At 38.5% G+C, this 57,671-nt stretch carries 52 protein-coding genes (1 of these 52 running past the window's edge); 31 read left to right on the forward strand and 21 right to left on the reverse strand.

What is annotated here, in order from left to right; genetic code table 11:
- From VLZ86_RS15070 to bshC, 3 genes are all read right to left on the reverse strand, one after another.
- A partial coding sequence (locus VLZ86_RS15070; protein WP_325452818.1) for a galactose oxidase-like domain-containing protein occupies window positions 1–4,430 on the reverse strand: 4,430 nt, incomplete at its 3' end.
- Between the two features lie 361 nt (window positions 4,431–4,791).
- Window positions 4,792–6,162: a pyridoxal phosphate-dependent decarboxylase family protein gene (locus tag VLZ86_RS15075; protein WP_325452937.1), complete on the reverse strand. Its 1,371-nt coding sequence runs from the start codon at window positions 6,160–6,162 to the stop codon at window positions 4,792–4,794.
- Window positions 6,163–6,181: 19 nt separating this feature from the next.
- Complete coding sequence (gene bshC / locus VLZ86_RS15080; protein ID WP_325452820.1) at window positions 6,182–7,792, reverse strand: bacillithiol biosynthesis cysteine-adding enzyme BshC; 1,611 nt, start codon at window positions 7,790–7,792, stop codon at window positions 6,182–6,184.
- Between the two features lie 121 nt (window positions 7,793–7,913).
- Between bshC and VLZ86_RS15085 the strand changes: the two genes are divergently transcribed.
- The 3 genes from VLZ86_RS15085 (at window position 7,914) to mgtE (ending at window position 13,621) form a co-directional block, all read left to right on the forward strand.
- On the forward strand, window positions 7,914–10,400 hold the full coding sequence (locus VLZ86_RS15085; protein WP_325452822.1) for a M14 family metallopeptidase: 2,487 nt from the start codon (window positions 7,914–7,916) through the stop codon (window positions 10,398–10,400).
- Between the two features lie 76 nt (window positions 10,401–10,476).
- Complete coding sequence (locus VLZ86_RS15090; protein ID WP_325452824.1) at window positions 10,477–11,787, forward strand: carboxypeptidase-like regulatory domain-containing protein; 1,311 nt, start codon at window positions 10,477–10,479, stop codon at window positions 11,785–11,787.
- Between the two features lie 493 nt (window positions 11,788–12,280).
- Window positions 12,281–13,621 carry a magnesium transporter gene (mgtE, locus tag VLZ86_RS15095; protein ID WP_325452826.1) on the forward strand — a complete coding sequence of 447 codons (1,341 nt, stop codon included), beginning with the start codon at window positions 12,281–12,283 and terminating at the stop codon, window positions 13,619–13,621.
- Window positions 13,622–13,720: 99 nt separating this feature from the next.
- On the opposite strand, the gene rimO is transcribed toward mgtE, so the two are convergent.
- The 3 genes from rimO to VLZ86_RS15110 all read right to left on the reverse strand — a co-directional run bounded on the left by rimO (window position 13,721) and on the right by VLZ86_RS15110 (window position 17,240).
- Complete coding sequence (gene rimO / locus VLZ86_RS15100) at window positions 13,721–15,028, reverse strand: 30S ribosomal protein S12 methylthiotransferase RimO (RefSeq protein ID WP_325452828.1); 1,308 nt, start codon at window positions 15,026–15,028, stop codon at window positions 13,721–13,723.
- A gap of 374 nt (window positions 15,029–15,402) precedes the next feature.
- Complete coding sequence (locus tag VLZ86_RS15105) at window positions 15,403–15,528, reverse strand: hypothetical protein (RefSeq protein ID WP_325452830.1); 126 nt, start codon at window positions 15,526–15,528, stop codon at window positions 15,403–15,405.
- A 68-nt stretch (window positions 15,529–15,596) separates the two neighbouring features.
- Window positions 15,597–17,240: an amidase family protein gene (locus VLZ86_RS15110; protein ID WP_325452832.1), complete on the reverse strand. Its 1,644-nt coding sequence runs from the start codon at window positions 17,238–17,240 to the stop codon at window positions 15,597–15,599.
- A gap of 209 nt (window positions 17,241–17,449) precedes the next feature.
- Here VLZ86_RS15110 and VLZ86_RS15115 point away from each other — a divergent pair, with 209 nt between their 5' ends.
- The 7 genes from VLZ86_RS15115 to VLZ86_RS15145 all read left to right on the forward strand — a co-directional run bounded on the left by VLZ86_RS15115 (window position 17,450) and on the right by VLZ86_RS15145 (window position 24,733).
- Complete coding sequence (locus VLZ86_RS15115; protein ID WP_325452834.1) at window positions 17,450–17,653, forward strand: membrane or secreted protein; 204 nt, start codon at window positions 17,450–17,452, stop codon at window positions 17,651–17,653.
- A 6-nt stretch (window positions 17,654–17,659) separates the two neighbouring features.
- Window positions 17,660–18,772, forward strand: coding sequence for a glycosyltransferase (locus VLZ86_RS15120; RefSeq protein ID WP_325452836.1), 1,113 nt, complete (start codon window positions 17,660–17,662; stop codon window positions 18,770–18,772).
- A complete protein-coding gene (locus VLZ86_RS15125) occupies window positions 18,763–19,308 on the forward strand; it encodes an RNA polymerase sigma factor (protein ID WP_325452838.1) in 546 nt (181 codons plus the stop codon). The genes VLZ86_RS15120 and VLZ86_RS15125 overlap by 10 nt, the downstream gene beginning before the upstream one ends.
- A 2-nt stretch (window positions 19,309–19,310) precedes the next feature.
- Window positions 19,311–20,525: an Nramp family divalent metal transporter gene (locus VLZ86_RS15130; protein ID WP_325452840.1), complete on the forward strand. Its 1,215-nt coding sequence runs from the start codon at window positions 19,311–19,313 to the stop codon at window positions 20,523–20,525.
- Between the two features lie 52 nt (window positions 20,526–20,577).
- On the forward strand, window positions 20,578–21,456 hold the full coding sequence (gene lipA, locus VLZ86_RS15135) for a lipoyl synthase (RefSeq protein ID WP_325452842.1): 879 nt from the start codon (window positions 20,578–20,580) through the stop codon (window positions 21,454–21,456).
- Window positions 21,456–22,451, forward strand: a complete 996-nt coding sequence (gene gap / locus VLZ86_RS15140) for a type I glyceraldehyde-3-phosphate dehydrogenase (protein WP_325452844.1) — start codon at window positions 21,456–21,458, stop codon at window positions 22,449–22,451. The genes lipA and gap overlap by 1 nt, the downstream gene beginning before the upstream one ends.
- Window positions 22,452–22,549: 98 nt before the next feature.
- Window positions 22,550–24,733, forward strand: a complete 2,184-nt coding sequence (locus VLZ86_RS15145) for an ATP-binding protein (protein WP_325452846.1) — start codon at window positions 22,550–22,552, stop codon at window positions 24,731–24,733.
- Here the strand turns inward: VLZ86_RS15145 and lpxK are convergent.
- The gene (gene lpxK, locus VLZ86_RS15150) at window positions 24,726–25,733 is read right to left on the reverse strand and encodes a tetraacyldisaccharide 4'-kinase (protein ID WP_325452847.1); all 1,008 of its coding nucleotides are present in this window, start codon (window positions 25,731–25,733) and stop codon (window positions 24,726–24,728) included. The genes VLZ86_RS15145 and lpxK overlap by 8 nt on opposite strands.
- 70 nt (window positions 25,734–25,803) lie before the next feature.
- Entirely contained in the window at window positions 25,804–26,325 is a 522-nt protein-coding gene (locus tag VLZ86_RS15155) for a hypothetical protein (RefSeq protein WP_325452849.1), read from the reverse strand.
- A 74-nt stretch (window positions 26,326–26,399) separates the two neighbouring features.
- Between VLZ86_RS15155 and VLZ86_RS15160 the strand changes: the two genes are divergently transcribed.
- The 3 genes from VLZ86_RS15160 (at window position 26,400) to msrA (ending at window position 29,057) form a co-directional block, all read left to right on the forward strand.
- A complete protein-coding gene (locus VLZ86_RS15160; protein WP_325452851.1) occupies window positions 26,400–27,494 on the forward strand; it encodes a Nif3-like dinuclear metal center hexameric protein in 1,095 nt (364 codons plus the stop codon).
- A gap of 3 nt (window positions 27,495–27,497) precedes the next feature.
- Window positions 27,498–28,280 (forward strand): zinc ribbon domain-containing protein, encoded by a 783-nt coding sequence (locus VLZ86_RS15165; RefSeq protein ID WP_325452853.1) that lies wholly within the window; start codon window positions 27,498–27,500, stop codon window positions 28,278–28,280.
- A 126-nt stretch (window positions 28,281–28,406) separates the two neighbouring features.
- Entirely contained in the window at window positions 28,407–29,057 is a 651-nt protein-coding gene (gene msrA, locus VLZ86_RS15170) for a peptide-methionine (S)-S-oxide reductase MsrA (RefSeq protein WP_325452855.1), read from the forward strand.
- Window positions 29,058–29,086: 29 nt separating this feature from the next.
- Here msrA and VLZ86_RS15175 read toward each other — a convergent pair whose 3' ends face one another.
- On the reverse strand, window positions 29,087–29,890 hold the full coding sequence (locus VLZ86_RS15175) for a class I SAM-dependent methyltransferase (protein ID WP_325452857.1): 804 nt from the start codon (window positions 29,888–29,890) through the stop codon (window positions 29,087–29,089).
- Window positions 29,891–29,960: 70 nt separating this feature from the next.
- Here VLZ86_RS15175 and VLZ86_RS15180 point away from each other — a divergent pair, with 70 nt between their 5' ends.
- From VLZ86_RS15180 to VLZ86_RS15225, 10 genes are all read left to right on the forward strand, one after another.
- Window positions 29,961–30,626, forward strand: coding sequence for a hypothetical protein (locus VLZ86_RS15180; protein ID WP_325452859.1), 666 nt, complete (start codon window positions 29,961–29,963; stop codon window positions 30,624–30,626).
- A 398-nt stretch (window positions 30,627–31,024) separates the two neighbouring features.
- Complete coding sequence (gene kynU, locus VLZ86_RS15185) at window positions 31,025–32,293, forward strand: kynureninase (RefSeq protein WP_325452861.1); 1,269 nt, start codon at window positions 31,025–31,027, stop codon at window positions 32,291–32,293.
- Window positions 32,294–32,365: 72 nt separating this feature from the next.
- Window positions 32,366–33,769: an NAD(P)/FAD-dependent oxidoreductase gene (locus VLZ86_RS15190; RefSeq protein WP_325452862.1), complete on the forward strand. Its 1,404-nt coding sequence runs from the start codon at window positions 32,366–32,368 to the stop codon at window positions 33,767–33,769.
- 102 nt (window positions 33,770–33,871) lie between these two features.
- Window positions 33,872–34,306: a RidA family protein gene (locus VLZ86_RS15195; protein WP_325452864.1), complete on the forward strand. Its 435-nt coding sequence runs from the start codon at window positions 33,872–33,874 to the stop codon at window positions 34,304–34,306.
- A 106-nt stretch (window positions 34,307–34,412) separates the two neighbouring features.
- Window positions 34,413–35,888: an aldehyde dehydrogenase gene (locus tag VLZ86_RS15200; RefSeq protein WP_325452866.1), complete on the forward strand. Its 1,476-nt coding sequence runs from the start codon at window positions 34,413–34,415 to the stop codon at window positions 35,886–35,888.
- A gap of 175 nt (window positions 35,889–36,063) precedes the next feature.
- Window positions 36,064–36,846 carry an SDR family oxidoreductase gene (locus VLZ86_RS15205; RefSeq protein ID WP_325452868.1) on the forward strand — a complete coding sequence of 261 codons (783 nt, stop codon included), beginning with the start codon at window positions 36,064–36,066 and terminating at the stop codon, window positions 36,844–36,846.
- A 172-nt stretch (window positions 36,847–37,018) separates the two neighbouring features.
- The gene (locus VLZ86_RS15210) at window positions 37,019–37,549 is read left to right on the forward strand and encodes a 3-hydroxyanthranilate 3,4-dioxygenase (protein WP_325452869.1); all 531 of its coding nucleotides are present in this window, start codon (window positions 37,019–37,021) and stop codon (window positions 37,547–37,549) included.
- 138 nt (window positions 37,550–37,687) lie between these two features.
- A complete protein-coding gene (locus tag VLZ86_RS15215) occupies window positions 37,688–38,773 on the forward strand; it encodes an amidohydrolase family protein (protein ID WP_325452870.1) in 1,086 nt (361 codons plus the stop codon).
- 261 nt (window positions 38,774–39,034) lie between these two features.
- Window positions 39,035–39,676 carry an O-methyltransferase gene (locus VLZ86_RS15220; protein ID WP_325452872.1) on the forward strand — a complete coding sequence of 214 codons (642 nt, stop codon included), beginning with the start codon at window positions 39,035–39,037 and terminating at the stop codon, window positions 39,674–39,676.
- Window positions 39,677–39,779: 103 nt separating this feature from the next.
- Window positions 39,780–40,886: a transporter substrate-binding domain-containing protein gene (locus VLZ86_RS15225; protein WP_325452874.1), complete on the forward strand. Its 1,107-nt coding sequence runs from the start codon at window positions 39,780–39,782 to the stop codon at window positions 40,884–40,886.
- Window positions 40,887–40,926: 40 nt separating this feature from the next.
- Here the strand turns inward: VLZ86_RS15225 and VLZ86_RS15230 are convergent, their stop codons facing one another.
- The 7 genes from VLZ86_RS15230 to VLZ86_RS15260 all read right to left on the reverse strand — a co-directional run bounded on the left by VLZ86_RS15230 (window position 40,927) and on the right by VLZ86_RS15260 (window position 46,597).
- On the reverse strand, window positions 40,927–41,217 hold the full coding sequence (locus tag VLZ86_RS15230) for a twin-arginine translocase TatA/TatE family subunit (RefSeq protein WP_325452876.1): 291 nt from the start codon (window positions 41,215–41,217) through the stop codon (window positions 40,927–40,929).
- A gap of 81 nt (window positions 41,218–41,298) precedes the next feature.
- Entirely contained in the window at window positions 41,299–43,605 is a 2,307-nt protein-coding gene (locus VLZ86_RS15235) for a M1 family metallopeptidase (protein ID WP_325452878.1), read from the reverse strand.
- 60 nt (window positions 43,606–43,665) lie between these two features.
- Window positions 43,666–44,166, reverse strand: coding sequence for a DUF6702 family protein (locus VLZ86_RS15240; protein ID WP_325452880.1), 501 nt, complete (start codon window positions 44,164–44,166; stop codon window positions 43,666–43,668).
- A gap of 62 nt (window positions 44,167–44,228) precedes the next feature.
- Window positions 44,229–44,552 carry a hypothetical protein gene (locus VLZ86_RS15245; protein ID WP_325452882.1) on the reverse strand — a complete coding sequence of 108 codons (324 nt, stop codon included), beginning with the start codon at window positions 44,550–44,552 and terminating at the stop codon, window positions 44,229–44,231.
- Complete coding sequence (locus tag VLZ86_RS15250; protein WP_325452884.1) at window positions 44,528–44,998, reverse strand: hypothetical protein; 471 nt, start codon at window positions 44,996–44,998, stop codon at window positions 44,528–44,530. Before VLZ86_RS15250 ends, VLZ86_RS15245 begins: the two co-directional genes overlap by 25 nt.
- A complete protein-coding gene (locus tag VLZ86_RS15255) occupies window positions 44,995–45,798 on the reverse strand; it encodes a hypothetical protein (protein ID WP_325452886.1) in 804 nt (267 codons plus the stop codon). The genes VLZ86_RS15250 and VLZ86_RS15255 overlap by 4 nt, the downstream gene beginning before the upstream one ends.
- Entirely contained in the window at window positions 45,785–46,597 is an 813-nt protein-coding gene (locus VLZ86_RS15260) for a carboxypeptidase-like regulatory domain-containing protein (RefSeq protein ID WP_325452888.1), read from the reverse strand. The genes VLZ86_RS15255 and VLZ86_RS15260 overlap by 14 nt, the downstream gene beginning before the upstream one ends.
- 200 nt (window positions 46,598–46,797) lie before the next feature.
- Between VLZ86_RS15260 and pepE the strand changes: the two genes are divergently transcribed.
- Window positions 46,798–47,505: a dipeptidase PepE gene (gene pepE / locus VLZ86_RS15265; RefSeq protein WP_325452889.1), complete on the forward strand. Its 708-nt coding sequence runs from the start codon at window positions 46,798–46,800 to the stop codon at window positions 47,503–47,505.
- A gap of 303 nt (window positions 47,506–47,808) precedes the next feature.
- On the opposite strand, the gene VLZ86_RS15270 is transcribed toward pepE, so the two are convergent.
- On the reverse strand, window positions 47,809–48,237 hold the full coding sequence (locus tag VLZ86_RS15270; RefSeq protein ID WP_325452891.1) for a GNAT family N-acetyltransferase: 429 nt from the start codon (window positions 48,235–48,237) through the stop codon (window positions 47,809–47,811).
- Window positions 48,238–48,313: 76 nt separating this feature from the next.
- On the opposite strand from VLZ86_RS15270, the gene VLZ86_RS15275 reads away from it, so the two are divergent.
- Window positions 48,314–49,042, forward strand: a complete 729-nt coding sequence (locus tag VLZ86_RS15275) for a M15 family metallopeptidase (protein WP_325452892.1) — start codon at window positions 48,314–48,316, stop codon at window positions 49,040–49,042.
- Window positions 49,043–49,110: 68 nt separating this feature from the next.
- On the opposite strand, the gene VLZ86_RS15280 is transcribed toward VLZ86_RS15275, so the two are convergent.
- Complete coding sequence (locus tag VLZ86_RS15280; RefSeq protein WP_325452894.1) at window positions 49,111–49,494, reverse strand: ankyrin repeat domain-containing protein; 384 nt, start codon at window positions 49,492–49,494, stop codon at window positions 49,111–49,113.
- Between the two features lie 292 nt (window positions 49,495–49,786).
- On the opposite strand from VLZ86_RS15280, the gene gpmI reads away from it, so the two are divergent.
- A complete protein-coding gene (gene gpmI, locus VLZ86_RS15285; RefSeq protein ID WP_325452896.1) occupies window positions 49,787–51,304 on the forward strand; it encodes a 2,3-bisphosphoglycerate-independent phosphoglycerate mutase in 1,518 nt (505 codons plus the stop codon).
- A 55-nt stretch (window positions 51,305–51,359) separates the two neighbouring features.
- Window positions 51,360–51,764 (forward strand): BT0820 family HAD-type phosphatase, encoded by a 405-nt coding sequence (locus VLZ86_RS15290; RefSeq protein ID WP_325452897.1) that lies wholly within the window; start codon window positions 51,360–51,362, stop codon window positions 51,762–51,764.
- 3 nt (window positions 51,765–51,767) lie between these two features.
- Here the strand turns inward: VLZ86_RS15290 and VLZ86_RS15295 are convergent, their stop codons facing one another.
- Entirely contained in the window at window positions 51,768–53,039 is a 1,272-nt protein-coding gene (locus tag VLZ86_RS15295; RefSeq protein WP_325452898.1) for an acetyl-CoA hydrolase/transferase family protein, read from the reverse strand.
- 121 nt (window positions 53,040–53,160) lie between these two features.
- Here VLZ86_RS15295 and map point away from each other — a divergent pair, with 121 nt between their 5' ends.
- From map to VLZ86_RS15310, 3 genes are all read left to right on the forward strand, one after another.
- Window positions 53,161–53,979, forward strand: coding sequence for a type I methionyl aminopeptidase (gene map, locus VLZ86_RS15300; protein ID WP_325452900.1), 819 nt, complete (start codon window positions 53,161–53,163; stop codon window positions 53,977–53,979).
- 85 nt (window positions 53,980–54,064) lie between these two features.
- Window positions 54,065–54,427, forward strand: a complete 363-nt coding sequence (locus tag VLZ86_RS15305) for a GxxExxY protein (RefSeq protein WP_325452901.1) — start codon at window positions 54,065–54,067, stop codon at window positions 54,425–54,427.
- Between the two features lie 205 nt (window positions 54,428–54,632).
- Window positions 54,633–55,400: a class I SAM-dependent methyltransferase gene (locus tag VLZ86_RS15310; protein ID WP_325452903.1), complete on the forward strand. Its 768-nt coding sequence runs from the start codon at window positions 54,633–54,635 to the stop codon at window positions 55,398–55,400.
- Between the two features lie 229 nt (window positions 55,401–55,629).
- On the opposite strand, the gene VLZ86_RS15315 is transcribed toward VLZ86_RS15310, so the two are convergent.
- Together VLZ86_RS15315 and VLZ86_RS15320 are read right to left on the reverse strand one after the other, a co-directional pair.
- The gene (locus VLZ86_RS15315) at window positions 55,630–56,613 is read right to left on the reverse strand and encodes an FAD:protein FMN transferase (RefSeq protein WP_325452905.1); all 984 of its coding nucleotides are present in this window, start codon (window positions 56,611–56,613) and stop codon (window positions 55,630–55,632) included.
- Window positions 56,614–56,700: 87 nt separating this feature from the next.
- Entirely contained in the window at window positions 56,701–57,078 is a 378-nt protein-coding gene (locus VLZ86_RS15320) for a Na(+)-translocating NADH-quinone reductase subunit F (RefSeq protein ID WP_325452906.1), read from the reverse strand.
- Between the two features lie 213 nt (window positions 57,079–57,291).
- On the opposite strand from VLZ86_RS15320, the gene VLZ86_RS15325 reads away from it, so the two are divergent.
- Window positions 57,292–57,671, forward strand: partial view of a Na(+)-translocating NADH-quinone reductase subunit F gene (locus VLZ86_RS15325; protein ID WP_325452908.1) — the 5' portion only. 82 nt of this gene lie beyond the right edge of the window; the window shows 380 of its 462 coding nt (coding positions 1–380); it begins with the start codon at window positions 57,292–57,294; its stop codon lies beyond the right edge, outside the window.

Consider the following 57,671-nt stretch of genomic DNA (forward strand, 5'->3'; position numbering starts at 1 on the left):
TTGGTATCTTCCAAATAAACATTGATATTAGATGGCAGTGTAGAGAGATCATCAATACTGATGCTCAGTTCTGCTCCAGCTTTAGCTTTGATTCCCAAGGGCACGATCACATCATTAAAATCTTCATAAGGTAGAGACTGAATAGCAATATCAAGACCCGTATTGTCTTCCAGTAAATTAGTAAATATCGCAAAATCAACTGCTGTCGCTCCATAAGCAGCCGCATCATAACCTGAATCCAGGCCTTTGGTTGTGCCTTCAATAAAGTACACACTGGTGGTAACGGCATTGGATGCCCTACTTAATTTAAGTTTACTTAACGCCACATTGGTATTTCCTGGTCTCCCTACAATAAAGTCATCTGAAGTTCCTGTAGTTCTCATTTCTGGCGTAAACTTAACCACTCCACCACCAACTCTAGATTTCACAAAAAAGCCCTGTCCAGGAGTAATCCGTGTTAATATGGCAGGATCTCCTATACTAGTTTGGTTCCAAACTGTCCATTCGCCGGAATTACCAGTATAACCATATATGGCCTGATAGGCTTCTCCAGCTTCAAATTGATCCTTATTAGCCTCAAAGAACATTCCAAAATCAAGATACGATGGATATGGGTTTCCAATAAGGTTCCAAGAGCTTCTAGAACCCTCATAAATGGGAACATTTACAGCGTTCTTGGTAGTTGCCCCACTAAAACTCAGGGTTCCCCCTTCATCTGTGGCTACTCTGTAGCCCTTACCAGGAACCATCGCAATACTCTCCGAAAGACCGGTTCCTATATCAAAATTCTCATATTTACCCGAGTTCAAGTTAAATGGTGCAAAGGCATAGATGCCTTCAATACTTGGATGCTTAGATAATACACCTTCGTTTTCAGTCACAAAAGCAGCATTAAAATTTCGAGCCACAGGAGGAGAAATAAGATCATTCCCACCACCTGATGTACCTCCTATCTTATTCACATATCTATTATAAATAACTGTCCCGGTTAAATACCCAGTTTCAATCAAACTTGCATAAGAAGTGGAGTTTGAATTCAGAGTCAAGGTATTTCTAACCGATAAATTGACCGCATTAATTGGGTCTACCGTAAGGGCGGCGCCAGGTGCAACAGTAATATTACGCGCAGAGGTACTTTTTGAAATAACGGCAACACCACTTTCAATGAAAATATCATCAAACTCACTGGATTCAGTTTCTTTAACACTTGGATCACCAGGGGAAGACGACCATGCGTTGTTGTCAAAGATATAGGTTTTTGGAGTCACGACATTTATCTCTAAGGTCTGGACGCATTCTTTAGATGTCATCACTTTAATATCGGCTGCAGAAGCATATTTGTTATTAATAGTACCGGGATAAGCCCCCTCTCTTGTCTCAAGTGCTTCCAAACGTATATACCTACCTACAGCACCCCCTAGGTCGACGATTTTTAAATCATGGTTATATGCCCACATGCCTGTTTGAGCTGGCGAACCCCACACTACATCCCCAGAGGCATCAGTTGTACTGCTGACATAAATATTGTATTCTGTAATCGTTCCATTCAAAAGATTATTTGGGTTTTCATTTGGCTCATCATATGGACGAGGTAAATAGCGGAATTCAAAAACAGGGATTTCTACTCCTAAATCGAGGTCGATAAAATGGTTATGGGGACCTAAATTTGTTGCTTCCGTTATATCTTGGTCTCCAGCCCATAAAGTATGCCAATAAGACTTGATATTTTCATCAATAGCCAACGAGGCTTGATGCTTCCTTCCAACAATCTCTTCACTACAGAAATCGTGGATATCGACACCTTGGACTGCTTCAAGTTGATTTAGTGTTGCGGTTACTGTATATATTCCAGACTCAGTGATATTATTGATGATGCCATTAGTTATTTCAACCCCATCTGGACCTCTCACAACATAATCGACGTTCTCATCATTAAGCGTCAATCTGATACTATCCTCCTCACGAATGGAAATCTCTTTGGAGCCACTGCCCGAGTTATCGCCTATTTCATACACTAAATAATAGTCGTCACAAGGGTCTGGCTCCACAACAACCTTATATTCTTCATTATAAATAGCTTGGATTTCTGTTTGGGTGAGTGCAATATTGTAGAGTTTAAACTTGTCCATACGGCCATCAAGTTCATCGGTTATGCCACTACTGTTTCCATTTTCTCCTCCAGGATTATTACGTAGCTCATAAAAACCAGATAAGGTGAAGGCACTTTTCAAAGATTCTGTCGTATTGATTATGAGATCGCCTGTTACATCATCAGCGGTCTCCAACAATTCACCATTCACATAAAGCGATGCAATGCCTGTGGTTCCGTCATAAGTCCCAACCAGATGTTCCCATACTCCAGGTGTGTACCTCTTATCTTCCGTTCCGTCATGATAAATTACTGCTGCACCACCGCCCTCTGTGAAAAACTCTAATTTATATACATCCGCATGATATCCGAGAAAAAAAGACGAATATAGATTTCTACTTGAAGTTTCACCAACGTGGGTAAAAACCGCCACATTAGGAATTTTGCCGTCTGGCAACCTACTATCAACATTTCTATTCACCCAGGCCATAACCGTAATTTGGTTTGTTAACGCTGCTCCTATTGCAGGAGATGTCGGAATGTCAACAATGGAATTACTGTTAAACTCCATACCATCCATTTCAAGGGCATTTCCTGATAAACCATCAGCGGTCCAAAAATCACCAAGTGATGCTACTGGGTTTCCGTCGTCATCATGCTCTATAATTTCTCCATGATTATCATTTCCAGAAGTGTCCCTGATTAAAGCTCCAGTACCTTCAAAAAAGTCATATTCTACCAATAAATTATCTCCGTTAAGTCTTGAATCTGGAGCACCCACCATCACTACTTCCGAAACACTTGGTACTCCGTTAGCATCTATAGCGAACAACATATAATAGCCCGGTGGCATTAGGTTAGCTTCAGGAATATCTAAAATATATGCGCCATTGTTTCCTATAGTAAAATCGACTGGCACTCTGCGTTGCTCGTTATTCACACTATGGGTAGCAGAGGACATTCTTATAAAAGAAAACTTATCAATACCCGGTGTGGCCGTCACGGTTAATGTTCTTTCATAAAATGCCTTATCCGGTGCCTTTAAACTTGGACGCTCTGCCAATTCGCCATTATTATCAAACAAATAAGGCGGGCTAAATATTTCCGCATCTTTATGATTTGCGGCACATCCTTCACCACAAAGTCCGCCACCACCCATAAACACACGCCCATCCTTTAATAGAATGGCGGCACTATGGTAAGTTCGTGGTACTTGCATACTGGCCAAGGTTCTAAATAAGTTTGTTTCGGGATTAAACATCTCAGCAGATAAATAAGCCACCTCGTCCACAAAGACTTCGGCATGATCCAAACCTCCCATAATTAGCACTTCGCCATTAGGAAGCACAACGCTGCTGACATAGATCCTTGCGTGTTCAGGATCATTAGCTGTACGGGTTACGGTCACGTGGTCAGGGTCATTAGTCGTCCCTTTAATATCAATGACGTATGCACTTGGATTACCTAAACTTCCTGAGGAGTATGAAGGGCTACCACCTACTTTTAAAATTTTCCCAATATCAAACATGGCGGCACCGCCGTTCATAGACATAGAGTCTTGAGCTCTTTGTCCAATTACTTCATAAGAGCCCATTCCACTATTCCCATTAACATCAATCCAGTGCATGGTCTCTCCTGGGCCGGCGTGAAAAATCTTCCCGTTAGGTGCAGCAAATAACCATGCATGGTTATCTAATCGGTAAACACCCTCCGGTTCGCCATCTATATCGTTTTGATTATAGAGTAGCGAACCTGGCAATCCAGTAAGATGGGTCCATCGTTGTCCCTCTGCTGCATCACCTCGCCAAATTTCGCCATCGCGACCTCCAGCAGGGACGCCATCATTCCAAGACCCCCCAATAGTAAATGCCGAGCCATCGGCCAAGGTCACTGCGCCTTGATACCCTCTTGCTACTTTCATATTTTCATCAGCGGTCCAAATTCCAGTCTTAGGATCATAGATACTGGTTTTCTCATCAGAGCTTCCTCCGGTGACCAACAACCGACCATCTGGAAGGTTGTTAATGCCTGGACAGAACATATCATGAAAAGTTTCGGTTACGGTTCTTGGCAACACGCCTCCCTTGGCATCCAAACCACCATTAGGATCAAATATTTGGGTAAAGGTGTACCCATCATTCATGTCAAAGTGGTCATGGTATTTTGAAGACCAGGTCACCAATCTTCCATCTGGCAAATTTGCTACGGCCACAGGCACGATATCAAATTCAATAATATCACCCCATTGACCATCAATGTGTGGCTGAGGGGTTTGAGCAAAACTTTTAAATCCTATAAATAGTAGGAAAAGAGAAAGAGCAAAAATATTTAAGCGTGTCATAATTGTTAGGAATAAGTAGGATTGTAAAAATTAAGATAGCCTCTTCGACTAAGTCTTAACTCAAGGTTGATTAGGGTCAATATGAATTAATTCAATAGACGAATCGTCTACTTTTCGTTATAAAGAAACACACTTTAATTAAAAACGCAGATTTTATTAGGCGAACTACTAATATTTTCGACGAACTATCTCAAAAACAGATGCTTGAAAGTGGACCTATTGTTAATCATCAGGAATTTGCAATCTCGTTAACCACTCTGTGATTTCCAAATAAAACAGCCCATAATTAAGAGTGATTTTAACAGAAAAGACAACTAGAGTTAAGAATTAAGATTAAAATTCTGTTTATCGGATAGGTCTATCACACCATACTTTCCAAAATCATCTCAATATCCTTTTCCGTAGTATCGGGATTGATAAAACAAAAACGGGAGACGGTTTCAAAGTGGTCGCCGTTTTTCCATTTGGTGGGTGTGACCAAGGCAAACCCTTTGCGATGGTTTTCGTAGGTCCATTCGGTATAATCTTCCGGTTGCCAGCCTTTTCTTCGGTATAATACACAGGATAAACTTGGTTCTCGCACCAATTCCAGATCAGGATGGGCTGTGATCATTCTCCCTGCAATTTGTACCAATTGAATGCCACGTTCTACCGCTTCTCTATAGCGGTCTGTCCCGTGAGTTGCCAATGAAAACCATAAGGGTAATCCGCGTACACGACGGGTCAACTGAATCTGATAATCTGTAGGGTTGAAACCATGGGCACCTTCATCCTTAAAAATATCTAAATATGAGCCTTGTTGTGAATGGGCGTTTTTGGCCAATTCCGGCTCTTTGTAGATAACGGCACCACAATCGTAGGGCGAAAACATCCATTTGTGAGGATCAATGGTCACGCTATCTGCCTTTTCAATACCATTAAATAAATGCCGCACCGAATCTGCAACCAAAGCACCACCGCCGTAGGCGGCATCTACATGGAACCATAAATTTTCCTGTTCGCAAACGGATGCAATATCCTCCAAATCATCGATGATTCCCGCATTGGTTGTTCCTGCCGTGGCGACCACAGCAAACAATCGTTTGCGTTCATGGTCGGTCAAATTTTGAATCTTCAATTTTAAATCCTCGCCCGTCAATCGTTCTTCAGAATCGACCAAAAGAATATCTACATCGCCTACTTTTGCCATCGCCTTAATGGACGAATGCGCACCAATGGAAGTGATGATCAATCCTTTTTCGTTTTGAAATTTTGGATTTTCACGCCAATGTTCTCTCGCCGTTACAATGGCCGATAAATTGGCTGCGGTTCCACCACTTGTAAATACACCGAAGGAACCTTCTGGCATTCCGGTTAATGATACGATCCATTTCATGGCTTCATTCTCGCAAAAAATGCCGCCGGCACCTTCCATCCAATAAGCCCCGTGGATACTGGATGCTGAGGTGACCAAATCAAACATTATAGCTGCCTTGGTAGGTGATGCAGGCACAAAAGCAAGATTCCGAGGATGATCAACAGGCACATTTGCCGTTGCTAAATGATCCTTCCATAAATTAAAAGCATATTCACCACCAATCCCTTTTGCCGTAATGGTTTCTCCTACCAGGCTTTTCAGTTCTTCTTCTTTTTTGGGCTTGCCTATGGGATGCTCGGTTGCTGAGATACGCCCAATGGCGTATTTCATAATATCCAAGGTCATCTCAATTAAGTTCAAATCAATTTTGTGCATACTTTTCATAGCTCCGAAATTATTGATTTGAAACGTCTAAGATTAAGAATTCGGGTCTTAATGGTTCTAAATTTTCAACCAAATGCTGAATGATACCGTCGCCATATTCCAAATAAAACTCTGAAATATTTAGGTGTCGTTCCTGGAGACTTTGGCGTGGAAATAATTCATCTTGAAGGATTTTTACACGTTCCAAAACATCTTCCATTTTTCGCTTTTGAGCCTTTAATAACCGCTGCTCAAGATTCTCAATCCCTTTGATTTGCTTCACTTCTTGGGCGGCAACCGCACCTTTAAAGGATTTATCGGTTTGCTCAGCCAAAGCATATAAATCTTCAAATTGCTTCTTTAAATGTTCTTTTTGAGGTGTGAAATCGATGTTGATATCAGAAATGGATTTGGTCACCTTGGTCATCAAATCATCTTGACTCAAAAAGAGATCCGCAACGGATACCTTCAATTTACTAAGTCTTTCTTTCTGTTTTTCCGTGATGAGTAATACTGAATTTCTTAATAGCAAAATTGGAAAGGTCACATCCTGTGCTTCAAAATTAGATTTCAATTGCAACCAATAGGCCAATTCTCCGCCACCGCCGATATAACATAGATTAGGCAGGATAATTTCTTGGTACATGGGACGCAAAATCACATTAGGGCTGAACCGTTCAGGATGCTCATTGACCTCAGCCAGCAATTCGTCTTTCGTCCAACGGATATCAGTGTCCAAAACACCAAATACACCTTCGGTTTCTAAAATCCGTCCTCTTAAATTTGTATTGAGATAGAATAAATTAATTTCTCTGGGATTGACCTGTATTTTATAATTGGAAGGTAATTTATTTATAGCTTCATTAGTTGCGGAAACTTTCTCAAATGCCGTTTGCTGAATCAATTCTTCAGCAATATAGGGCAGGTACATGTTTTTTAATACAGGATCGTTCCCATCCAAAATCACCAAACCATAAATGGCGAACAATTTATTTACCAAAAACCGAGTGGCCTGGGTTAAATTATCATGTTCCAAATACGCTTGTTGAAATAGCTTTTTTAAAGATTTAGAATTTTCACTTTTGTCCAATTGTGCGGCAAACACTTCATAAACATGGTCCAAACCTTTCAAATCCAGTTCTCCTACGGCGCCAGATGCTTCCCGATTCCACTGCACTTTTTTCCCCTTAAAATTAAAGAAGTTGATTTCTTCAAAATCGTGATCTTCTGTAGCCATCCAAAAAACAGGCACAAAATTAAAGTGGGGATAGGCGGTTTTTAGTTCCTTACAAAGATTGATTGTGGAAACAATCTTATAGAAAAAATACAAAGGGCCAGTAAACAAATTCAGCTGATGCCCTGTGGTCACCGTAAACGTTGTGCCGTGTTTTAGGAGATCAATATTGGTTAGGGTCATGGAAGAAATACTCAACCCTTCATATTGCAGCATGAGTGCCTTGACCAAATCTGATCTATTTTTCTTATTATAATTTAATTGCTTTTCTTCAATCTGCTTTTCAAAATTCCCAAGTTTTGGAAAACGATTATAAAATGGCTCGAGATTTTCCTTTTCATCTAGATAATCGCAAATCAAGGAAGAAAAATAGTTGGTGTCTTTGAATGGGATATAATGGGTTGGCATATTCGAATTTAAATTTGAATTGTAAAGATAATGCTCTTAACTTTTTTTGAGTACTAAATTAAAGTTAATTCACTTTGGCTTCCTATCTTTACTCAACTAATTTATTCCACACCCCTTCATTATGCATAAACTATCGGTTTTTCTTTTTGTCTTATTGAGTCCTATTTTTACATTGCAAGCCCAAAAACTTCAGTCACCATCTGATTTTCTTGGTTATGAATTGGGCACTGAGTTTTCAAGGCACCATCAAGTGGTGGACTATTTTAAAATGGTAGCCGCCCAAATGCCCAATCAGGTAAAACTTGAAACCTACGGAGAAACTTATGAAAGACGTCCACTTTACACCGCCATTATTTCATCCGAAGAGAACATAAAAAACCTTGAAACCATCCGACAAAATCACCTAAAGAATGCGGGTGTTATTGATGGAAACCCAACTTCCAATGACATTGCCGTGGTTTGGCTGAGCTATAATGTTCACGGGAATGAGGCGTCAAGTACGGAAGCGTCCATGAAAACCATTTACGCCTTATTGATAGAAAAACAAGAATGGTTGAAAAACACTGTGGTGATCATTGATCCATGCCTGAATCCTGATGGTCGTGACCGATACGTCAATTGGTACAATCAAACAAAAAGTACCCCTTATGATATTGACCAACAAGCCAGCGAACAGAACGAACCTTGGCCAAGAGGCAGAGCCAACCACTACCTATTTGACCTCAACCGAGACTGGGTTTGGGCGAGCCAAAAAGAAACTCAGGCACGACTAAAAGTTTATAACAAATGGTTACCGCAAATTCATGTCGATTTCCACGAACAGGGCATCAATGATCCGTATTATTTTGCACCAGCCGCAGAACCTTTTCACGATATTATCACCGATTGGCAACGTGATTTTCAGACGCAGATTGGAGAAAATCACGCCAAATATTTTGACGCCCACGGTTGGCTGTACTTTACACAAGAGCGTTTTGATTTGCTCTATCCAAGTTATGGCGATACGTACCCAACCTATATGGGCGCTATTGGAATGACCTATGAGCAAAGTGGCCAAAAAGGTTTAGGGGTCTTGAATGACGAAGGTGACATCCTAACCCTAGTCGATCGTTTGGAGCACCATCATACAACAGGATTGTCTACGGTAGAGATGGCTTCAAAAAATGCTGAAAAACTGAATATGGAATTCAAGAAGTTCTTCGCAAACAAGAATCTCAAGTACAAAAGTTTTGTTTTGAGTGGTTCTTCTGATAAAATAGACGGACTAAAAGCATTATTGGACAAACACGAAATCACTTATGGTGCCGCAGCGTCAGGAAAGATTTCAGGGTACAGTTATAAGGACCGCAAAAACGGGAATCGCAATGTAAACTCTGAAGACTTAGTGATCAGTGCCCAGCAACCAAAAGGTCAGATGGTTCAAGTGCTATTTGAACCCCACACACATTTGGCTGATTCCATTACTTACGATATCACCGCGTGGAGTTTACCTTATGCCTATGGATTGGATGCCCTGGCCAGCGCTAATTTAGTCGGAACCACAACTATTGGAAAGACTCAAGAATTAAATACGAAAAACACCAATGCCGTAGCGTATGTGGCTAAATGGGACCATATGAAGGACGCTGAGTTTTTAGCAGAATTATTAAAGCAAAATATCAAAATCCGTTTCACGGAAAAACCTTTAACTACTAGGAATTCGGAATCTTTTGATCGGGGCGCCCTGATTATTATCAGAGGTGACAATAAAAAAGTTGAAAATTTTGATGATATCGTGATTGCCGCCGCCAACAAGTTTAAGAGAAAAACGGTTGCCGTTACCAGCGGATTTTCAAAAACAGGTCCTGATTTTGGATCGCCTGATGTCAAGTTGGTCAATAAACATAATATTGCAGTACTCTCCGGCAATTACACCTCGTCTTTGGGGTATGGCGAAGTCTGGCATTTCTTTGAACAGCAATTGCATTATCCTGTCACCTCAATCAATACCGATAATTTTGCAAGAACCAACCTCGATAAATACACGGTTTTGGTCATTCCAAACGGATATTACAGCAAATTCTTCACCGATTCCAATTTGGAAAAACTAAAAAGTTGGGTCAAAAAAGGAGGTAAAGTCATTGCGATTGATGGCGCTTTAAACATTTTCGCAGATCAAAAAGATTTCGGTTTGAAGACCAACGCATCAAAGGACACTACCACCGTAAAAACTAACCTTATTGCATATGCAGAACGTGAGCGTGAGGACACTAACGATTTGATTACAGGCACTATTTTTAAAACGGAAGTGGATAATACGCACCCCTTGGCATTTGGCTATGAGAAAAACTATTATACTTTAAAATCAGGATCCAAAGCTTACAGTTTACTCGAAAAAGGCTACAACGTGGCCTATTTAGGTGATAACCCAAAGAAAGCATCGGGATTTGCCGGAAAGAACACTTTAAAAAATCTCGAGAATTCCCTGGTTTTCGGTGAAGAACGCCTTGGTCAAGGAAGCATCATCTATATGGCTGACAACATCCTTTTTAGGAATTTTTGGGAAAATGGCAAATTATTTTTTGTCAATGCCGTTTTCTTCGTGAACAATAATGCCTTCGAATTATAAGATACGAAAACTAACCGCTAAAGTCATTTGGCACGTCTATTTTATTTCGTATTTTAATAACAAAAAACAATAGGATATGAAAACTAAAATACATTTCGCGTGCCTCGCCTATAAAACCTATGTGCTCAGTTTGGTTTTTATTGTTTTTTGCGGGTTGACAAGTTTTTCACTCACACTATTTCAAGAGCACGAAATGGCGCAAACTTTCACCGAATATAGAGGCGTTGTGGTGGATAGCAAATCCAAAGCACCGTTATCATTTGCGACTTTAACCCTTGACGGAACGAACATCAGTACGGTGACCAATTCTGATGGCGAATTCTTATTAAAAGTTCCAAATTCCATGCTCAACAATGCTGTCAGCATCTCTTTTTTAGGATATCAAGTCAAGACAATTCCGCTTTCGAATTTAAATGGTGAGGATATTCAAATTTTACTGGAAGAATCTGTAATGCAACTTTCAGAAGTTAAAATTAACGTGCCCAAAGACGCTAGAAGCTTGGTAAAGACCGCTTTAGATAAAAAAGGAGACCATTACATCAATGAAGAGACAATAATGACTGCTTTTTATAGGGAAACCATCAAAAAAAGACGTCGCGATGCGTCTCTATCTGAAGCCATTGTTGAAATTTATAGAGATCCTTATAGCTCCACGAAAGTAGATAAAATCAAACTTGTCAAAGCACGAAAAAGCACGGACTATAACAGGCTAGATACCTTGGCGGTAAAGTTACAAGGCGGTCCATTTAGTGCCCTCTATGCGGACATGATAAAGTATCCTGATTATATATTTCCCGAAAACAATCTTTCCATGTATGAATTTTCTTTTGATACCCCAACTGAAATCAATGACCGTTCTGTTTATGTAGTAAAATTCAAACAACTACCTGAGCTTGACCAACCGTTGTATTATGGAAAGCTTTATATTGATGCCGAAACCTTTGCCTTGGTCAGCGCCATTTATAATTTGAATGTTGCCAATCGGGAAATGGCATCCAAAATGTTCGTCAGAAAAAAACCCAATAAAGTTACCGTTTACCCCACAGAAGCTGCATATCGGGTTGATTATAGAATCAAAGACGGGAAGTGGTATTATGGCTATAGTAACCTTCAATTGACGATGAAAGTGAATTGGAAAGGCAGATTGTTCAATAGTGTTTACACCTTAAATAGCGAAATGGCCATTACAGATTGGGCAAAGAGTCTGGATGATTCCTTTACCCGAAAAGAAACCTTACGGCCTACGGTAATTTTGAGTGAGCAAGCCTCAGGATTCTCTGATCCAAAATTTTGGGGTGAATATAATATTATAGAACCAGAGAAATCCATTGAATCTGCCATCGATAAAATCAACAAGCAAATGGAGAAACGAAAAGGAAAAGAGTAAAGGTTATTCTCTATTCTCTTTTTTTATTCTCCTCTAGTGCATTAAAACATATTTAAAAGAGTTTAAATAACAATCGCTGTTGATTTTTAACCTGACGTTCGAAGAATTTACGATATGTAATTCCAATTAATTTCCAGATGTCGTGCACCACCAGTATTTATCGGAATTTTAGAGCGTAATAGTTAAAAGCTCATAAAATAGGTTTGAAAGTTTCACTTATCTGTCAGTACCGAATAATGACTGTTCAATGTCGAAATTGAGAATACTTTATTACACAAAAGACGCGGACCTGCAATTGAATTGTATAAATGAAATAGTGCTGTTTAAAGAATTAATTTAAAGAATTAGTAACTGATCCACAAATTCATTAATAGGGGCAAAACCTTGCCCTTTAAAGCAAAAAATAAGACTTACATTTGCAATTAAACGCTAAAAGAAAGCACCCAAATTGGCTCTTGTTTTTAGAGGATCCTGATGATAAAAAATTTTGTTTATGCAAGTTACTAAACCACATTTTCTCGAATTAATAAAGAATAAAAAATGGCGTGAATTAAAGCGTTCTTTACAGGACATGGATGCTTTGGACCTGTCACTAATGGTGGAAAACTTCTCAAAGAATGATAAGATCATTTTATTTAGATTGTTATCCAGGGACCAGGCCAAGAACGTTTTCAAAATGCTCTCGCAATCTGATCAAGAGGAAGTCATTGAGGGAATGTCTGAGAACTCCCAAAAACTTTCGCGATTGCTCAACGATATTGAGCCTGATGATCGAACTGCATTTTTTGAAGATTTACCTAGAGACATCGCACAAAGCCTCATTGAGATGCTCTCTCCCGAAGAACGAAAAATCACCGTTCAACTTTTAAGCTATCCAAAAGATAGTATTGGACGTTTGATGACTCCTGAATTTGTAGCCATTAAAGAAGACATTAGTGTTGCCAAAGCTTTTGAACATATTAGGGAGTTTGGACAGGATTCTGAAACTTTAAACGTCATCTATATTATCGACAACGACTGGAAGTTAATTGATGACATATCTATTAAAGACCTCATCTTAGCCAGTCCAGAACAACAGGTCTCAGAATTGCTGGATCATCGGTTTGTCTTTCTTAATGCCAAAGACGATCAAGAAACTGCCATACAGGTTTTTAAGGATTATGATCGGGAAGCCATGCCCGTTTTAAGCGAAGAAGGTGTGCTTTTAGGGATTGTTACTTTTGATGACATTCTGGATGTTATAGAGGAAGAGTCCACTGAAGATTTCCATAAATTTGGATCTATTCAAAATGCCAGCAAAAATCCACTTAAGGAGCGTATTCTTATCCTGTATAAAAACAGAATTGTTTGGCTTGTTCTTTTAGTCTTTATGAATGTTTTTTCAGGAGCAGCTTTAGCGAGCTTTGAAGATGTTATTCAGCAAGTAGTTGCTTTAGTATTCTTTTTGCCTTTATTAATCGATAGTGGCGGTAATGCCGGATCGCAATCCGCAACCCTGATGATTCGTTATTTAGCCTTGGGAGAAATCCAATTATCCGATTGGTATAAATTAATTGGCCGCGAGTTATTGGTCTCTTTTTTATTGGGATTGACCATGGCGGCCAGTGTTGCTGCCGTGGCAAGTTTTAGAGCCCCAGAAGTAATTGTTGTCGTCTGCATCGCGATGGTTTTAAACGTGATGCTTGGAAGTTTAATCGGAATGCTTTTGCCTTTTATATTTACCAAGTTAAAAATTGACCCAGCCACGGCAAGCGCGCCATTGGTAACGTCAATGTCTGATATTTGTGGGGTATTGATTTATTTCTCTCTTGCCGCACGCTATTTTGGATTCTAGATAACGCATGCTATAGGGAAACCAAGTTTCGAAACACTATTCAAAGGAATCGATTTTTTCGAAAACCGACGTTTAGATATAATTATCCTGTAAATATATTTAGGCGGTCACCACTTCGCCATAAAGATCAAAATCTTCAGCTTCCGTAATTTTGACCATGGCAAATTCACCTGTTTTTAAATAATTCTTCGTGGCATCAATACGGACTTCGTTGTCAACGTCTGGCGAATCAAATTCCGTGCGGCCTACAAAGTAATTTCCTTCCTTACGGTCAATAACCACTTTAAACTCCTGCCCTATTTTGGCTTGGTTCAATTCCCAAGAAATTTGAGATTGGATTTCCATAATCTGGTTGGCGCGATCTTGCTTAACATTCTGAGGCACATCATCTTCTAAATTGTAAGCATGGGTATTTTCTTCATGACTATAGGTAAAGCAACCCAAACGCTCAAAACGCATATCTTTGACCCATTGTTTTAATTCTTGGAAATTCTCTTCAGTTTCTCCTGGATAGCCTACAATTAAGGTCGTTCTAATGGTCATTTCTGGAACTGTAGCTCTGAATTCCTTAAGTAGTTTTGTCGTTTTTTCCTTAGTGGTTCCACGACGCATGCTTTTAAGAATATCATCGGAAATATGTTGCAACGGAATATCGAGGTAATTACATATTTTTGGCTCACGCTTCATGACATCAAGCACGTCCATTGGGAATCCGGTTGGAAATGCATAATGCAAACGGATCCACTCTACGCCTTCAACTTTAACAAGCGCTTCAAGCAATTCGGCAAGGTTACGTTTTTTATATAAATCGAGGCCGTAATAGGTTAAATCCTGAGCAATCAAGATTAATTCCTTAACCCCTTTGGCGGCCAGTTTTTCAGCTTCAACAACGATATCTTCAATTGGCGTCGATCGGTGTTTGCCACGCATGATCGGGATGGCACAAAAACTACAAGGTCTGTCGCAACCTTCGGCTATTTTTAAATAGGCATAGTTTTTTGGGGTGGTGGTTAAACGCTCACCAATCAGTTCATGCTTATAATCGGCACCCAAGGCTTTCAATAATCCCGGAAGTTCCGTCGTTCCAAAATATTGGTCTACATTGGGAATTTCCTTTTGTAAATCTGGCTTGTAACGTTCACTCAAGCATCCGGTCACGAAAACTTTATCTACTTCACCATCTTCCTTTTTTTGCATAAATTCAAGAATGGTATTGATGCTTTCTTCTTTTGCATTATTGATAAAGCCACACGTATTGATCACCACAATATTGCCCTCCTCTTCATGCACCACATCTTTACCGCTCGCTTTGAGTTGCCCCATAAGGACTTCACTGTCATAAACATTCTTGCTGCAACCTAAGGTTACAACGTTTATACGGTTCTTTTTAAGCGATTTCGTTCTCATATTCAAAAAAATTAAGTGTGCAAAGGTACGGAATAAAACGATTTAAGAATGACGATTTTCGATTGATAAATTACGGAGAGGATAAAATGAAATTGCCCGCCAGTCCGTAGCTTTCGCGAAGGCGGAAAGTTGAAGTTGAAACTTTGAAACTGGAACTTTAAGTTTTTTCTCCCTCAGATGGCGCAGATCTTCAAAGAATATAAGCTCGAATCTCTGTACAAACTTCACTTGCTTCACCTGGCTTAATTTGGTTATTTTTTCAACTTTAAAAACCCAGCAGTTAACAAATCTTTCCTCGTTTGAAGGCGGAGTGGTTTCTGCTTCAGCAGAGAATTAGAAGTCAAGGTAGTTTTTAATTTTGATAAATTCGATCCTTATTTTGCTATTCTCTTTGATTCCTTAGTTGTCGCTTTTGCAGAATAAACCTTTCCGTCTTCAATTCCTTTGCTGGAAATGATTCCACCTTCCCTTAAAAAGTGAAGGAATTTTTTGAGATCCATACAATTTAAAATATCACTCTTAATTTTACCTGCTCCTTTGAACTTTGAACTTTGAACTATAAAGCCAATCAATTATAGTTCTCAGGAGCCATACGACGCTTCGAAGCCTGTTCATACGAATAAGCCCAAGCTAAAAGCGAGGCTTCTGACAATGGTTTTCCTATAAAAGTCAAACCTTTAGGCTCTCCACTTTCTGTATACCCCATCGGAACCGTGATGGCTGGATATTCTGCAACCGCCGCAAATCCGGCATGATAGTTATTTATGGATAAAACACCGTCCAAATGCTCTCTATTTAATGGCGTGTCGAAAAATAATTTTCCATTGGTTTTCAAGATGTTTTTGATGGACTCAAATTCCTCATCCGTCGCTAAATCTGCAACAATTCCTGCAAATAAGCTTTGACCATAAGGCATGGTCGCGGCGGAATCTTTTTTGTTGAATGCCATGATATCTTCCACAGATTTAACGGCCAGTCTAGAGTCTCCCGAAGTTTCAATATAGTGTGGGAGATCTTTCTTCATATCCAAATTGAGAAGTCTCAAAAAATCTGGTAATTCGATTTTTTCTGGTTCAATTTCAATGATAATGGCGCCATCGGATTTTAAATCTTCAATGGCACGCACATAAAGAGAATCTTCCAACAAGGTGGTGAATACGCCAAAACGCTTGCCTTTGAGCTCAGATGTTTTAAAGTTGTTTTCGTAATAGGATATGTTATCTAAAGATTTGTTGACCGATTTTGGATCCTTATCATCAAATCCAATCATGGCGTCCAAAAGAATGGCCGTGTCCGTGACATTCTTAGCCATGGGACCAGGCGTATCCAATGTTGATGAAATAGGCACAATCCCACGCCTGCTCAACAACCCAACAGTAGGTTTCAATCCAACTCCTGAATTTTGGCTGGCGGGCGATAAAATAGATCCAGAGGTTTCAGTCCCAACCGCCGCCACACAAAAATTAGCAGCTACAGCCACCCCACTTCCTGAACTTGATCCTCCAGTATCCATAATCTTCCGACCATACGGATTTAAGGTCTGTCCACCAACAGCACTATAACCGCTTGGACAATCGCCACAAAAGAAATAGGCCCATTCGCTTAAATTCGCCTTTCCTAAAATGAGCGCGCCATGTTCTTTCAAGCGTTCCACAATAAAAGCATCGTTGGTATTATTACTCTGAAAGGCTACAGCCCCGGAAGTCGTTGGCATATTAACCGTATTGACATTATCTTTCAAAAGAAGGGGCATTCCGAAAATGGGATGCTTTCGCATCTTGTTTTTAAAAGCAATATCCTTTTTTCTCGCTTCAGAAACAACATTAGGATTTAAGGAGATCACCGCGTTTAAGGAGAGATCATTTTCTCTATCAAAAACCCTGATACGATAAAGGTAAAATTTGGTCAATTTTTCATAAGTCAATTTTCCTGATTGAATATGCTCTTGTAAGGTTGGAATATCTTGTTCTAAGACCAATGGTTTTAGAGCGATGTATTCTTCTTCAGTAAAATCCGACAACTCGTGTTCGAAGCTTTCCCAGAGGTTCGACTTATTAATATATTTTGAATCCAGCACTTTAAATTCAGTAAATTCCTTCGCAGAAATCGCACTGATGTCTGTGGTAGGCTTTTTGGTTTCCTTTACATTGTTTTCAGGGTTCTTACAAGAGCATGCGATCATAAACGTGATACATAACAAAATGGGTTTCATGGTTTGGATTTTTATTAAAAATACTAAAAAGGAATCGATTATTCCGCGGAAGGTGCAGGAAGTCTCAATCCAGTGGATCTTATACGAAAAATTTTGTCCAAAATCGCCTTAAACCCAAAAGAAGTCGCCTAAAAAGTTATAACAGATGAAGTGGTCAGATATCTGAAAATATTCTAAAAAACCCGTATCTTTGTAAAAATTTTTAACTGATGAAACTCTTACTTATTACAATCGTCCTTTTAGCTCTTGGATTTGCTGGAATTGCCATAAAAATATGGGCAAAAAAAGACGGTAAATTCGCTGGTACCTGTGCCAGTCAAAATCCGATGCTTAACAAAAATGGCGACTCTTGTGGATTCTGCGGAAAATCACCTGATCAATTTGAAAACTGTAACGAACCTCAACACTCTTAACAGTTAATGATTATTTTACATGTACTTTTCTACATCTTTATTGTAGTCATTCTTGTTCAATTGTTTTTTTACGCTTATGTTTTCTCTAAGGTCAAACAGAAAAAGCACACAACTTCCTCCACCAATAAACCTAACGTTTCTGTTATTGTCTGTGCCAAAAATGAAGCCAGTAATTTAGAGAAATTTCTACCATCCATTTTAAACCAAGACTATCCCAACTTTGAATTGGTATTGATAAACGACAGTTCTACTGATACCACATTGAAAGTCATGGAGCGTTTTAAGGCGAATCATAACAATATAAAAATTGTTAATGTAAAGAACATTGAGGCTTTCTGGGGGAATAAAAAATATGCGCTCACTTTAGGCATTAAAGCAGCAACACACAACCACCTCTTGTTTACTGACGCCGATTGCAAGCCTGTTTCCAATCAGTGGATTACTGAGATGACCGGCTGTTTCTCAAATGAGCATCAGATGGTTTTAGGCTATGGCGCCTATGCAAAAGAGAAGAAATCATTTCTAAATAAATTGATCCGTTTTGAAACTTTAATGACCGCCATCCAGTATTTTTCCTATTCAAAATTAGGACAACCTTATATGGGTGTTGGCAGAAACTTAGCATATACAAAAGATTTATTTTTTGAAGCTAGGGGTTTTATGGATCATATGCACATCAAATCAGGAGATGATGACCTTTTTGTAAATCAGATTGCCAACGCAGAAAACACCACCATTTGTATATCTAAAAACAGTTTTACAGAGTCCATTTCTAAAAAATCATATAGTGATTGGGTCATTCAAAAACGCCGACATATCACAACCGCCAATCATTATAAAACAAAGCATAAGGCCATATTGACCTTATTTCATATATCCCAATTTTTATTTTTCATCTTATGCATTGTTCTCATCAGTGCTCTTTTCAATTGGGAAATAGTTGCTGGATTAATTGTTTTAAGGTATTTAGCATTATACATCACGCTGACTTTAGCGGCTAAAAAATTAGAAGAGAAAGATTTAATTCCTTTGTTTCCTCTTCTCGAAATATTTTTAATTGTGACTCAATTCTCTATCTTTATAAAAAATCTCATCTCAAAACCAAATCGTTGGAAATAAAAGAAATCATTAAAAAAGCAAAAACAAATGACCAATCAGCATTTAATGCCTTGTTGGATTTTTTTTGGAATGATGTCTACGGCTTTCAATTGAAGCGAACCGAAAATGAAAATGATGCCGAAGATATCGCCATTCAAACATTTTCAAAAGCTTTCGACAAAATCGGAACCTATAACGAGACCTATGAATTTAAAACCTGGCTGATTGCCATCTCTAAAAACATTCATATTGATTTGATCAGGAAACGAAAATCCTCAATTCAAAACCGGCCCAACCAAAGTGATGATGATCATTTTCATAACATAATTGACGAATCTCCTTCTCCTGAAGACAAACTTATCACTGAACAGAATTTAGCTAAATTACTTCGGGATATAAAGAAATTAAAGCCACATTACCAAGAAGTCATTAACTTGAGGTACTTTCAGGAATTAACTTATAAGGAAATATCTGAAGAACTTAACGAACCCATAAACAACGTTAAGGTCAAGCTTCTAAGAGCAAAAAAATTATTGGCGGAGATAATTATTAAATAGCAGTGAGAATCAGTTTTAAAAAGTTAGGTCCTGGTTTATTATTTGCCGGAGCTGCTATTGGTGTTTCTCATTTAGTTCAATCTACTCGCGCCGGTGCCGATTTTGGCTACGGACTTATTTGGGCATTACTTTTGGTCCATATTTTTAAATATCCCTTCTTTCAATTTGCACCAAGATATGCCTTGGCCACAGGAGAAAGCCTTTTGGATGGCTATAAGAAAATGGGGAAAGGTGTTTTAATTGCTTATTTCATCCTCACGTTCACCACCATGTTTACCATCCAAACTACGGTAACCATTGTTACCGCAGGTATTGCTTCCACTCTTTTTGGAAATCTCATTTCATCAGAAATATGGGCCGTCATTATTCTTTCAATTTGTGCGCTCATATTGATAAAAGGTAAATACAGTTTTCTGGATCAAATAATGAAGATCATTGTCATTACACTCACCATAAGTACCATAATTGCTGTAATTCTCGCGTTGAACACCAGTCCGCAACCCTTGTCACTCACGCAGAAATTACCAGAAAACACATTGGAAATTGGCTTTTTAATCGCTTTCATGGGCTGGATGCCCGCACCTTTGGACATTTCCGTTTGGCAATCTTTATGGGCCTTGGAGAAACAAAAAGTGAACAAAGATTATGACTTAAAGTCCTCGCTATTCGATTTTAATGTGGGCTATTTGGCGACTATTATTATCGGACTCGGATTTATGGCCCTCGGCGCCTTGGTCATGTTTCAAAGCGGCTCCACATTTAGTGATAAAGCTGGTGAATTTTCCAATCAACTCATCTCCATGTACACTAAAAGCTTAGGCAATTGGTCTTACCTCATCATCGGTATCGCCGCATTTACGACCATGTTCAGCACAACCTTAACCACTTTAGACGCTTCTCCAAGAACTATGGCAAGAACATCAGAGCTACTGTTTGGCCGTTTGTTAAAACATAATTACTTATGGTGGATTGCCCTATTAATAGTTGGAACCGTTTCTATTTACTTCTTCTTAGGTTCCGAAATGGGCTTGCTCATAAAAGTGGCCACCATCATTTCATTTTTGACCGCACCATTTTATGCCATTATAAATTATAGGCTAATCAGCAGCAAACACATGCCTGTAGAATGGCGACCGTCCCTAAGAATGCACATATTAAGTTGGTTAGGGATTCTCTTTTTAATTGGCTTTAGCATTTGGTATCTGACCACGCTATAATATATATTTTCAAATATACTTTGTACCTTTGTCTTTGTAAACTTCCTAATAAATGAGTACAGAAACTATTTCAAAAGTAATTCCAGAACGTATCCCAAAACCAAAATGGCTAAGAGTAAAACTGCCAACGGGTAAAAAATATACAGAACTTAGAGGTCTAGTGGACAAATATAGTTTGAACACCATCTGTACATCTGGAAGCTGCCCAAACATGGGCGAGTGCTGGGGAGAAGGAACAGCCACCTTTATGATCTTAGGAAACATATGTACGCGTTCTTGTGGGTTTTGTGGTGTAAAAACTGGACGTCCTGAAACTTTAGATTGGGATGAACCAGAAAAAGTAGCACGTTCCATAAAAATCATGAATATTAAGCACGCGGTTTTGACCAGTGTCGATAGAGATGATTTGAAAGACATGGGAAGTATCATGTGGGCAGAAACCGTGAAGGCGGTACGACGTATGAATCCTGATATCACATTAGAAACACTTATTCCCGATTTTCAAGGAGTAGAACAACATATTGATCGGATTGTTGATGTGGCACCTGAAGTGGTTTCACATAACATTGAAACCGTGAAAAGATTGACCCGCGAAGTAAGAATTCAGGCGAAATATGAGCGTAGTTTAGGCGTTCTTAAATATTTAAAAGCTCAAGGACAACGCAGGACCAAATCGGGCATCATGCTTGGTCTGGGCGAAACTCGTGAGGAAGTTATTGAAACCTTACATGATTTACGAGCTAATGATGTTGATGTAGTTACCATTGGGCAATACTTACAACCTAGTAAAAAACATTTGCCCGTAAAACAGTTTATTCTTCCTGAACAGTTTAAAGAATATGAAACCATTGGATTGGATCTTGGTTTCAGACACGTAGAAAGTAGCGCCTTGGTAAGATCTTCTTACAAAGCTCAAAAACACATCCACTAATGATCAGGGTTGCAATCAACGGCTTTGGAAGAATTGGTCGACGGGTATTCCGGCTTATTCAAGAACGTGAGGGCATTCAGGTAGTTGCCATTAATGATTTGGCAGATGCCAGAACTTTAAGTCACCTGATTAAATACGACAGTATCCATGGTGTTTTAAAAAACAAGATCACCTTTGATGATAACCACATCATTTTTGACGCGCAGCAAATTCCTTTACTAAATCAAAAACAGATTGAAGATATTGACTGGACACCTTATGACGTTGATTTCGTTATAGAGGCCACAGGGAAATTTAAAACTTTGGAAGCTTTAGAAAACCATCTTAAAAACGGAGCGAAAAGAGTTATCCTATCCGTCCCTCCAATAGACGATTCAATAAAAACCGTTGTGCTGGGCGTTAACGACAACATCCTGGACGGAACGGAAACCATCATCTCCAATGCTTCGTGCACCACAAATAACGCAGCACCAATGCTAGCGGTCATTGACAATCTTTGCGGCATTAAACAGGCCTACATAACCACAGTCCATTCGTACACAACAGATCAAAGTTTACATGACCAACCGCACAAAGATTTAAGACGTGCTCGGGCTGCGGGTCAATCTATCGTTCCAACAACAACCGGGGCGGCAAAAGCACTGACCAAAATTTTCCCTCAACTGAGTGATGTTATTGGTGGCTGTGGCATTCGGGTTCCCGTACCTAATGGTTCTTTAACGGACATTACTTTAAACGTTGAAAACACAGTGTCCATTGAAGAGATTAACGAAGCCTTCAAAAAAGCTTCAGAAACGAATCTCAAGGGCATTTTGGAATATACGGAAGATCCTATTGTGTCCATTGATATTGTTGGTAATCCGCACTCCTGTATTTTTGATTCTCAAATGACCTCCGTCATTGGCAACATGATCAAAATTGTGGGATGGTATGATAATGAAACTGGATATTCAAGTAGAATTTTAGATTTGATAAGCGATTTGTCGAAGAAATAGTCGCTTTTGTCGAATAAATAATTATATTTGTTTCCATAAAGTGACCAAAAATGTCCCAAACTAAATACCATATAGTTGCTTTTCTTGTCTTAATATCTATGACATTATTTTCACAAAATAATGCTCCTGAAGATATTGACATTCTTAAGATGCGCGTTCAAAACTACATTACCCAATCGGGTTTTGAAACGGAGCGCGGCAACTATTATAATGCCAAGGAAAATCTCGAAAAAGCTTTAGCTATTGCCAAACAAATTGGCGATAAAAAAAGCGAAGGGAGTATTTATACCAAAATAGCAAAAGTTCAATTTATTGTTGAAGAACCAGAAAATGCGCTTGTATCCTTAACCAAGGCCGCTGAGTTGCAGAGAGAGATCAACGACTATACTAACCTGGCCATTACCTATAATGTACGTGGCATACTTCATACGAGTAAAAAAGAGTATCCCATTGCCCTGGATTACTTTAACTCTGCCAAAACTAGATTTGAAGAAGAAGGTCTAGAACGGCTTATTTCAGATGTCAATTTAAATCAAGCCAAGGTCTATATTGAATTGGAAGATTATAAAACTGCCAAAGCCAAGCTTGAGAAAACCATCATATTAGCCAAAAAATATAACCAGATAAGTATTTTAAGCAGTGCTTACATTAACAGCGGAAAAGTTCTTCACAAACTTGGAAATGACGATGTAGCGCTTTCTATGGCCAATCAAGGACTGGAACTGGCAATAAAAAATAATATTCCCGAATACATTAATGATGGTTATTTGACATTAAGCGATATCTATCAGGCAAATGAAGATTATAAACTTTCCAATCAATATTTAAGAAAACACATTCAATTATCAGATTCCTTATTAGATATCAAACGCGAAAATCTCTCACCTGAAAGAAAATCGCAATTTATAACGGAATATAAAGATTCTGAACGCAAGCAAATGGAAGTAAAGCTTGAAGAAGCCGACGCCTCAAATAACTTGACCAGAATCACAACCATCTTAAGTATCGCATTAATTACCATTCTATCGTTACTCACGTTATCACTTTACAAAAACAACAACATTAGGCTCAAAACCAACAATATGCTCCATAAAAAAAATGATGAGCTTATTATTGCAAAGGAAAAGGCCGAATTGGCTTCCAAAACTAAAGCCAACTTCCTATCAACGGTTACACACGAACTTAGAACGCCACTCTACGCGGTCACAGGGTTGACCAATATGCTCTTGGATGAGAAACCTAAACCAGAACAATTGCCGCATTTAAAATCGTTGAAATTTTCTGGAGATTATTTATTGACGTTTATCAATGACATTCTTCAGATCAATAAAATTGAAGCCAATAAAGTCGATTTGGATCCTGAGGTGTTCAATTTACAGAAAAAGGTAGAAAATGTGGTTTCGGCTTTGAGCAATTCTGCCTTAGATAACAATGTCCAACTCCATTATGAATATGACGAAAGTTTGCCAACAACGTTTATAGCAGACCAATTGAAGATTTCCCAAATTCTAATTAACCTCATAGGTAATGCGATTAAGTTTACTAAAGACGGAGATATTTGGGTGCGATTAAAAAAGCACTCGCAAACAGACGACAACTATATCATAAGATTTGAAATTGAAGATAATGGCATCGGAATTACTAAAGAGAAACAAGAAAATATGTTTGAAAGTTTCTCTCAAGGTTCCATTCAAATTAATAGAAAATATGGTGGAACCGGACTTGGTCTTTCTATTGTAAAAGGACTTATTGAAATTTTAAAAGGTAAAATTTATTTAAAAAGTGAACTCGGAAAAGGATCAACCTTCATTTTTGAAATCCCTCTACTCTATGCACCTGAACCTGTAATTACTGCAAAACCTAAAACCCTTAACGAATTTAATACATTGGACTTGACAAATATCAAAATTTTGGTTGTTGAAGACAACAAGATCAACCAAATGATAACCCGTAAGATTTTAAACAAGATGAACCTTTATTGTGATGTTGTCGATAATGGTGAAGATGCGGTGGATCGCGTTCAACAAGAACAATATGATGTGGTCTTGATGGACATCCACATGCCTGGGATAAGCGGAATTGAAGCCACAAAAATCATTAGAACCTTTGACAAGGAACTTACAATTTTTGCGCTAACCGCCGTTACTATAGAAGATAAAATGCACGAATTTGACGAAGCCGGATTTGACGATATCATCTCAAAACCATTTAAGCAGGAAGATTTCGAGAAAAAACTTTACAACGTGCTAAAGTCTAACCAAAAATCAACAACGTCTATTTAATAAAATTACCTATCAAAGTATCAAATTGAGCTTGCCTATCCATTCTTATTTCAATAGGCAGATAATATAGAACCCCGCTTTTCTTAAAGTGTGGTTGTAAACGTACCATGTCTTTTTCGGTAGTGACGATTAACGATTTTTGTTTTAAAGTAGCAATATCAGTGGCATTAAAATCATGGTGGTCTTTGAACTTTAAATGTTCAAATTGTAATCCTAATAATTTTAAATGATCCACCAAAGGCTTCGGATTGGCAATCCCGGTAACTAAAGTAAATGGTGTATTTCCAAGCTTTTCCAAGTCCAACTGCGCTTCATTATTTCTTACGGATTTAGAATAGGCAATCCGTCCAAAGAACACCTCTTGATGTGCCAAAGGATTTATGGCGTGCGTAATTTGCTGCTTTCTTTCTTCAGATAAATGTTCTGGACATTTGGTCACCACAATAATGTCGGCACGTTTTGCCCCTTGTCTTGATTCTCTTAAATTCCCGGTGGGCAATAGGATATCTTCTGTATAAAGATCATCAAAAGCGGTCAACAAAATATTAAATCCAGCCTTAACCTTTCGGTGTTGAAACGCATCATCCAGCAAAATAATTTGAGGTGGATCTGGTAACTTGGTAAGTTGAGAAATACCATGGACTCTATCAGAATCAACACTTACAATGATATTCTCAAATTTTTGATAGAATTGAAATGGCTCATCGCCAATAGAACTTGCTGATGCGTTTTCATCGGCAATCACAAAACCCTCGGTCTGTCTTTTATAACCTCTACTAAGGGTCGCAATATGGTATTCAGATTTCAACAATCGGATTAAATACTCAATCATTGGCGTCTTTCCTGTGCCTCCAACACTTAGATTTCCAACACAGATCACAGGGAAATTATAAGATGTGGATTTTTTGATTCCAAAATCATATAACATATTTCTCAGCCAGGTTACCAAATAGTAAATTGGAACGACGGGCAAAAGCAAATACCTTAGTATTTTCATCATGAGCTAATTATATCGCTGACAGAATAAAGCCCGACGATTGTTTCAACAACAGAAAAGTACATTCGACACATTACCTTTCAATACGCTTATGTTCGGGCATATTTACGATCCCGCAGCCGTCCACTAAAATATGACCGTCCACATCAACGACTTGCATGGCCACTTTAAAGTCCTCCCAATCTATTCCCTTAACAATGACATAGCCAGTTTGAGGATCAAACTCATGGAGTTCAAAGCCATTAGGAGGATAATCCTGTGCGTCAAACAGCGGATCTGCCAGCAACCCAATTCTAGGATTTTCTTCCCATGCTAAAATGACTATCTTCTCTAGTTCAGATTTCAATTGATCGGTAGCAAGAGGTGAATTTTTTGCGAATTCAAGAATTTCAAGATGATCGATACTCTCAATATAAGAGTTGATAAAATCGAGCGCCGCTTGATAATTTTCATCATCTGAAGCCGCTTCACTCTCCAAGGGTTCGTATAGATCGGTATTTGGAAGTACCAATTCTGGCGCTTCAGATGGATTCTTCTTTACAGATTGACAGGCCAGAAAACTAATAGCAATAATGAGCGTAAGTATATATTTCATAATAATCAAAGGACTTGTTTACAACGAAAATATAATATTTTATCTTTGTAAGTAACCTAAAAGCTAAAAAACATATGATTATCCAAAATGTTATCAATCATCTCGAAGAATTGGCTCCTTTGGCTTATGCTGAAGATTTTGATAATGTTGGCCTATTGGTTGGTGACAAAAACGAGCCACTCACGGGAGTTTTGATAACTTTAGACACTCTAGAAAGTGTTGTAGATGAAGCCATCACCAACAACTGCAACTTGATTGTCAGTTTTCACCCCATCATTTTTAAAGGTTTAAAGAAACTTAATGGTGCCAATTATGTTGAGCGTGCGGTCCTAAAGGCCATCAAACATGATATCGCCATTTACGCCATTCATACGGCATTGGACAACAGCTTGCAAGGGGTTAATGACATTATATGTAACACCTTAGGCATCAAAAACAAAAAGATACTGCTACCGCAACAAGGTACCATCAAAAAACTGACCACTTACGTGCCTCAAAAAGATGCCGATGCATTACGACTAGCCTTATTCCAATCTGGAGCTGGCACCATCGGTAACTATGAAAATTGTAGTTTTAACACCCAAGGCACTGGAACCTTTAAAGGTAATGAAGCTTCCGATCCGACCGTTGGAGAACGTGGTGAATATCGCCAAGAAGAAGAAACCCAGATTTCCGTTACCTTCCAGAAGCATTTGGAACGTCAGATTCTCAATGCACTCTTTAAAAGCCATCCCTATGAAGAAGTGGCTTTTGAAATCACCACATTAGACAATTACAATCAGCATATTGGCATGGGAATGGTTGGTGAACTTCCAAATGAGATGGAAACAGAAGAGTTTTTACAGTTTGTAAAGCAAAAAATGAGTGCTTCTTGTATAAAACATTCGAGATTAACCAAAGATAAAGTGAAGCGAATTGCCGTCCTTGGTGGCTCTGGGAGTTTTGCAATTGGCGCAGCAAAGGCTGCAAAAGCGGACGTTTTTATCACTGCAGATTTGAAATACCACGATTTTTTTTCCGCAGAAGATCAAATTATTTTAGCAGATATTGGCCATTATGAAAGTGAACAGTTCACAAAATCCTTTTTAGCTAACTATCTCTCAAAAAAAATTACTAATTTTGCAGTCGTTTTATCGAAGATAAACACCAATCCTGTAAAGTATTTATAAATTATGGCAAAAAAAGCTGAACTTTCTGTTGAAGACCGATTAAGAGCATTATATGATTTGCAACTTATTGATTCAAGAGTCGACGAAATCAGAAATATTAGAGGTGAACTTCCTTTAGAAGTAAGAGATTTAGAAGATGAAGTTGAAGGACTTAATACTAGACTTGAAAAATTAAACGGTGGTCTTACCCTGATTGATGATGACATCAAATCAAAAAAAAATCTGATTGAAGAGGCAAAAGCTCTGATCAAAAAATATGCTGAACAGCAAAAGAATGTTAGAAATAACAGAGAATTCAATTCAATTACCAAAGAAATCGAATATCAAGATTTAGAAATTGAGTTGGCTGAAAAGCACATTAAAGAATTCAAGGCTCAAATTGACCAGAAAAAAGAAATTGTTGCTGAAACCAAAGAGCGATTGAAAGATCGTCAGGCACATCTAAAGCACAAAAAAAGCGAGTTAAACGCAATTTTGGCCGAAACTGAAAAAGAAGAAGCAGCATTGATCAAAAAATCACAAGAATACCAAGATACCATTGATCAACGTTTAGTGAATGCTTACCACAGAATTAGAGCTAACGTAAAAAACGGATTAGCTGTAGTGGCTATTGAAAGAGGTGCTTCTGGCGGATCTTTCTTCACCATTCCACCACAAGTACAAGTTGAGATTGCTTCACGTAAAAAAGTTATTACAGACGAGCACAGTGGACGTATTTTGGTTGATGCGGAATTAGCCGAAGAACAAAAAGCAAAAATGGAGAAAATGTTTGCTAAATTAAGCTAAGCAAAACCTCCTTGATATAATGATAAGGCCTTTACATTCTGTAAAGGCTTTTTATTTTAACACAAGTTTCCTATTTTACATTTTAAGTTTTTATTGGATTCAACGACTATTTATAAAAACACATTTATGAAATCTCTTATAATCTCCTTATCGCTCATCGTTTTATTCAGTTGTGAAAATAAAGCACAAAGTAATCCAAAACAGCTAGCGGTTAAAATAGCAGAACCTATTGAAGTCCCCCTGAAAGATGGAAAAGCAAAAGCTTATTTTGCGAGTGGCTGTTTCTGGTGTGTCGAAAATATTTATGAGCATGTCAAAGGCGTTGAAGAAGTCATCAGCGGTTATGCTGGTGGTCATACCAAAAATCCAACTTACGAATCCAGCAATACAGGTAAAACAGGCCATGCAGAAGCCGTGGAAGTTATTTATGACCCAAATATTGTAAGTTTTGCTACGTTGGTAGATGTATATTTCGGTTCTCAAAATCCAACGCAAGTCAATGGTCAAGGCGGCGATAGAGGTTCACAATACCGCTCGATCATTTTTTATCAGAACGATGCGCAGAAAAAAATCATAGAACAAAAGAAATCGGCATTGGCAAAAAAACTGAATGCAACCATTGCTGCAGAAGTCTATCCGTTTCAAAAATTCTGGATTGCAGAAGATTACCATCAGGATTATGAGAAAAAAAACCCTAATAACCCTTATATCCAAAATGTGTCCATCCCAAGATATGAGCGTTTTAAAGCGAAGTTTCCAGAGTTGATTAAAGATTAAAAATAGCACCCCAAACCTGTCAGGTTTTTTTACGAGATCTTAGTCGCTTTCAATGTAAAAACCAATGGATAAAGTCGATCCTGAGTAGCATACATTCCAGAAGAGGTTTTTTTTAAATCTGGCAAGACATTATACGGACTTTCGTCATGCTCTTTCAAGTAGTCAATATGCAGTCCGGCATCGGATAACGCGGAAACCACTTCGCCCAAACCATGGTTCCACCCATATTCCTTACTGATCATTTTTGACTTGGTATCGGCATACGTGCCTTCATATTCCTCGTAAATAACCTCATCTTGCATATATCCATACTTCATTTTGGGCTTACCATCCAAGTAATCAAACATCCAAACAATCGGATGAAATTCTGCCATAAAAAAAGAACCACCTTGGTTTAAACGCTCTGCGATCATCTGTCCCCAAGGCTTTAAATCGGGCAGCCAACCTATCACGCCATAACTGGTGAAAACAATATCAAAAGTTTCAGAGACCACCTTAGAAGTGTCCAGTACATTGCAACAGACAAACTGGGCATCCAACTTTAGTTCATCGTTTAATTGCTGAGCCAAAGCAATCCCTTCATCACTAATATCAACCCCTACGCACTTGGCTCCCATCCTACTCCAACTCAAGGTGTCCTGACCAAAATGACATTGTAAATGCAATAGACTTTTTCCATTTACATTGTCAAGAGCTGCTAATTCATAAGGCATCAGTGACGATTTTCCATATTTGAAAGCGTTCAGATCATACATCTCACTTTCTGAATGCGCCTTCACCTTGTGGTTCCAAGTCGCTTTATTTATTTCAAAATAGCGGTCATTTCGTTCCATAAGGTCTGATTTAGAATCTAAAATTAAAACATCTGAAGCATTCTTCCGTATCTTTATAAAAAGAATTAAAATGAAAAGAACTCTGATAATAGTCGCTGTATTCGCTTTTATGTTTTCCTGTAAACAAAATGAAGAAACAAAAGCAATCGAAAAAGATGGGTCTATAGCCGAAAAAATAGCAAATGCCAATGGTATTGAAAACTGGAAAAATGTTTCCGAATTGCAATTTACGTTCAACGTAGATAAAGACACCACGCATTTTGAACGTTCTTGGGCCTGGCATCCAAAAACAGAGGATGTCATGATGGTTTCAGGCAAAGACACTGTAGCCTACAATCGAAAAGCTGTGGACAGTCTTTCGATGAATGCGGATAAGGCGTTTATTAACGATAAATATTGGCTCTTAGCACCTTTTCAATTGGTTTGGGATACTTCTGCCACGATTTCTGAAACGTCAAATGCTGAGGCGCCTATCAGTAAGGCACAACTAAATAAAATTACCATTACCTATCCCAATGAAGGCGGCTATACCCCAGGGGATGCTTATGATCTTTATTATGGAGATGATTTCCTGATCAAAGAATGGATCTATAGAAAAGGAAATTCAAAAGAACCTTCCATGATGACAAGTTGGGAAGATTATGAAGATTTTGACGGCGTTAAAATTGCCAAGACCCACAAACGACCAAACGAGAATTGGACGCTACATTTCACCAATATCAAAGTGGTCCAATGAACATTTGTTAAAGGAGCGTTAAAATAATCATACCATAATCCAAACTATTGCCATAGGACGTATATAAAATATATCGCACGAATATTCCGCAGTATGCGTCACTATATATTCAAAGAGCTTCCACTACAAAAGTTGAAGCTCTTTTTTTTTTAGTGATACTACGTTTTCAAAAGTCTTTTGACGTGTGGGAAATTTCCAACTGAACGAACCCCACTTTTTAACAGGACAGTAGGATTCACAACACCTTTCCAAATTAAGTCAATTTTAGCTGAACCAATTTTAGCGTAATGGGAAAAATTGTGCTGAAATGTTCAATCGCACATCAAACTCTCTCTTTTCTGCCCTTCATCCTAAACTTTTAATTCTTATTTTTGTGTGAAACCGAAAATCAATTCACCTTGTCAAACTATCAATTAGGATCAGAATACGCCAAACAACAAGATCAAAATGATGCTTTGGCATCTTACAGAAATCGATTCCATATTCCAAAGGACAAACACGGTAAGGAGGTGATTTATATGACCGGAAATTCTCTTGGACTTCAGCCAAAAGCTACAAAAGACTATATCCATCAGGAATTGGAGGACTGGGCCAATTTAGGTGTTGAAGGCCATACGGATGCCAAACATCCTTGGTTGCATTATCACGAGTTCTTGACGGAAAGCATGGCCAAAGTAGTGGGTGCAAAACCCATTGAAGTGGTAGTCATGAATACTTTGACCGCCAATCTCCATTTGATGATGGTCTCCTTTTATAAACCCACTCCAAAACGCTATAAAATTCTCATTGAAGCTGATGCATTTCCTTCTGACAAATACGCCGTAGAATCGCAATTACGCCATCATGGTTTTGATCCGAAAGATGGATTGGTGCTGTGGAAAGCCAGAAAGGGTGAAGAATTGGTAAATTATGACGATTTAGAAACAATTCTGGAAGCGCAAGGAAATGAGATCGCTTTGATAATGATTGGCGGCGTCAATTATTATACGGGGCAGTTTTTCGACTTTAAACGCATTACGCAACTAGGGCATAAATACGGATGCATGGTTGGTTTTGACTGTGCCCATGGTGCTGGAAATGTTAAATTAGACCTTCACGCTTCGGGAGCTGATTTTGCGGTGTGGTGCACCTATAAATACTTAAATTCCGGACCAGGAAGTTTAGGTGGCTGTTTTGTACATGAACGCCATGCGCACAATAAAGATCTCAATCGGTTTGCCGGTTGGTGGAGCCACAATAAAGAAACGCGTTTTAAAATGCGTGATGAGTTTGACCAACTTCCCGGTGCGGAAGGCTGGCAATTGAGCAATCCGCCCATCTTATCCATGGCTGCAATTAGAGCCTCCTTGGATATGTTTGAAGAAGTTGGCATGGAAAAATTGATCAAAAAATCAAAACATCTTACAGGCTATTTTGAGTATTTAATTAACCAACTCAATAATAAAGACATTAAAATCATCACCCCTTCAAATCAGCAAGAACGCGGATGCCAACTCTCCATTCAAGTGAAAAATGCTGATAAAAAATTACACTATCAGCTAACCGAAGCTGGCGTGATCAGTGATTGGCGGGAACCTGATGTGATACGTTGTGCACCAGTGCCGTTGTATAATTCGTATCAGGATGTCTATGAATTAGTGGAGAAGTTAAAAGAGATATTAAAATAACTGCAAGGTTTCCCATAACCTTGTAGGTTTTATAATAAGATTAATAAGATTCCCGCCTTCGGGGAAAGTAGCATGAATAAAAAACAAAACATACTCATCATCGGCGCAGGTCTTTGCGGAAGCTTACTCGCTTTACGCTTGGGCCAACGCGGCTATAACGTTTCGCTCTACGAAATGCGTCCAGATATACGTACAGCCAATATTAGCGCAGGCCGTTCCATCAATTTAGCTCTTTCTGACAGAGGCATTAAAGCCATGGAACTCGTTGGGATTGAAGATAAAGTCAAAGAGCTTTGCATTCCTATGAATGGTCGTATGTTACATGATATTGATGGTAATATGGTCATGGCACCTTACAGCGGACGTGACCATGAATATATAAATTCTATTTCCCGAGGTCTTTTAAACGGATTATTGTTGGATGAAGCTGAAAAGCACGACAACGTCACAATTTATTTCAACAAAAAATGCAAATCGGTTGATTTCGAAAATACTACGGCTTTATTTAAAGATTCTGAAACCAATACCGAATTTGTAGAGGATGCTGATGTTATTATCGCCACGGATGGTGCTGGCTCGGCCTTGAGAAAAAGTTATTTTTTAGGTAAAAAGTTTCTATTTAGCTTTTCGCAGGATTGGCTGTCACATGGCTATAAAGAATTAAGTTTTCATCCTACAGAAAATGGGGGATTTAAAACCTATAAAAACGCCTTGCATATTTGGGGACGTGATAGTTTTATGCTGATTGCCCTACCAAATTTGGACGGCAGTTTTACGGTGACCTTATTTTTAAGTTATGAGGATGGGGAATACAATTTCGGAAATTTGACTACGGAAGAAAAAGTAATAGAATTTTTCCAAAAGTATTTCAAAGATGCCTTGGAACTGATGCCCAACCTCATAGAAGACTTCTTCACCAATCCCACATCACCATTAGGAACTGTAAAATGTTCGCCTTGGCATTATAAGGGCAACACCCTTTTAATGGGAGATGCCGCTCACGCCATTGTACCATTTTATGGACAAGGAATGAATGCTTCTTTTGAAGATGTGTCCGTATTTGACAAAGTTTTGGATGAAGGCCATAAAGACTGGGAGACCATATTCAAAACGTATGAGAAGAACCGAAAAAGAGACACAGATGCCATTGCAGATTTAGCAATCGACAATTTCCATGAAATGAAAGGCCATGTCAACAATGCCATCTTTCGGGAAAAGCGTAACTTGGAAATGGCATTGGAAAAGAACTTTCCAAATGACTATTCTTCAAAATATTCTTTGGTTACCTTTAATGAGGACATCAGCTATTACGAAGCGATGTTGAGAGGTCGCGCTCAGGACAAAGCGATTCTGAATATGTTGGCGGATAAGAAAATAGACCTCAACGACGATTTAAAAACGAATTTAGAAAAAGTAATAGCCGCCACAGAAGAAATTTTGGATAACGACCGGGTGGCGAAGGATTTTAAACATTAATAAATTCCTTCTCTTTTTTCAAGGGAAGGTGGATTTGTCCCAAAAATACTGGACAAAGATGGAAGGGTTTAAAACCTGTCAGGTTTAATAAAAGATAAATTTATGATTAAAGAAAATAATGAGGTTCCTGCCTCCGCAGGAACGGGGGTAAAACCAAGAGGCACTTATCCCCTCACCAGACGTGCTGGCGATTTTATATATGTTTCAGGTACCAGTTCAAGGCGCGCTGACAATTCAATTGCTGGCGTGGACATTCTTGACAATATGGGCACTAAACACTTAAATGCGGAAGTTCAAACCCGTGAGGTGATTAAAAATATTGAAAAAAATCTCATAAAGGAAGGTGCTACCCTTAAAGACGTGGTGGATGTGACTTCCTTTTTGGTAAATATGAATGATTTTGCAGGTTATAATAAAGCTTACGCAGAATTCTTTGATCAAGAAACTGGACCAACCAGAACCACCGTGGCCGTGCATCAATTGCCAAATCCTGATTTGGTGGTTGAAATTAAAGTGGTCGCATACAAAAAACAGTAAATCAGAAAACCTCTCAGGTTTTTACTTGTCCGCCGAAATGTCAGTGTAGGAGGAAAATCTGAGAGGTTTCGGAGGAGAGATTCTCTTAAAATATCGTGAATTAGTGGTGAAAACGGCAAAACAAGACGAGATTCCTGCCTTCGCAGGAATTCGTAACTACATCAACGGAGAATATATCAATCCAATTCAAGACCATTGGATAGATAACTATTGTCCAGCAAACGGCGAAGTATACGGACAAATTCCAAACTCTTCCAAAGACGATGTAGAAAGCGCCTATCGCGCTGCAAAATCGGCTTTCACAAGTTGGTCGCAAACTACTTTGGAAGAACGCAGTCGAATTCTCATTCGAATTTCAGAATTATTGGAAACCAACTTACAACGTTTTGCCGAAGCCGAAAGCAAGGACAATGGCAAACCCATTTCTTTAGCAAAACAAGTTGATATTCCAAGAGCGGCCAGTAATTTTCGCTTTTTCGGAAATGCCATTACCCAATTCGCCAGTGAAAGCCATGAAAGTGTTGGACAAGATGCCATTAACTTTACGTTACGCCAACCTATTGGTGTGGTGGGCTGTATTTCGCCATGGAACCTTCCGCTTTATCTCTTTACTTGGAAAATTGCTCCAGCCATCGCGGCAGGAAACTGTGTAGTTGCCAAACCAAGTGAAATTACACCAATGACCGCCTATCTGCTAGGTGAAATTTGTACAGAAGCAGGTTTGCCAAAGGGCGTTCTGAATATCGTTCATGGATTGGGCACAACCGCCGGGCAGGCCCTTATTGAACATCCAGGCATCAAAGCGATTAGTTTTACCGGAGGCACCGCAACAGGCGCTCATATTGCAAAAGTGGCAGCACCCCTATTTAAAAAATTGTCTTTGGAATTAGGTGGTAAAAACCCAAACATCATTTTTGCCGATTGTGATTATGATGACATGTTGGAAACAACGGTGCGTTCTTCATTTGCAAATCAAGGTCAAATTTGTTTGTGTGGAAGCAGAATATTTGTAGAGAATTCAATTTACGAAAAGTTCAAAAAGGATTTTGTCGCTAAAGTCAAAGAACTGAAAGTTGGACATCCGTCAGAAGCAGCAACCACTATCGGTGCTTTGGTATCAAAAACCCATTTAGAGAAAGTGATGGCCTATATCGCAATCGCCAAAACAGAAAACGGGACCATTCTTTGTGGCGGCAATAAAGTGACATTAAATGGTTTTGAAAACGGTTATTATTTAGAACCAACCGTTATTGAAGTGACCTCAAACGACTGCCGTGCCAATCAAGAGGAAATCTTCGGACCAGTAGTGACCATCATGCCTTTTGAAAGTGAAGAGGAAGTTTTGGAAATGGCCAACGCAGTTAAATACGGATTATCAGCAACACTTTGGACCAACGATTTAAAACGCACCATGCGCATGAGCAGCAAATTACAAACCGGTATTGTTTGGGTAAACACCTGGATGATGCGCGATTTACGGACGCCTTTTGGCGGAGTAAAAGCTTCTGGTGTTGGACGTGAAGGCGGATTTGAAGCGCTACGGTTTTTCACGGAGGCGAAGAATGTGTGTATAAAATATTAACCCAATTCCTGCGAAGGCAGGAATCTCCTGATGAAAAGGATAGTTAAAAACGTGAAAACCACCTCATTTATCTCATCGCAAGTTAGATTGAATTCTATAAAATGATTTTGAAAATAAAATAATTAAAACAAAATAATTTAACCTTAAAAAGATCCCTGCCTTAGCAAGGAATGTTATGGATTTAAAACTAGACAACAAATACGCGATAGTTTGCGGAAGTACCGCAGGAATAGGAAAAGCAACAGCCATATCATTGGCTACAGAGGGCGCTACCGTAACTTTGGTTGCGCGAAATGAAGAAAAACTGAAACAGGTAATTGCTGAATTACCTCATTCAAAGAACCACAGTTATATTGTGGCCGATTTTTCGAATCCTGAAGAATTGGGACACAAGGTTTCTGAGTTTATAAAAAAACAACATGGTTTCCATATCTTGGTAAACAATACCGGTGGACCGGCAGCTGGTCCGGTTTTTTCGGCGAAACTTGAAGAGTTTGATAAGGCTTTTACGCAACATTTAAAATGCAACCATGTTTTGGCGCAAACTGTCGTTCCTTTTATGAAGGAGGAAGGTTATGGCCGGATCATCAATATCATTTCCACATCTGTAAAACAACCATTGGATGGATTGGGCGTGAGTAACACCATTCGTGGTGCGGTAGGCAATTGGAGCAAAACATTGGCAAATGAACTGGGGCAATTTGGAATTACGGTCAACAACGTGCTTCCGGGAGCAACAGCAACAGACCGACTGAAGGAAATCATTAAAGACAAATCGGTTAAAACGGGGCATAGCGAAGAAGAATCTGCCAATGCAATGAAAAGTTCAGTTCCTGCAAAACGTTTTGCAAAACCTGAAGAACTTGCCTACGCCGTAACTTTTTTAGCAAGTGAATGTGCGAGTTATATCAATGGCATCAATCTGCCAGTAGATGGAGGACGGACAAAATCATTATAAAAAGAATGAATCAAGATAAAAGAACCAAGAGCAAAGACTTTTTGTTCTGTAGTTTTATACCTAATTTTAAGAACGAAATCTGCGTGAGGGATTAAGGCATTGTTGGAGCTCCTCGAAGAGAGCGACTGCCGAAAGCCCGACCCTTTAGGGGCACGCCCAAAAAACTAAAACCATGAACTTAGTATCTCCCGTAAATTTCAAGGAATGGATTGAAGAAAATCGTCACTTATTAAAACCACCTGTAGGCAATAAAGTGGTTTGGAAAGATGGCGATTTCATCGTGATGGTGGTTGGCGGTCCTAATAACCGAAAAGATTATCACTACAACGAAACTCCAGAATTTTTCTATCAGATTGAAGGTGATATCGTTTTGAAAATCATCGATAATGGTACCCCAAAAGACATACATATCAAAGAAGGTGATATTTATTTACTACCTCCAAAAGTGCCACATTCCCCACAACGGGGTGCAAATACCGTAGGTTTGGTAATCGAGTACAAACGTCCCGAGGGGATGCGCGATGCATTACTTTGGTTTTGCGAGAATTGTACCACAAAACTTTATGAAGAGGATTTTACGGTGGAAAATATTGAAACCGATATGCCGAAGATTTTTGATAAATATTACAGCGACGAAAACAAACGCAAATGCCCTAATTGTGGGGAGTTGATGGAGCCGCCAAAAAAAGTAAAAATCGAGTAAATTCGCTTCCCTCCTCCCGATTTCATTGGGACTTAAATGAAGGTTCACGCCTCTCAAATAAGCGAAATGAAACTGGAATATGTTAAATTTTAAATATAACCACAAAAAAACCAACTCCCATTAGGTTGGGAGATAGAGATGACAAAACGCAAACTTCGTATTAACGGCCACTCGCATCTTCTTCCTTACCCAGAGGAAATTCCGCAATTCATGAAGGACAAAGAAATCTTTTGGGTGGATAAAGACCGGAAATTTATGCTTCAAAAAGATTGGAGCCGCCCAGTAACGGATTCGAGTTTCTTTTTGGACGACAAATTACTGTGGATGGAACGTTTTAAAATAGATCATGCGGTTGTTTTAAATCTTTCTCAATTGTATGGTAACGGCCTGCGTGTAGAGGAAATGAAACAAGCTTTACGTTTTCAAAATGATTTTAATGCGAAAATCCAAAGGGAAAATCCGAGCAAATTTACTTGCGGATTTGTTGTACATCCGGGATTTGTTAGAGGAGCTTGTTGGGAAATTGAGCGGTGTGTAGAAGAACTGGGCATGCAATTATTGTGTTTGCCAACCCACTATATGGATACCATTGGAACCTGGCGCTGTATTTTTGACGAAGAAAATGAGCCTATTTTTGAAATGGCAAACAAATACAATTTGGCCGTTGAGATCCATCCCTATGATGGTGAAAAATTCATCAAACTAGAAAACACCTCATGGCGTTTCCACTTGATTTGGATGTTGGCACAATGTGCTGATGCCTATCATTTTTTGACTTTAAATGGCTATCAAGAAAAATATCCAAATATGCGTACCTGTTTTGCGCATGGTGGCCAACTGGCACAAATCAACTTAGGACGACGTATTCAAGGTTTTGATGGCCGACCAGATTTGTTTGAAGGAAAAACCCATCCGAGAAGAGCTGTGGGCCACAAAAATATTTTCTTTGATACTCTGGTACACGATACTGGGGGTCTTCAATTATTAATCAAGAACCAAGGATCAAAACAAGTTTTAATGGGATTGGATGACCCTTACCCTTTGGGGGAAATGGAAAGTGCACAACAATCTTCCTATCCTGGGAAAATTTTAGATTTGGCAGTAAAACGTGAAATTATTACCGAAGAAGAACGCGATGCCATTTGGGAAGACAACGTAATTAGGTGGCTGTGTGGTGATGATGAGGCTGCCAAACAAAAATTAATCAATAGAATTATAAGCTAAAGGCAATGGACTAAAACTTACTACTTTGTGCAGTTTGCAAACGAAATGATTACCTAATCATATTATCCTAATGCGATGGAGTTGTACAGAAACTATCGGCTAAATAAAGCAGTCAAGGCCAACGTATTTGATCGGTTTTCATGACAAATTTGATATTTCAGATTCTGTTTTATCAGAATGTTTAGATGAGCGAACTACTGAGTATGAAAAGAGTTACTTGATCAAAAAAAATCGATCAACAATCGACTTAAGAAAAAAATTATGCATTTTATATCAGATCAATTAGAAAAGTATATTGAAAACCATTCTGAAGACGAACCAGAATTATTACAACAGCTTTCTAGAGAAACACATCAAAAAATACTACAACCACGCATGCTCAGCGGTCATTATCAGGGTCGTGTACTGAGTATGGTCTCAAAATTAAAGAATCCTAAACACATATTGGAAATTGGCACCTATACCGGATATTCTGCTCTATGCTTAGCTGAAGGCCTTCAAAAAGATGGCGAACTTCATACCATTGACATAAATGAAGAATTGGTGGATTTTCAGCGGAGATATTTTGACGCATCCAATTTTGGAAATCAAATCCATCAACATTTAGGAAATGCTTTAGATATCGTTCCGAAACTAAAAATGAATTTTGATATCGTCTTTATTGATGCGGACAAAGAAAACTACAGCAATTACTTTCATCTCATCATTGACAAACTAAATCCAGGAGGGATTATTCTTTCCGACAATGTTCTCTGGAGTGGAAAAGTGCTCGAACCTTTAAAGAAGGATGATATTTCAACAAAAGCCATAATGGCCTACAATAATCTACTCAAGGACGATGATCGTATTGAAACGGTCCTACTTCCTATTCGTGATGGCTTGACGATAAGTAGAAAAAAGTAAAAAACAGTTACCACAAATTTTCACTCACTGAGGTGAAAAACTTGTGAGAAAATAAAATTTGTAGTATTATTTGTCTAGAGGTCTAGTTTTCAAAATACATTTCATGAGATTAAAAACCATTGCGACATTCTTTTTCCTTTTTTGTTTTAATTTCTTATTTTCTATCGTCGCACTTCATGCCCAAGAAGCAAAAGTGGAGCGTTCTGAAGCCGAAAAATTAATTGTAGGAGTTGCTGGCAATGAGCCGTTCGTGTTTTCAAAAAACTCATCCACCAAAGGGATTGCCATAGAAATATGGGAAGCTATGGCCAAAAAAAAATCTTGGGATTATACTTATAAGATGTTTGATAATGTGGAAGATGCCTTATACACATTAAATCAAGGTGAATTGGATATTGTGGTTGGTCCTATTAGTATTACCTCACAACGTCTTGAAAATATGCATTTTTCGCAACCGTTCTATAATTCAAGTTTGGCCATTGTCTCTCGTGTTGACGAACTCACGCTTTGGCAAAAAGTTAAGCCTCTTTTCAGTATTAGATTATTATTTGCCGTTGGAATCTTCTTGATTATTCTAGCAATTGTTGGGACTTTATTGTGGTTGGCAGAGCGTAAAAAATCGCCAGACCAGTTTCCCTCTAAAATTGCAGATGGTATTGGAACAGGCATGTGGCTTGCCATTGTAACAATGAGTACGACTGGCTACGGAGATAAAGCGCCCATTACTTTATGGGGGCGAATTATTGCAGGTAGTTGGATGATTATTTCTATTATTTTCGCAACGTCAATGGTGGCAGGTATTGCAAGCACACTTACTTTAACATCGCTTGGCACTTCCACTTATGCCAATATTGAACAGTTGTCCGGACGAAAGGTTGCGACTATTACTGCCTCACCTTCTGAGACGTTCCTGAAAGAATATAAAGCGAGAATCACAGGGGTGGAAAATCTCATGGAAGCCATGTCAAAATTGAAAAATAAAGAGGTTGATGCTGTGGTCTATGACCGACCGCAATTATTATACTATATGAAGAACCATAAAGATGAGGACCTCTTTATTGCCAAGGCTGAATATTTTAAACAAGGTTATGGTTTTGCGTTTCCAAAAGATTCAAAACTAATTTATGAGGTCAACAGAACCCTATTGGAACATGCCGAAAGTTTAGAAACTTTAAATATTGTCCATCACTATTTAGAGAAGGACGAATAAGGTAATTTAAAACAAAAAGTGAAATCTTTTATGAATGATTTTATAATTTCCGTTTTACGGAACCAATGGTCTCTTCCAACTCATCTTTTACCTTTTGTACTTCATCGGTAAAAGCCTTGGTGTGCTCCGTAGTATTGATACCGTTCTTTTCTGCAGTTTTGGTAATCTCAGATTTGAGATCATTGGTGGCGTCTCTAAGCGTGCGCATGCCTTTGCCCATACCGCGTGCAATGTCAGGTATTTTATCTGCACCAAAAACCATCACAACTATAAATAGTATGAACATGACCTCAGTGGTGCCAATGAATAAGAATGTCGTATGTAGTATCACACTGCAAATATAGTGAGATGTTTTGAATCCAATAAAAAAGCCGACTGTTAAATTAATCCGGTCTCTTGTTAAAGTTTTATGCTAGTCTTGAACTTTATTCTTAAACGCATCAAATTGACTTTGCACTTCCTTTTTAGGCCAAGAATTGTTTGAAGTATCAATATCTGCTGTTTCATTATTTGGATCCACCACAATAGAGCTGATCTCCTTTTGGGTAGGAATTGCCTTGTAGACGAGGCGGTCATTTAGTCTCCAAATTTCTGCAGGATAAGTTACCGTTTCAGAAGTCCCATCCACATAATTATATTGCACAATAATAGGCATGACCAATCCTCCCGGCTTTTCAAAAGTGATAGTGTAGAAATATTTTGGCGTGATGATATTTTTACGTTCAGCTTCAGTGAAATTGTCCAACAGATATTCTTTCAATGTTGGAATATCCTCTGCCTGAATGCCCTTTTTTATTGTTTCTGTAAGTTCATCAGTACCATCTTCTACCATAAACACCATTGGTGAAAGATTATTAATATCCAAACCTCTTTGTGCAGCAACATCCTTCATATATTGATTTGGCTCTGCAGATACGTAAAATTTTGTAACCTCTTTAATTCCGATATCCACCCAATCCGTAGTATAAAACCAACCTCTCCAAAACCAATCCAAATCAAAGGCCGAAGCATCTTCCATGGTTCTAAAGAAATCCTCTGGCGTAGGGTGCTTAAACATCCATCGACGAGCATATTCTTTAAACGCATAATCAAAAAGTTCACGCCCCATAACGGTTTCTCTTAAGATATTCAGTGCTGTTGCAGGTTTTCCGTAGGCATTATTTCCAAATTGGTAGGTGTTCAATCCTTTACTCATAATCGGCGCAATATAATCTTGATTCCCTTCCATATAAGGAATGATGTTTTCCGCCGGTCCACGACGCGATGGGAATTTCTTATCACCGGGCGATAAGGCTTCTGGGTAGGCTTCACCAAATTCCTGTTCGGCAACATATTGTAAAAAAGTATTTAAGCCTTCGTCCATCCAGGTCCATTGGCGTTCATCACTATTGACGATCATCGGAAAAAAGTTATGTCCAACCTCGTGAATAATTACGCCCATCATGCCGTATTTTACCCGATCACTATACGTCCCATCTTTTTCAGGACGTCCGTAATTCCAGCAAATCATTGGATATTCCATGCCTTGGCGATCGGCATGTACAGAAATAGCCTTATGGTATGGATAATCAAAGGTCATCTTTGAATACGATTTTAAGGTACTTGCCACAACTTTGGTCGACCATTCTTCCCAAAGTGGATTCCCTTCTTTGGGATATAATGACACCGCCATGACCTCTTTGTTACCAACTTTGACAGCCATCATGTCCCAAATAAATTTACGAGAGGTTGCAAAGCCAAAATCACGCACATTCTCAGCGAAAAATTTCCAGGTTTTTTTGGATTTAGAAAAACTTTTTTCAGCCTTTTCCGCCTCTGCCTGTGTCACAATAAGAACAGGTTTATCAAAGGTTTTCTTTGCTTTTTCGTAACGTTGCATCATCTCTTTGGAAAACACGTCCTTCCTGTTCATCAATTTCCCAGTGGCGTCTAAAATGTGATCTGCTGGGACGGTAATATTCACTTCAAAATTTCCAAACGGCAAAGCAAATTCATCACGTCCCCAAAATTGGGAATGCTGCCAACCTTCCACATCATTATAAACCGCCATACGCGGATGAAACTGTGCAATAACATAGGCTCTATTGCCATCTTCTGGAAAGAACTCATATCCAGAACGCGCACCGTCTTTAATGTGATTGTTGATATTGTACCACCACGCGATACCAAAAGAGAACTTCTCACCTGATTTCAAAGGTTGTGGAAGTTCTACGCGCATCATGGTTTGATTGATGGTATATGGCAACGGTTTTCCGCTGGTATCTTTTACCTCTAAAATATTAAATCCGCCATCAAAATTTTCAGTCAAATAATCGGATGCAAACTGCGACGTGGCTGTGGCTTTGGCTACACCTCTACTTTCAATTAAAGGCGATTTTGTATCTTTTGCACGCACATTTTGGTCGAGTTGCAACCACAGGTAAGTCAACACATCTGGGGAATTGTTGGTATAAGTAATAACCTCATCTCCAGAAATTTTCGCGTTCTCATCATCCAACTCGATAGTGATCTTATAATCTGCCTGCTGCTGATAATAGGCAACGCCAGGTGCACCAGAAGCCGATCGGTACATATTAGGCGTAGAAAACTCATTGTATAACTGCCTGAATTTATTGGTATTGACATGACCAGGTTTACGATCTTGTTTGGTGTCATTTTGAGCGAAAGCACCACTTGAGATGGTCAAGAGCGCAAAACCTAATAGTTTGAGTATTTTCATGGAAAAAAGGTATTTATCTAGATATTCTATTTATAAATAAGGCATTATGAGTAGGAAAAATTAAAACTTCAATAGTGCTTTATCCGACTGATTGATCAAAATAAAACTTTTGTTTTGATCATTTATTTTGAGTTTTACTATATTCTGTTGGTCGTCAAAACTCTCAAACAACACTTTATTTGAGATTTCAAAACTCTTGATGTCCTTGACATCGGCGATTTCTAAATAACAGAAAACAATATCATTGTCATATTCTTTTCCGATGAATTTATAGTCAACGAACTTTCCATTGATTTGGATGGAAATTTTATCTTTTAAATAACGCTGCAAATAGTCTTCTACTTCCTTCGCTTCATTTTCCGAAGCTAAAGTCAGGTGTTTACTATAGCGGTGGCGGAGTGCATTCTCCAAATCGTCAATAAAGATTCTGGTAATTATCTGGACGGACGTTTTCTCTTTCACGTACGCAACTTCAGTAACGCTCACATAAAATTTATGCACATTTACCGAAAGTAATAGTGGAAAAACAAGCGCTAGAACAAAAATTTTTAGGGTTTTCATAGTGAATTTGAAATACAAAAATACTGTTTTGTAGTTTGCAAAAATCAAACAAAAAGATATTTCTACTCTTTTTGTGTTTCAAGAATGATGATAAAAACGTTCAATTTAGCCACCAAGAATTCGAAAACTGCCATATCGTTTTTTATCTTACATAGATTTTCAAACCCGGGATCATCTTGGCAATGGAAGAAAAATTCTGATTTTTGGCCGTCTTCCAAGTCATAATTACTAAATAAATCATCGGAAAAATCAGATTTCATTTTGTCGAGACACGTATTTAATTTCTCAAATTTCACATGTGCTTTTAGTTGTTTTGTCCGTCCTGTAATGGCATTAATAATGGGGAAAATGGGGATGAGACCTACCCCTGAGGTTGCTTCATACAAGCGTCTTTCTGTTTGAGTTTTAATTTCCCGGTATATCCTGGAATGCCCAAGTCATAGAAATTGATATCTCGTTTTAAATCTGCATTCTTGATATCGGACAGCAAATCGCCCGTAAGCACTTTTCCTACTACAACCTCATCCAAAGCATTGACCAACTCTTCTAAATATACGGTGAATTCTTTAGCGGCGATGATAAATTTGGTAATGACAACCTCCTTTGGTTGATAGGAAATGCCAGAAAAAAGTAGGGTATCGTTCAGTTTTGCCTGGACAAAAAATTCGCCATTACTATTGGAAATCGTGAATCGGCTAGCCGTTTTATTGATAATGTGAATGCCTTCTACGTCATGGGGTGCACTAATTTTCCCGTTAATATCCACCGATTGCGAATGCGCATTTTTCACAAATAATAATCCTAAAATGCTAAAAATTAGATAACTTCTCACTCTTCGACGGTTGATTGCAGAATGGATTTGAAGCTCACCAGTTTTTCTTTCAGAAACTCGAGCATTTTAAAATCGTCGTTAATGATACATAGTTTATCAAATTGTTCACCATCGGCACAAAAATAGAAAAACTCATTTCTATAAGATTCTTCTAGCGCATGCGCCGTAAATAAAATTTGAGAAAGATTTGACTTGGTCCTATCAATGCATTTGTCTTTATTTTCAAGATGGATCCTATGCTTTAACAATTTAGTTCTTCCAGAAATAGCATTCAAGATAGGATCAACTTCAAGAGAACCCCCTAATAAACTTAGCAAATGTATGGGTTTGAAGTCTCCTGCGGTATGCAATCGTCTCTCACTTTGGGTTTTAGGCTTCCCGGCATATCCAGGAATTCCCAAATCGAAAAAATTAATAGTGCGCTCAATTCCAGAATTGGCGAGATCTGAACTCAAATCGCCCGTCAATATTCTTCCTACGACCACTTCATCCAAAATATTTAGTTTTTCAGTGAGATAAACAGTCAAAACTTTTGAATTGATCATATCTTGACCTACCACAACTTTTTTCAATAGGTACGACACGCCCGAAAATGCCAAGGTATCATTCAGTTTAACTGGGATGGAAAATTCGCCTTGACCGTTGGAAATTGTAAAACTGCTGGACGTATTATTGAGAATATGAATGCCTTCCACATCGTCATCAGCAATAATTTTGCCCTTGATGGTAACGGTTTGGCCAATCATAAAGTGAAGTCCAAAGACCATGAAAAAAGAAAGTGCATAACTATTTTTTTCCACCTTCTTTGGCTAAGAATTCTTTACTTTTAATGCTGATAAATTCTAAAAACTCGAATTCCTTCCCTGCATTTAAGAGTGAGAAATCCACTCCTTGGTCTTCTACATAATCTACAAAATCATTCACTTTATTTTCCGGAATATTAAAATTCTCCACTAAAAACTTAGTACTGTAGAGGTCCGTAAAGGCTTTATTAGAATCTTCAGGACCCATGACTTCAATATCTTTATTCTTTTTAGAATTGAAAATAGGTCTTAAGAACAAATCCACAATCCCGACGACATTTAATCCATACGGAATATTATTTCCAGTCCCCGGCATGGCAACGTTGACTACTTTTGATCTGTAATCTTCTGGAAATTCGTATTCATTCATATTGGCTACACCAAAATAAATAGCGTCTAAATCTGGATTAAAGGTTTTTACACTCTCAATATCTACAAGTAAATTTCCTGAAAGATCATAAGGCAAAATGACAACCTCATCTAATTTATTGATTTGTTCGACCAAGAACACGGTCATTTTTTTAGTCTTAATGATATTTTCATCAATGGTTACAGTAAAGTCCTGAAACTGTAGTGCTCTAAACTCAATAATATCATTCAATGCCACACTCAACGTAAACAGACCATTTTCGTCCGTCAGCACGCCTTTTTTAGCGGAGGTATTATAAACCGTGATCCCCTCCAAATCATCACTGTTCACCACAATTTTTCCTGAAATTTCCACGCGCTTGATATTTTGCGCAGTCAAAAAGAAGAAAGGTGAGAGGAGAAATAGATAAAGAAAAGCTGTTTTCATAAGATTGGATTTTTAGTTAGATTGATAAAGAAAGTACGAACTCTCTTAATTAAACTCTAAAGCTTGTTTAAACTTTTGTTAAATTGCCAGATTACTTAAATTTACAACAAAATAATCGAGATTAGCCCTATTATGGGCAAATTTCAGGAGGTTTCCTACAGACAACAGCTGTAAATAGCCACGATAAAAACACCAACCTAATGAAACAAATGATCATTGCCAGCACCTCCACCTTACATGGAAGTGGTTATCTCAACTATCTTTTAGAAGAATTGACTTTTCTTTTTAAAGATACTGATACGATTTTATTTATTCCTTACGCACGTCCAAGTGGCATCAGTCATGAAGAATACACTCAAAAAGCCCAAGAAGCGTTTTCAAAAATCGGAAAAAAAGTCAAAGGTATTCATGAGTTTGACCATCCTAAAGAAGCTTTAAAAAATGCCAAAGGAATTTTTGTTGGCGGAGGCAATACGTTTGTGTTGGTCAATCAGCTTTATAGAAATGATTTGATCAGTACCATGCAAAACGTGATCCACGGCGGAACGCCTTATCTAGGCACAAGTGCAGGCAGTAATATTTGCGGACTTACCATCAACACCACCAATGATATGCCTATTGTATACCCGCCAAGCTTCAAGACTTTGGGGATAGTTCCGTTTAATATCAATCCGCATTATTTAGATCCAGATAAAAAAAGCAAACACATGGGCGAAACTCGGGAAACCCGGATCCAAGAATTCCATGCTTTTAATTCGCAACCAGTGATAGGTCTCAGGGAAGGCAGCTGGCTGGAGGTCAATGGGGATCGTGTTATTTTGGAAGGGGAATTGGATGCTCGGATTTTTGAATACAACAAAGCGCCATATGAAGTGGAAACTGGCACGGATTTGAGTGGGTTGAAGTAGTTCAGTTGACAGTCTTCAGTCTTCAGTAGCAGTTGTCAGGGGTAGCGCAAATCAGTGATTCCGAAAGCATTTGGAAGATGTCGAAAGGAGCTATTACACAAAGGAGACACAAAGCTTCACAAAGAACTATTATAATTGGGATTATGAAAAATGAAGACGTCAAATTGGATTTTTGCCAATTCATGACAAACTTCAGCTCAAAAAAGCATCATCAGGAACCGTACAGATAATTAGTGAAATAATTGGACAGCAATATTTAGTGACAATCAGTGAAATTCGTGTCTAAAAAAAATCCGCATCTCCTTACTGAAGTTTCTTCAAAAAATGATAGCCCAGAATTTCAAACCCTTCATTCATATAAAACTTATGTGAGAGATGATTTTGTACATAAGTATTCAGTTCTACCGATTGGAAACCCTTTTGCAAGGCATAATCATAAATAGTTTTCATAAACTGTTTGCCCAATCCTTTCTTTCTGTAGGCGTCGTCAATAATGACGTGATCCAGTTCTACACTTCTCCCCGAATAATGCCGTGTACAAAACCACATCCCTGCTATTCCAATGAGTTTATCACGATCATAGAGCGCGGCACACTCATAGTTTTGGGTCACCATTTCAGCAAAACGTTGTTTGAGCACCGCTTCAGAGATTTTATGATTGTTCAATTTTAACATTAAGGGAATGATCGTATTGATCTGGGAAGGTTCTAATATTTTAAAAGTGATGGGCATACTTGGAATTTTTAGTAAAAATAAATAAATTACTTTAAAAGTAAATTGGTTAAGTTTGATAGATTTAATAAAAAAGATGGATAGAAAAGATTTTATAAAAACTATAGCTCTTAGCGCCATGGCCATGGGCATAATACCACAATTGGCTTTCAAAAATGCCGAATTGAGTTATGAGGAATTAATAGGAAAAGGAAATCCAACACTATATGGCAACGGATTCCAGATCAGAAAAGAGGCCTTTGATGCGTTCACAAAAATGAAAGCTGCTGCTTTAAAAGATAATATTTCGATTGAAGTGGTCTCGAGTTATCGGAATTTTGCACATCAAAATCGGATTTGGGAACGCAAATACAAAAACTTCACACAACAAGGTTTATCCCCTGAAAAAGCAATTCAGAAAATCATAGAATATTCTACTATTCCAGGAACATCGCGCCATCATTGGGGCACAGATATGGATATTATTGATGCTAATGTTCCCCAACCAAAAAACGTATTGAGTCCGGGTCATTTTGAAGGCAATGGAAGTTATGTAAGACTTAAGAAGTGGATGGACGCAAATTCCAGAGACTTTGGTTTTTATTTGGTTTACACCGATACACCTGGGCGGAAAGGTTTTAAATATGAACCTTGGCATTATAGCTTCAAAGCACTTTCAGCGGACTATCTGAAATCCTACAGAAAATTAAACTTGAAAGACATTCTGAAAAACGAATCGCTGATGGGGCATCAACACCTCACCGATTCTTTTTTGGATAGCTACTACGCTGAAAACATTGTGGACATTAACCCTGAACTGTTGTAAATTATATGTAAATAAAAAAGCCTCTTAAAAATAAGAAGCTTTCTCATACACTAACTCAGCACTCGTTTTTATGAAATCTTTTTCAAATACATTAAAGCATCTTTGGCGTTAGAACGCTTGGCATAATCCATTGCGTTTAAACCATTTTCTGATCGCTTTTTAAGTTTAGCGCCATTCTTTACGAGCAACTCCAAAATATCTACCCGGTTATATTTGGCAGCGTACATTGCAGGTGTCATACCATTTGACGCCTCATTAACATCAGCACCAAGTTGGATCAACTTATTAACCATTTCAAGATCGCCTTTTACAATGGAAATACAGAATGGGCTGACTGAGACTTTTGTTTTTGCAAAACTTGAAGGCTTTGAAGTTTGAATTGATGTGGTGGCATTAGAGGTGTGAAATGCAAAACCTAATGCGATTGCGGAAATAATGATTGTTTTTTTCATGATGAATGATTTTTGATCCTCCCGAACCTACTTTTTCAGTACGGTCGGATTTGTGATTACTTTTTGATTATATAAGAAAGACGATTCAAAATTGGAGGTGTTACAGTATTTCTAATTAAATAGATTCTTTTTTTACTTTTCATGTCCAGATTGGCGCTGTAAATATGAATTGCACAATGACTATCTTTCCACTGTTTGTCTAAAAAAATGCGCTGATTATATGCGGAATTTAAGTCGATATGCTATCATTTGATTCTATAAACTTTATCTTTGAAATTCAAAACAAATCACCATGAACAAAAAAGTCATCCTTATGATTCTTGACGGATGGGGAAAATCTCCAGACCCTAAAGTGTCAGCCATAGATAATGCCCATACGCCATTTATTGATTCGCTATATCTCAAATACCCCAACGCTTCCTTAAGAACTGACGGTCTTCACGTAGGATTGCCCGAAGGCCAAATGGGCAATAGCGAAGTGGGCCATATGAATTTAGGTGCGGGCAGAATTGTTTATCAGGACTTGGCAAAAATCAATTTGGCGGTTCAAAACAAGACACTTGCTCAGGAGAAAGTATTGGTGGATGCTTTTAAATACGCCAAAGAAAACCATAAACCGGTTCACTTTTTAGGTTTAGTGAGTGATGGTGGTGTGCATTCACATATCAACCATTTATTTGGTCTGTTAGATGCTGCAAAAGCGTATGATCTTGACAACGTTTTTATCCATGCGTTTACGGATGGACGTGATGTGGACCCAAAGTCTGGATTAGGTTTTATAGCTCAACTTCAAAATCATATTCAAGATAGTTCGGCAGAATTGGCAACAGTCACTGGACGCTATTATGCCATGGACCGAGATAAACGCTGGGAGCGTGTCAAACTCGCTTATGATGCTCTAGTGAATGGCATTGGAGAACCTTCTACAGATGCGATTCAGACCATACAAAATAGTTATAACCATGCGGTGACCGACGAATTCATAAAACCAATTGTGATGACCGACCATGATGGTCAGCCTAAGGCTAAAATCAAAGATGGCGATGTGGTTATTTTCTTCAACTTCAGAACTGATCGCGGAAGACAATTAACACAAGCCTTGTCACAATACGATTTTCATGAGCAAAACATGCACAAACTCGATTTGTATTATGTAACCTTAACCAATTATGATGATGTTTTCGAGGGAATTAAAGTCGTTTTTGAAAAAGATAATTTGACTGAAACTTTAGGCGAAGTTTTAGAGAAATACCATAAAAAACAGATCCGTATTGCGGAGACTGAAAAATATCCACATGTCACCTTTTTCTTTTCAGGGGGACGCGAAGTTCCATTTGATGGAGAGAAACGAATTCTGAGAAATTCGCCCAAAGTAGCCACTTACGATCTAAAGCCAGAAATGAGTGCCTTTGAATTGCGCGATGCTTTAATTCCAGAATTGGAAAGTGAGGAAGTCGATTTTGTGTGCCTCAATTTTGCCAATGGCGATATGGTGGGCCATACTGGCGTTATGCAAGCAGCCATACAAGCTTGTGAAGCGGTTGATATTGTCGTGAAAGATGTGGTAACTACGGCTCTTGAACATGGCTACACCACATTATTGATTGCCGATCATGGCAACTGCGAAACCATGATCAATCCAGATGGTACTCCTAATACGGCACATACCACCAATCCTGTGCCTATTATTTTAATTGATAAGGATCTAAAACACATCAGCGATGGCATTTTAGGCGATTTGGCACCCACAATTTTAAAATTAATGGGGGTTCCACAACCCAAAATTATGACCCAACATCCATTGATATAATGATTTTAGGCAAGCAGAATATTTATTGTATTTTTGCCTCCCAAAGCATTGACACATGAATTTTCAGAACAGACTAATAATCGCTGTAGACTTTGACGGCACCATTGTAGAAGATCGCTATCCAGGGATTGGAAAAGCCCGTATCTTTGCCTTTGAAACCTTAAAACGCCTCCAAGAAGATGGGCACCGCTTGATTCTATGGACTTATAGATATGGTAAAACCCTCGACGAGGCTGTTGCCTTTTGTGAGGAGAATGGCATCACCTTTTATGCCGTCAATAAAAGTTTTCCGGGAGAGGAATTTGACAATACTAAAAGCCGTAAAATAAATGCGGATCTTTTTATTGATGACCGAAACATCGGCGGAGTTCTTGGATGGGGTGAAGTGTACCAAATAATTACCAGGGAAGAACCCAATATTCCGGAGAAAAAAAGAGGGTTCTTTTCATTTTTCAGATAAGAATTAGGTGCTCATCAAATCATAATATTGCCTATCAATAGTTTCTCTATGATTGGGGTGGGCAATATTCACTAAGGCCTTGACGCGGTTTTTGATCGTTTTACCATATAATTCGGCAATTCCATATTCGGTTACCACATAATTGACGTGCGCCCTTGTAGTTACTACGCCGGCTCCCGGTTTTAAACTTGGCACAATACGGCTGATGCCCGATTTGGTTTCAGAAGGCAAAGCAATAATCGCCTTCCCACCCTCACTTAATGATGCACCCCGGATAAAATCCATTTGTCCGCCTACGCCAGAATATATTTTTGACCCAATAGAATCCGCACAGACCTGCCCGGTCAAATCAACCTCTATGGCAGAATTGATTGCTACCATACGTGGATTTTGTTTGATGATGGACACATCATTGGTGTAATTTGAAGCCCGCATTTCAATAAACGGATTGTCATCTACATAATCATACAAACGTTTTGAACCCATTAAGAAAGTGGCCAATGCCCTTCCTCTATTGATACTTTTATAATTGCCGTTGATGACATTGCTCAAAATAAGGTCAATCACCCCATCACTGAACATTTCAGTGTGTAAGCCCAGATCCTTATGGTTGGTCAATCGGGTCAATACGGCATTAGGAATACTCCCAATCCCCATTTGTAATGTGCTTCGATCCTCTATTAAACCGGCTACATAGTCGCCAATCCTACCTTCTATCGCAGTTGGTTCTGCCATTTCGTGAATCGGCAAGGCTTCGTCACAATCTACAAAGGCATCGATCTCAGCAATATGAATAATTCCCGCGCCATGCGTTCGGGGCATTTGTTTATTTACCTGTGCAATCACATATTTCGCATTGTCAATGGCCGCCAAAGTCGCTTCTACAGAAACGCCAAGGGAACAATACCCATGTCGGTCTGGAACTGAGACATGTATTAAAGCAACATCTAATGGGATGGTGCGGCACTTAAATAGCAAAGGCAATTCACTTAAAAAAACCGGAGTATAAGAACCATTTCCTGCTTTGATGGTGTGTCTTACGTTTTCTCCCACAAAAAAACAATTGACATGGAAACTATCTTTTAATTCGGGATTCGCATACGGCGCGACCCCTTCAGTATGTAATTGGCAAATTTCAACATTTCTCAGTTCTTCATGCCGTTTGGTCAACGCCTTTATCAACACTTGTGGCGCGGCCGCGGCCGCTTGAATATAAATACGATCATTTGACTTGACTGCCTTTACGGCATCTTCTGCGGAAATTGATTTGTACATAGTTCTTCTATTTAATTACAAAACTATTCAACAAAATCCATTAAAAAACTGTTATATGTCATGTTCCAGAAGAATGTCAACCCCATTTATTTTAATTATCTTTGCACCATAATTTTTTACAATGATTATACAAAAAACAAGAGAAGAGATTGAGTTAATGCGCGAAAGCGCCTTAATAGTTTCCAAAACTTTGGGCATGTTGGCCAAAGAAATTAAACCTGGTGTTACCACCATGCAATTGGATAAAATGGCGGAAGAATTTATTCGCGAGCAAGGCGCCATCCCAGGTTTTTTAGGACTTTATGATTGTCCATCCACCTTACTTTGCAGCACCAATGAAGCCGTTGTTCACGGTTTACCAACAAACGTTCCTTTAAAAGAAGGTGATGTGGTTGCGGTAGATTGTGGCGCCCTAAAGAATGAGTTTTACGGAGACCATGCCTACACCTTTGAAATTGGCGAAGTGGCCCCAGAAGTAAAAAAACTTCTTCAAATCACCAAAGAATCTTTATACGTTGGGATTAGAGAATTTAAGATCGGCAACCGTGTGGGTGATGTCGGTCATGCCATCCAAAACTATTGTGAAGCGGAAGGCTATGGTGTGGTACGTGAATTGGTCGGTCATGGGCTAGGAAAAAAAATGCATGAAGATCCTGAAATGCCAAACTATGGCAAACGTGGACGTGGCAAGAAATTCATTGAAGGTATGGTCGTAGCCATCGAGCCTATGATCAATCTAGGAACCCACAGAATCAAACAATTGGATGACGGTTGGACCATTGTCACCTTAGATGGAAAACCGAGTGCACATTTTGAGCATGACGTGGCACTCGTGGATGGCAAACCAGAGATATTGTCAACCTTTGGGTATATTTATGAGGCGCTGGGGATTGTTTCTGATGAGGAGGATGAATTTAGGAGAGAGACTTTAGTTTTATAATTAAGTTAAACGAAATTCTTTTTTTGACACGAATTTCACTGATTGGCACGAATTTTTTACGTCTGTTGTAATTTAGCTCATATAGTTGAAAGCACAATACTCAAGTAAGCAAGCTTGTATAAATTTCACTAATTTAGATCTCCATTATCGAAACAAAATGGTTCAAGATTTAATTTACAAAGAGGAAGCATACAAGATTATTGGCCTTTGTATGGAAGTGCACAAGCAATTAGGCAAAGGTTTTAATGAGGTGGTCTATTGCAACGCCTTAGAAATTGAATTTATTGATAATAAAACAAATTATTCGAGAGAAAAGCTTTATGCTATCAACTATAAAGGCAATACTCTATCTCATCAATACAAAGCAGACTTTATTATTGACGATAAAATAGTTTTAGATATTAAAGCTATCGAATTTTTAAATAATGCACATTTAAAACAAACTTAAACTCGGACTTTTGATTAATTTTGGAGAAGATAGTCTTAAATACAAAAGAGTTGTTCTTTGAAAATGATCATCGGAATTATAAAAATGAGAATCGCGTTTTTCAGAAAATTAGTGAAATTTACATTCATAAATCATCTGCGCAATCTTTCCTCATTAGTTCGTTAAAATTCGTGAAATTCGTGTCCAAAAAAATCATTAAAAATCCGTGTTTAGAAAACTCTTCAAATACATCCTCAACACCATCCCAAGGCCAATTCTAATCCGTTTGAGTTACGTAGCACGCCCTGTTTTGGCATTCTTTTTAAAAGGCAATCAATTCACCGATCCTATTGATGGTAAAAGTTTCAAATCGTTTTTACCTTACGGTTATGGAAATCAGCGCAACAACGTCTTATCGCCGTCAACCTTGAGTTTGGAGCGCCACAGATTGTTATGGCTGTACCTTAAGAATGAAACCGATTTTTTTTCTGCTTCTAAAAAGGTGTTGCACTTTGCGCCCGAACAGGCTTTTTACAAACGCTTTCGGAAGATGAAGAATTTAGACTATGTCACTACCGATTTAAATTCGCCCTTGGCCGATGTGAAAGCTGATATTTGCGATTTACCGTTTAAGGATAACGAATTTGACATCATCTTATGCAACCATGTGCTGGAACATATTCCTGACGATACTAAAGCGATGCAGGAATTATATCGGATTATGAAACCTGGAGGTTATGGGATATTTCAAATTCCGCAGGATTTATCTAGATCAAAAACTTTTGAAGATAATAGTATTACCGATAGAACAGAACGCGCTAAAATCTTTGGTCAATATGATCATGTCAGAATTTATGGCCGGGATTATTTTGATCAACTTCGTTCTATTGGTTTTCAAGTGGAGGAGATTGATTATACGACGACATTATCTGAGGAGGAAGTACGGCGTTTTTGTTTGGCTAAGGGGGAGATTATTCCTTTGGTGCGAAAGTGAGCCTATTTCACAGAGATTTTTTTTGACAGAGATACAGAGGCACAGAGAGATCCTGGAGTTTCTTTGATTTCTTAGCAGATACAAATGGAGATGAATCTTCTTTGTGGAACTTTGTGTAATAGTTTTTCATGAGTAAATTTTTGATTAAGAAAGTTCCGAAGGGTAATCTATATAATTGTTCTCTATGTCTTTTTAAGCTGAGATTCCTGCCAACGCAGGAACTGGGTGGCTAAACCTCAGGAAAACCATTCAAAGAAAGCGTTTCCAGTTCCTTATCATCATTTTCAAAAATCAAAAACACTTTTAATTCGGGGTGCTTAATTAAAAAGGCCTTTACTTTCTCAAGTCTCATAGCCTTAAATGCTGTGGCATAGGCATCTGCCGTCATACAATCTTTTGCAATAACTGAAATACTCAATAAATTGGTTTTACTAGGATAGCCGGTTAATGGATCCAAGATGTGCGAATACCGATTTCCCAAACTATCGGTTTTAAATTTTCGATAGGTTCCTGAGGTTGCCATGGCTTCATCATATAGTGAAATGGTTTTTAAAACAGACTGCTCTGCATCAAAATGAGGCAACTCCACTCCCACTTTCCAAGGCTTTTGTTTTTCAAAATTCTGACCTTTGCATCGTATTTCTCCACCTATTTCAACAAGATAATTGGTGACATCCTGACTTTCCAAAAAATCTGCAATAACATCCACGCCATAGCCTTTTGCAATCGCATTAAAATCTATGAAGGTGTTTGGGTTTTCCTTTGTAATCGTGTTGTTGTTCAGTGTTATTTTATCGAACCCTACAGACAACATTAAACTATCAATTTTAAGACTGTCCAAGGCCACAACCTTTCCCTCAGGCCCAAAATCCCATGCGTTGACCAAAATCCCTATAGTAGGATCAAAAACACCATTGGTAGCTTGAAAGATCTCTTTTGAAGCGTTAAATACATTTTTAAAATGCTCATCTATGGCAAAAGCTTCATTCCTGTTGATCCTAGAAATGTCTGAGTCCTTCTGATACGTAGACATGGAGGTATTAATGATTTCAAATAAACTATCAAACTGCCGTTGGAAGGTCTCAGTCTTTTCTGAATAATATTGGACGCCGTAGGAGGTCCCAAAAACTTCGCCAGACAGTTTAGTGTTAGTAGGGTCTTGTTTGCATGAAAATGTGCAAAAACCCAAAAGGATAACTATTCCTGCTGTCAAGAAAACACGACTATTTTTAGAAAAATTATAAATGAAACTCTGTGAACTTTTGTGTTTCTTCGCGGATATCCGTGCCATAGGTTATTTCTAATTCAAATTGGTTTCTATCACCTGAATCCCGTTGTATTCAATCAAGTATTCTTCATTCAAATAGACTGGCAAATGCTCACCGTCAGGATTTCCTATGCCCACACCAGCGTATAATACCTTGGCATTTTTTTCTCGTGCATGTTTTTTAAAGGTTTCCATCCAGATGATATCATAATTATTGGGATTTTCCGGAAGGAGAACCGATCTCACAATGACGAAGAAATATTGGTTCGTTTTATCTATGCACACAAACTGCGGATGCTTTTTAAGCTTACTATTGATGGCTATAAATTCAAATCCGCGAGCTTCCAGATCCTTTCCAACATGATTCATGGCCAGGTTGTGCATTTCTTGTTCTGTAAGTGCTTTTCTCATGATACAAAAATACAATAATATCAATGATGACCCGCTTAAGAAAAATGAAAATTATTTATAAGGCATAGCATCTTTAACCGAAGCTTTCAGTGAATACTAAAACTCAATTGCTGATCATCTCATAAGATTCACTCTTTATTTTTTGTTAAAACCATGATATTTCTTCATTTGAATTATCAATTTCAGTATCTTAATAGTCATAAATTTCACGTTATGAAGACTCCACACCGGTTAGAACAGGCCATTCAGAAATTATATGCAGCATTTCATAATAATGAACTTCATCCTGAATGTTGTCAGCAATGTGCCGTTGGAAATATACTAGACAATACGGATGCCTGGAAACATCTGTCGGATTCGCATGGCTCATTGCAATTGAATTATGTGGGCTTGGTCCATCAGAATCTAGGCAGAAAGTTTAGTGGGTATTCACCTCTCGAATTATTACAGATAGAAGCCAGTTTTCTTAAAGGATGTGGTTATTCCTTACCCTTAAATCACAAAGGAAAAAGACCGCAAAATCCAAAAGACAAAAACGTTCTTTTTAATGGTTTATGTGAAACTGTAGCCTTTTTATGCGCGTTGGATGGAGT

Source organism: Gelidibacter sp. (assembly GCF_035515035.1).
Classification (GTDB): domain Bacteria; phylum Bacteroidota; class Bacteroidia; order Flavobacteriales; family Flavobacteriaceae; genus Gelidibacter.

Excerpts from the sequence above, each read along its gene's own strand:
- VLZ86_RS15175 (WP_325452857.1), bottom strand. The coding sequence starts at position 29,890 with ATGGAACGAAATGACCGCTATTTTGAAATAAATAAAGCGACTTGGAAC.
- VLZ86_RS15220 (WP_325452872.1), top strand. The coding sequence starts at position 39,035 with ATGCATTTTATATCAGATCAATTAGAAAAGTATATTGAAAACCATTCT.
- map (WP_325452900.1), top strand. The coding sequence starts at position 53,161 with ATGATTATACAAAAAACAAGAGAAGAGATTGAGTTAATGCGCGAAAGC.
- VLZ86_RS15165 (WP_325452853.1), top strand. The coding sequence starts at position 27,498 with ATGGCAAAAAAAGCTGAACTTTCTGTTGAAGACCGATTAAGAGCATTA.
- VLZ86_RS15090 (WP_325452824.1), top strand. The coding sequence starts at position 10,477 with ATGAAAACTAAAATACATTTCGCGTGCCTCGCCTATAAAACCTATGTG.
- VLZ86_RS15320 (WP_325452906.1), bottom strand. The coding sequence starts at position 57,078 with ATGAGAAAAGCACTTACAGAACAAGAAATGCACAACCTGGCCATGAAT.
- VLZ86_RS15160 (WP_325452851.1), top strand. The coding sequence starts at position 26,400 with ATGATTATCCAAAATGTTATCAATCATCTCGAAGAATTGGCTCCTTTG.
- pepE (WP_325452889.1), top strand. The coding sequence starts at position 46,798 with ATGAAACAAATGATCATTGCCAGCACCTCCACCTTACATGGAAGTGGT.
- VLZ86_RS15190 (WP_325452862.1), top strand. The coding sequence starts at position 32,366 with ATGAATAAAAAACAAAACATACTCATCATCGGCGCAGGTCTTTGCGGA.
- VLZ86_RS15215 (WP_325452870.1), top strand. The coding sequence starts at position 37,688 with ATGACAAAACGCAAACTTCGTATTAACGGCCACTCGCATCTTCTTCCT.
- gap (WP_325452844.1), top strand. The coding sequence starts at position 21,456 with ATGATCAGGGTTGCAATCAACGGCTTTGGAAGAATTGGTCGACGGGTA.
- VLZ86_RS15120 (WP_325452836.1), top strand. The coding sequence starts at position 17,660 with ATGATTATTTTACATGTACTTTTCTACATCTTTATTGTAGTCATTCTT.
- gpmI (WP_325452896.1), top strand. The coding sequence starts at position 49,787 with ATGAACAAAAAAGTCATCCTTATGATTCTTGACGGATGGGGAAAATCT.
- VLZ86_RS15290 (WP_325452897.1), top strand. The coding sequence starts at position 51,360 with ATGAATTTTCAGAACAGACTAATAATCGCTGTAGACTTTGACGGCACC.
- VLZ86_RS15145 (WP_325452846.1), top strand. The coding sequence starts at position 22,550 with ATGACATTATTTTCACAAAATAATGCTCCTGAAGATATTGACATTCTT.
- VLZ86_RS15180 (WP_325452859.1), top strand. The coding sequence starts at position 29,961 with ATGAAAAGAACTCTGATAATAGTCGCTGTATTCGCTTTTATGTTTTCC.
- VLZ86_RS15235 (WP_325452878.1), bottom strand. The coding sequence starts at position 43,605 with ATGAAAATACTCAAACTATTAGGTTTTGCGCTCTTGACCATCTCAAGT.
- rimO (WP_325452828.1), bottom strand. The coding sequence starts at position 15,028 with ATGAGAACGAAATCGCTTAAAAAGAACCGTATAAACGTTGTAACCTTA.
- VLZ86_RS15270 (WP_325452891.1), bottom strand. The coding sequence starts at position 48,237 with ATGCCCATCACTTTTAAAATATTAGAACCTTCCCAGATCAATACGATC.
- VLZ86_RS15295 (WP_325452898.1), bottom strand. The coding sequence starts at position 53,039 with ATGTACAAATCAATTTCCGCAGAAGATGCCGTAAAGGCAGTCAAGTCA.
- bshC (WP_325452820.1), bottom strand. The coding sequence starts at position 7,792 with ATGCCAACCCATTATATCCCATTCAAAGACACCAACTATTTTTCTTCC.
- VLZ86_RS15155 (WP_325452849.1), bottom strand. The coding sequence starts at position 26,325 with ATGAAATATATACTTACGCTCATTATTGCTATTAGTTTTCTGGCCTGT.
- VLZ86_RS15085 (WP_325452822.1), top strand. The coding sequence starts at position 7,914 with ATGCATAAACTATCGGTTTTTCTTTTTGTCTTATTGAGTCCTATTTTT.
- lpxK (WP_325452847.1), bottom strand. The coding sequence starts at position 25,733 with ATGATGAAAATACTAAGGTATTTGCTTTTGCCCGTCGTTCCAATTTAC.
- mgtE (WP_325452826.1), top strand. The coding sequence starts at position 12,281 with ATGCAAGTTACTAAACCACATTTTCTCGAATTAATAAAGAATAAAAAA.
- VLZ86_RS15105 (WP_325452830.1), bottom strand. The coding sequence starts at position 15,528 with ATGGATCTCAAAAAATTCCTTCACTTTTTAAGGGAAGGTGGAATCATT.
- VLZ86_RS15110 (WP_325452832.1), bottom strand. The coding sequence starts at position 17,240 with ATGAAACCCATTTTGTTATGTATCACGTTTATGATCGCATGCTCTTGT.
- VLZ86_RS15225 (WP_325452874.1), top strand. The coding sequence starts at position 39,780 with ATGAGATTAAAAACCATTGCGACATTCTTTTTCCTTTTTTGTTTTAAT.
- VLZ86_RS15115 (WP_325452834.1), top strand. The coding sequence starts at position 17,450 with ATGAAACTCTTACTTATTACAATCGTCCTTTTAGCTCTTGGATTTGCT.
- VLZ86_RS15210 (WP_325452869.1), top strand. The coding sequence starts at position 37,019 with ATGAACTTAGTATCTCCCGTAAATTTCAAGGAATGGATTGAAGAAAAT.
- msrA (WP_325452855.1), top strand. The coding sequence starts at position 28,407 with ATGAAATCTCTTATAATCTCCTTATCGCTCATCGTTTTATTCAGTTGT.
- VLZ86_RS15240 (WP_325452880.1), bottom strand. The coding sequence starts at position 44,166 with ATGAAAACCCTAAAAATTTTTGTTCTAGCGCTTGTTTTTCCACTATTA.
- VLZ86_RS15275 (WP_325452892.1), top strand. The coding sequence starts at position 48,314 with ATGGATAGAAAAGATTTTATAAAAACTATAGCTCTTAGCGCCATGGCC.
- VLZ86_RS15205 (WP_325452868.1), top strand. The coding sequence starts at position 36,064 with ATGGATTTAAAACTAGACAACAAATACGCGATAGTTTGCGGAAGTACC.
- VLZ86_RS15260 (WP_325452888.1), bottom strand. The coding sequence starts at position 46,597 with ATGAAAACAGCTTTTCTTTATCTATTTCTCCTCTCACCTTTCTTCTTT.
- VLZ86_RS15280 (WP_325452894.1), bottom strand. The coding sequence starts at position 49,494 with ATGAAAAAAACAATCATTATTTCCGCAATCGCATTAGGTTTTGCATTT.
- lipA (WP_325452842.1), top strand. The coding sequence starts at position 20,578 with ATGAGTACAGAAACTATTTCAAAAGTAATTCCAGAACGTATCCCAAAA.
- VLZ86_RS15195 (WP_325452864.1), top strand. The coding sequence starts at position 33,872 with ATGATTAAAGAAAATAATGAGGTTCCTGCCTCCGCAGGAACGGGGGTA.
- VLZ86_RS15075 (WP_325452937.1), bottom strand. The coding sequence starts at position 6,162 with ATGCACAAAATTGATTTGAACTTAATTGAGATGACCTTGGATATTATG.